The sequence below is a fragment of the Chelativorans alearensis genome (genome assembly GCF_010993735.1).
In the GTDB taxonomy this organism is placed as follows: domain Bacteria; phylum Pseudomonadota; class Alphaproteobacteria; order Rhizobiales; family Rhizobiaceae; genus Chelativorans; species Chelativorans alearense.
In genome coordinates this window covers 399,765-455,168 of sequence record NZ_WQNI01000001.1, presented here as the reverse complement: position 1 = coordinate 455,168, position 55,404 = coordinate 399,765, and the positions used below count along the sequence as shown (strand labels likewise).

The 55,404-nt window shown below is 64.1% G+C and carries 56 protein-coding genes, 1 pseudogene and 1 riboswitch (2 of these 58 running past the window's edge); of the genes and pseudogenes, 20 read left to right on the top strand and 37 right to left on the bottom strand.

The genetic code is table 11. The annotated features are described in order from the left end of the window. Positions 1-1,007, top strand: partial view of a kynureninase gene (kynU, locus tag GPJ75_RS02050; protein WP_163264570.1) — the 3' portion only. It extends 241 nt beyond the left edge of the window; the window shows 1,007 of its 1,248 coding nt (coding positions 242-1,248); the start codon falls outside the window, past its left edge; it ends in the stop codon at positions 1,005-1,007. Positions 1,008-1,016: 9 nt separating this feature from the next. Here kynU and GPJ75_RS02045 read toward each other — a convergent pair whose 3' ends face one another. The 7 genes from GPJ75_RS02045 to GPJ75_RS02015 all read right to left on the bottom strand — a co-directional run bounded on the left by GPJ75_RS02045 (position 1,017) and on the right by GPJ75_RS02015 (position 8,096). After that, positions 1,017-1,703 carry an ABC transporter ATP-binding protein gene (locus GPJ75_RS02045; RefSeq protein WP_163264568.1) on the bottom strand — a complete coding sequence of 229 codons (687 nt, stop codon included), beginning with the start codon at positions 1,701-1,703 and terminating at the stop codon, positions 1,017-1,019. Beyond that, complete coding sequence (locus GPJ75_RS02040) at positions 1,700-2,449, bottom strand: ABC transporter ATP-binding protein (protein ID WP_163264566.1); 750 nt, start codon at positions 2,447-2,449, stop codon at positions 1,700-1,702. Before GPJ75_RS02040 ends, GPJ75_RS02045 begins: the two co-directional genes overlap by 4 nt. Continuing rightward, a complete protein-coding gene (locus tag GPJ75_RS02035; protein WP_163264564.1) occupies positions 2,442-3,425 on the bottom strand; it encodes a branched-chain amino acid ABC transporter permease in 984 nt (327 codons plus the stop codon). The genes GPJ75_RS02040 and GPJ75_RS02035 overlap by 8 nt, the downstream gene beginning before the upstream one ends. Then, the gene (locus GPJ75_RS02030) at positions 3,422-4,342 is read right to left on the bottom strand and encodes a branched-chain amino acid ABC transporter permease (RefSeq protein WP_163264562.1); all 921 of its coding nucleotides are present in this window, start codon (positions 4,340-4,342) and stop codon (positions 3,422-3,424) included. Before GPJ75_RS02030 ends, GPJ75_RS02035 begins: the two co-directional genes overlap by 4 nt. Before the next feature lie 111 nt (positions 4,343-4,453). Beyond that, the gene (locus tag GPJ75_RS02025) at positions 4,454-5,593 is read right to left on the bottom strand and encodes an ABC transporter substrate-binding protein (RefSeq protein ID WP_163264560.1); all 1,140 of its coding nucleotides are present in this window, start codon (positions 5,591-5,593) and stop codon (positions 4,454-4,456) included. 44 nt (positions 5,594-5,637) lie between these two features. Next, positions 5,638-6,474 (bottom strand): tryptophan 2,3-dioxygenase, encoded by an 837-nt coding sequence (kynA, locus tag GPJ75_RS02020; protein WP_163264558.1) that lies wholly within the window; start codon positions 6,472-6,474, stop codon positions 5,638-5,640. Continuing rightward, the gene (locus GPJ75_RS02015; protein WP_163264556.1) at positions 6,471-8,096 is read right to left on the bottom strand and encodes an AMP-binding protein; all 1,626 of its coding nucleotides are present in this window, start codon (positions 8,094-8,096) and stop codon (positions 6,471-6,473) included. The genes kynA and GPJ75_RS02015 overlap by 4 nt, the downstream gene beginning before the upstream one ends. A gap of 241 nt (positions 8,097-8,337) precedes the next feature. On the opposite strand from GPJ75_RS02015, the gene GPJ75_RS02010 reads away from it, so the two are divergent. Next, a complete protein-coding gene (locus GPJ75_RS02010) occupies positions 8,338-9,168 on the top strand; it encodes an alpha/beta hydrolase (protein ID WP_163264554.1) in 831 nt (276 codons plus the stop codon). An 18-nt stretch (positions 9,169-9,186) separates the two neighbouring features. On the opposite strand, the gene GPJ75_RS02005 is transcribed toward GPJ75_RS02010, so the two are convergent. After that, positions 9,187-9,996 carry an ion channel gene (locus tag GPJ75_RS02005; RefSeq protein WP_163264553.1) on the bottom strand — a complete coding sequence of 270 codons (810 nt, stop codon included), beginning with the start codon at positions 9,994-9,996 and terminating at the stop codon, positions 9,187-9,189. A 287-nt stretch (positions 9,997-10,283) separates the two neighbouring features. Here GPJ75_RS02005 and GPJ75_RS02000 point away from each other — a divergent pair, with 287 nt between their 5' ends. The 3 genes from GPJ75_RS02000 to GPJ75_RS01990 all read left to right on the top strand — a co-directional run bounded on the left by GPJ75_RS02000 (position 10,284) and on the right by GPJ75_RS01990 (position 13,630). Beyond that, positions 10,284-10,598, top strand: coding sequence for a hypothetical protein (locus tag GPJ75_RS02000; protein WP_163264551.1), 315 nt, complete (start codon positions 10,284-10,286; stop codon positions 10,596-10,598). A gap of 22 nt (positions 10,599-10,620) precedes the next feature. Next, positions 10,621-11,565 (top strand): TAXI family TRAP transporter solute-binding subunit, encoded by a 945-nt coding sequence (locus GPJ75_RS01995; RefSeq protein WP_163264549.1) that lies wholly within the window; start codon positions 10,621-10,623, stop codon positions 11,563-11,565. 100 nt (positions 11,566-11,665) lie between these two features. Continuing rightward, positions 11,666-13,630 carry a TRAP transporter permease gene (locus GPJ75_RS01990; protein WP_163264547.1) on the top strand — a complete coding sequence of 655 codons (1,965 nt, stop codon included), beginning with the start codon at positions 11,666-11,668 and terminating at the stop codon, positions 13,628-13,630. A 56-nt stretch (positions 13,631-13,686) separates the two neighbouring features. On the opposite strand, the gene GPJ75_RS01985 is transcribed toward GPJ75_RS01990, so the two are convergent. From GPJ75_RS01985 to GPJ75_RS01975, 3 genes are all read right to left on the bottom strand, one after another. After that, positions 13,687-14,316: a glutathione S-transferase family protein gene (locus tag GPJ75_RS01985; RefSeq protein ID WP_163264544.1), complete on the bottom strand. Its 630-nt coding sequence runs from the start codon at positions 14,314-14,316 to the stop codon at positions 13,687-13,689. A 232-nt stretch (positions 14,317-14,548) separates the two neighbouring features. Continuing rightward, positions 14,549-14,797 carry a helix-turn-helix domain-containing protein gene (locus GPJ75_RS01980; protein WP_205602442.1) on the bottom strand — a complete coding sequence of 83 codons (249 nt, stop codon included), beginning with the start codon at positions 14,795-14,797 and terminating at the stop codon, positions 14,549-14,551. 328 nt (positions 14,798-15,125) lie between these two features. Beyond that, a complete protein-coding gene (locus tag GPJ75_RS01975) occupies positions 15,126-16,031 on the bottom strand; it encodes a LysR family transcriptional regulator (RefSeq protein WP_163264542.1) in 906 nt (301 codons plus the stop codon). A 95-nt stretch (positions 16,032-16,126) separates the two neighbouring features. On the opposite strand from GPJ75_RS01975, the gene GPJ75_RS01970 reads away from it, so the two are divergent. Next, positions 16,127-17,197 carry an aldo/keto reductase gene (locus tag GPJ75_RS01970; protein ID WP_163264540.1) on the top strand — a complete coding sequence of 357 codons (1,071 nt, stop codon included), beginning with the start codon at positions 16,127-16,129 and terminating at the stop codon, positions 17,195-17,197. A 654-nt stretch (positions 17,198-17,851) separates the two neighbouring features. Beyond that, positions 17,852-19,915 (top strand): mechanosensitive ion channel domain-containing protein, encoded by a 2,064-nt coding sequence (locus GPJ75_RS01965; protein WP_163264538.1) that lies wholly within the window; start codon positions 17,852-17,854, stop codon positions 19,913-19,915. 98 nt (positions 19,916-20,013) lie between these two features. Here GPJ75_RS01965 and GPJ75_RS01960 read toward each other — a convergent pair whose 3' ends face one another. The 4 genes from GPJ75_RS01960 to GPJ75_RS01945 all read right to left on the bottom strand — a co-directional run bounded on the left by GPJ75_RS01960 (position 20,014) and on the right by GPJ75_RS01945 (position 23,532). After that, complete coding sequence (locus GPJ75_RS01960; protein ID WP_163264536.1) at positions 20,014-20,772, bottom strand: amino acid ABC transporter ATP-binding protein; 759 nt, start codon at positions 20,770-20,772, stop codon at positions 20,014-20,016. Continuing rightward, on the bottom strand, positions 20,769-21,449 hold the full coding sequence (locus GPJ75_RS01955; protein ID WP_163264534.1) for an amino acid ABC transporter permease: 681 nt from the start codon (positions 21,447-21,449) through the stop codon (positions 20,769-20,771). Before GPJ75_RS01955 ends, GPJ75_RS01960 begins: the two co-directional genes overlap by 4 nt. A 74-nt stretch (positions 21,450-21,523) precedes the next feature. Beyond that, the gene (locus GPJ75_RS01950) at positions 21,524-22,291 is read right to left on the bottom strand and encodes an amino acid ABC transporter substrate-binding protein (RefSeq protein WP_163264532.1); all 768 of its coding nucleotides are present in this window, start codon (positions 22,289-22,291) and stop codon (positions 21,524-21,526) included. A 155-nt stretch (positions 22,292-22,446) separates the two neighbouring features. After that, on the bottom strand, positions 22,447-23,532 hold the full coding sequence (locus GPJ75_RS01945; RefSeq protein WP_163264530.1) for a LacI family DNA-binding transcriptional regulator: 1,086 nt from the start codon (positions 23,530-23,532) through the stop codon (positions 22,447-22,449). Between the two features lie 290 nt (positions 23,533-23,822). On the opposite strand from GPJ75_RS01945, the gene dctP reads away from it, so the two are divergent. The 4 genes and pseudogenes from dctP to GPJ75_RS01930 all read left to right on the top strand — a co-directional run bounded on the left by dctP (position 23,823) and on the right by GPJ75_RS01930 (position 26,276). Continuing rightward, entirely contained in the window at positions 23,823-24,227 is a 405-nt protein-coding gene (dctP, locus tag GPJ75_RS01940) for a TRAP transporter substrate-binding protein DctP (RefSeq protein WP_246248870.1), read from the top strand. Next, positions 24,200-24,619 (top strand): annotated as a pseudogene (locus GPJ75_RS27555) (RuBisCO large subunit C-terminal-like domain-containing protein); the annotation flags it as partial. The gene dctP and the pseudogene GPJ75_RS27555, both read left to right, overlap by 28 nt. Beyond that, positions 24,585-24,959 carry a RuBisCO large subunit C-terminal-like domain-containing protein gene (locus GPJ75_RS27550; protein WP_343036145.1) on the top strand — a complete coding sequence of 125 codons (375 nt, stop codon included), beginning with the start codon at positions 24,585-24,587 and terminating at the stop codon, positions 24,957-24,959. The pseudogene GPJ75_RS27555 and the gene GPJ75_RS27550, both read left to right, overlap by 35 nt. 36 nt (positions 24,960-24,995) lie before the next feature. Further along, the gene (locus tag GPJ75_RS01930) at positions 24,996-26,276 is read left to right on the top strand and encodes a four-carbon acid sugar kinase family protein (protein WP_246248885.1); all 1,281 of its coding nucleotides are present in this window, start codon (positions 24,996-24,998) and stop codon (positions 26,274-26,276) included. A 13-nt stretch (positions 26,277-26,289) separates the two neighbouring features. Here the strand turns inward: GPJ75_RS01930 and GPJ75_RS01925 are convergent, their stop codons facing one another. The 10 genes from GPJ75_RS01925 to GPJ75_RS01880 all read right to left on the bottom strand — a co-directional run bounded on the left by GPJ75_RS01925 (position 26,290) and on the right by GPJ75_RS01880 (position 36,153). Next, positions 26,290-27,063 (bottom strand): hydroxymethylpyrimidine/phosphomethylpyrimidine kinase, encoded by a 774-nt coding sequence (locus tag GPJ75_RS01925; protein ID WP_343036142.1) that lies wholly within the window; start codon positions 27,061-27,063, stop codon positions 26,290-26,292. Next, positions 27,033-27,638 carry a thiamine phosphate synthase gene (locus GPJ75_RS01920; RefSeq protein ID WP_163264526.1) on the bottom strand — a complete coding sequence of 202 codons (606 nt, stop codon included), beginning with the start codon at positions 27,636-27,638 and terminating at the stop codon, positions 27,033-27,035. Before GPJ75_RS01920 ends, GPJ75_RS01925 begins: the two co-directional genes overlap by 31 nt. Beyond that, positions 27,635-28,408, bottom strand: a complete 774-nt coding sequence (locus GPJ75_RS01915; protein ID WP_163264524.1) for a thiazole synthase — start codon at positions 28,406-28,408, stop codon at positions 27,635-27,637. The genes GPJ75_RS01920 and GPJ75_RS01915 overlap by 4 nt, the downstream gene beginning before the upstream one ends. A 4-nt stretch (positions 28,409-28,412) precedes the next feature. Beyond that, a complete protein-coding gene (thiS, locus tag GPJ75_RS01910; protein WP_163264522.1) occupies positions 28,413-28,610 on the bottom strand; it encodes a sulfur carrier protein ThiS in 198 nt (65 codons plus the stop codon). Next, positions 28,579-29,580: a glycine oxidase ThiO gene (thiO, locus tag GPJ75_RS01905; protein WP_163264520.1), complete on the bottom strand. Its 1,002-nt coding sequence runs from the start codon at positions 29,578-29,580 to the stop codon at positions 28,579-28,581. The genes thiS and thiO overlap by 32 nt, the downstream gene beginning before the upstream one ends. A gap of 3 nt (positions 29,581-29,583) precedes the next feature. Further along, the gene (gene thiC / locus GPJ75_RS01900; protein WP_163264518.1) at positions 29,584-31,446 is read right to left on the bottom strand and encodes a phosphomethylpyrimidine synthase ThiC; all 1,863 of its coding nucleotides are present in this window, start codon (positions 31,444-31,446) and stop codon (positions 29,584-29,586) included. A gap of 109 nt (positions 31,447-31,555) precedes the next feature. After that, positions 31,556-31,673, bottom strand: a riboswitch (TPP riboswitch). Positions 31,674-31,759: 86 nt separating this feature from the next. Further along, positions 31,760-32,617, bottom strand: coding sequence for a carboxylating nicotinate-nucleotide diphosphorylase (nadC, locus tag GPJ75_RS01895; RefSeq protein WP_163264516.1), 858 nt, complete (start codon positions 32,615-32,617; stop codon positions 31,760-31,762). A gap of 3 nt (positions 32,618-32,620) precedes the next feature. Beyond that, positions 32,621-34,177, bottom strand: a complete 1,557-nt coding sequence (locus tag GPJ75_RS01890; protein ID WP_163264514.1) for an L-aspartate oxidase — start codon at positions 34,175-34,177, stop codon at positions 32,621-32,623. Then, a complete protein-coding gene (nadA, locus tag GPJ75_RS01885) occupies positions 34,174-35,148 on the bottom strand; it encodes a quinolinate synthase NadA (protein ID WP_163264512.1) in 975 nt (324 codons plus the stop codon). The genes GPJ75_RS01890 and nadA overlap by 4 nt, the downstream gene beginning before the upstream one ends. 63 nt (positions 35,149-35,211) lie before the next feature. After that, positions 35,212-36,153, bottom strand: a complete 942-nt coding sequence (locus GPJ75_RS01880) for an NUDIX hydrolase (protein WP_163264510.1) — start codon at positions 36,151-36,153, stop codon at positions 35,212-35,214. 206 nt (positions 36,154-36,359) lie between these two features. Here GPJ75_RS01880 and panB point away from each other — a divergent pair, with 206 nt between their 5' ends. The 4 genes from panB to GPJ75_RS01860 all read left to right on the top strand — a co-directional run bounded on the left by panB (position 36,360) and on the right by GPJ75_RS01860 (position 38,954). Next, entirely contained in the window at positions 36,360-37,205 is an 846-nt protein-coding gene (panB, locus tag GPJ75_RS01875) for a 3-methyl-2-oxobutanoate hydroxymethyltransferase (protein ID WP_163264508.1), read from the top strand. Further along, positions 37,202-38,077 (top strand): pantoate--beta-alanine ligase, encoded by an 876-nt coding sequence (panC, locus tag GPJ75_RS01870; protein WP_163264505.1) that lies wholly within the window; start codon positions 37,202-37,204, stop codon positions 38,075-38,077. The genes panB and panC overlap by 4 nt, the downstream gene beginning before the upstream one ends. A 133-nt stretch (positions 38,078-38,210) precedes the next feature. Further along, entirely contained in the window at positions 38,211-38,678 is a 468-nt protein-coding gene (locus tag GPJ75_RS01865) for a hypothetical protein (RefSeq protein WP_163264503.1), read from the top strand. A 57-nt stretch (positions 38,679-38,735) separates the two neighbouring features. Continuing rightward, entirely contained in the window at positions 38,736-38,954 is a 219-nt protein-coding gene (locus GPJ75_RS01860) for a hypothetical protein (RefSeq protein ID WP_163264501.1), read from the top strand. An 18-nt stretch (positions 38,955-38,972) separates the two neighbouring features. Here the strand turns inward: GPJ75_RS01860 and GPJ75_RS01855 are convergent, their stop codons facing one another. The 10 genes from GPJ75_RS01855 to GPJ75_RS01810 form a co-directional block, all read right to left on the bottom strand. Continuing rightward, entirely contained in the window at positions 38,973-39,995 is a 1,023-nt protein-coding gene (locus GPJ75_RS01855) for a formate dehydrogenase subunit gamma (protein ID WP_163264499.1), read from the bottom strand. A gap of 41 nt (positions 39,996-40,036) precedes the next feature. Continuing rightward, positions 40,037-40,633: a formate dehydrogenase FDH3 subunit beta gene (gene fdh3B, locus GPJ75_RS01850; protein ID WP_163264497.1), complete on the bottom strand. Its 597-nt coding sequence runs from the start codon at positions 40,631-40,633 to the stop codon at positions 40,037-40,039. Positions 40,634-40,646: 13 nt separating this feature from the next. After that, entirely contained in the window at positions 40,647-43,559 is a 2,913-nt protein-coding gene (locus tag GPJ75_RS01845; RefSeq protein WP_163264495.1) for a formate dehydrogenase subunit alpha, read from the bottom strand. A 7-nt stretch (positions 43,560-43,566) separates the two neighbouring features. Beyond that, positions 43,567-43,785: a twin-arginine translocation signal domain-containing protein gene (locus GPJ75_RS01840; protein WP_163264493.1), complete on the bottom strand. Its 219-nt coding sequence runs from the start codon at positions 43,783-43,785 to the stop codon at positions 43,567-43,569. Between the two features lie 52 nt (positions 43,786-43,837). After that, positions 43,838-44,632, bottom strand: coding sequence for a molecular chaperone TorD family protein (locus GPJ75_RS01835; RefSeq protein ID WP_163264491.1), 795 nt, complete (start codon positions 44,630-44,632; stop codon positions 43,838-43,840). 245 nt (positions 44,633-44,877) lie between these two features. Further along, on the bottom strand, positions 44,878-45,564 hold the full coding sequence (locus GPJ75_RS01830) for a DUF3306 domain-containing protein (protein ID WP_163264489.1): 687 nt from the start codon (positions 45,562-45,564) through the stop codon (positions 44,878-44,880). Beyond that, positions 45,561-46,073 (bottom strand): DUF3305 domain-containing protein, encoded by a 513-nt coding sequence (locus GPJ75_RS01825; protein WP_163264487.1) that lies wholly within the window; start codon positions 46,071-46,073, stop codon positions 45,561-45,563. Before GPJ75_RS01825 ends, GPJ75_RS01830 begins: the two co-directional genes overlap by 4 nt. A 12-nt stretch (positions 46,074-46,085) precedes the next feature. After that, complete coding sequence (locus GPJ75_RS01820) at positions 46,086-47,099, bottom strand: DUF6352 family protein (RefSeq protein ID WP_163264485.1); 1,014 nt, start codon at positions 47,097-47,099, stop codon at positions 46,086-46,088. A 93-nt stretch (positions 47,100-47,192) separates the two neighbouring features. Beyond that, positions 47,193-47,738, bottom strand: a complete 546-nt coding sequence (locus tag GPJ75_RS01815; protein ID WP_163264483.1) for a DUF6505 family protein — start codon at positions 47,736-47,738, stop codon at positions 47,193-47,195. Beyond that, positions 47,729-48,508: a biotin/lipoate--protein ligase family protein gene (locus GPJ75_RS01810; protein ID WP_343036141.1), complete on the bottom strand. Its 780-nt coding sequence runs from the start codon at positions 48,506-48,508 to the stop codon at positions 47,729-47,731. Before GPJ75_RS01810 ends, GPJ75_RS01815 begins: the two co-directional genes overlap by 10 nt. Positions 48,509-48,571: 63 nt before the next feature. Here GPJ75_RS01810 and GPJ75_RS01805 point away from each other — a divergent pair, with 63 nt between their 5' ends. Beyond that, positions 48,572-50,611, top strand: a complete 2,040-nt coding sequence (locus tag GPJ75_RS01805) for a 4Fe-4S dicluster domain-containing protein (RefSeq protein WP_163264481.1) — start codon at positions 48,572-48,574, stop codon at positions 50,609-50,611. 4 nt (positions 50,612-50,615) lie between these two features. Here the strand turns inward: GPJ75_RS01805 and GPJ75_RS01800 are convergent, their stop codons facing one another. Further along, the gene (locus GPJ75_RS01800) at positions 50,616-51,905 is read right to left on the bottom strand and encodes a c-type cytochrome (protein ID WP_246248869.1); all 1,290 of its coding nucleotides are present in this window, start codon (positions 51,903-51,905) and stop codon (positions 50,616-50,618) included. A gap of 100 nt (positions 51,906-52,005) precedes the next feature. Between GPJ75_RS01800 and GPJ75_RS01795 the strand changes: the two genes are divergently transcribed. Further along, complete coding sequence (locus tag GPJ75_RS01795) at positions 52,006-52,212, top strand: DUF6494 family protein (protein WP_163264477.1); 207 nt, start codon at positions 52,006-52,008, stop codon at positions 52,210-52,212. Between the two features lie 31 nt (positions 52,213-52,243). Here the strand turns inward: GPJ75_RS01795 and GPJ75_RS01790 are convergent, their stop codons facing one another. After that, complete coding sequence (locus GPJ75_RS01790) at positions 52,244-53,125, bottom strand: helix-turn-helix transcriptional regulator (protein ID WP_163264886.1); 882 nt, start codon at positions 53,123-53,125, stop codon at positions 52,244-52,246. Positions 53,126-53,327: 202 nt separating this feature from the next. Between GPJ75_RS01790 and GPJ75_RS01785 the strand changes: the two genes are divergently transcribed. The 3 genes in view from GPJ75_RS01785 to GPJ75_RS01775 are tightly spaced (at most 21 nt apart) and all read left to right on the top strand, a layout consistent with a single transcriptional unit that may run on beyond the window. Further along, positions 53,328-54,020, top strand: a complete 693-nt coding sequence (locus GPJ75_RS01785; RefSeq protein ID WP_163264475.1) for an ABC transporter permease — start codon at positions 53,328-53,330, stop codon at positions 54,018-54,020. Positions 54,021-54,022: 2 nt separating this feature from the next. Next, complete coding sequence (locus GPJ75_RS01780) at positions 54,023-54,745, top strand: ATP-binding cassette domain-containing protein (protein WP_163264473.1); 723 nt, start codon at positions 54,023-54,025, stop codon at positions 54,743-54,745. 21 nt (positions 54,746-54,766) lie between these two features. Beyond that, positions 54,767-55,404, top strand: partial view of an ABC transporter substrate-binding protein gene (locus GPJ75_RS01775; RefSeq protein ID WP_163264884.1) — the 5' portion only. Its footprint extends 196 nt past the window's final position; the window shows 638 of its 834 coding nt (coding positions 1-638); the start codon lies at positions 54,767-54,769; its stop codon lies off the right edge, out of view.

Genomic DNA, 55,404 nt, shown 5'->3' with positions numbered 1-55,404 from the left:
ACCGGATCGGCCGACTGATTGGCGCTGCGCCCGGCCAGACGGTCGTCTGCGACACGACCTCGATCAACATCTATAAGGCGCTCCATGCGGCGATGGGTCTGCGACCCGGCCGCCCGGTCATCGTCGCTGAAGGGGGCAGTTTCCCGACCGATCTCTATATGGCGGAAGGCGTCGTCTCCACCCGGCCGGAGATGCGGTTGCTCCTCGAAGGTATGGACGCGCCGACGATCGAGGAACTGATAGACGACCGCGTCGCCGTCGTCCTCGTCAACCACGTGAACTACAAGTCCGGCGAACTGCGCGATATGGCGGCGCTGACGCAGAGGGCTCATGAAGCGGGCGCCCTCGTCGTCTGGGACCTCTGCCACTCGGCGGGCGCATTGGCTGTCGATCTCGATGGCGCGAATGTCGATTTCGCCGTCGGCTGCACCTACAAATACCTGAACGGAGGCCCCGGCTCGCCGGCCTTCATCTATGTCGCCAAGCGCCATCAGGCCGGGGCGCGTCAGCCGCTCAGCGGCTGGTGGGGCCACGCGCGGCCGTTCGCTTTCGAACCGCGCTTCGACGCGGATACGGGTATCCGCAAATTCCAGTGCGGCACGCAGCCCGTCCTCTCATTGCGGGCGCTGAAAGCGGCGCTCGACATTTGGGATGCCGTAGATATGGCAGCGGTGCGGAAGAAAAGCCTCGCGCTCACGGACCTCTTCATCCGGCTCGTTGAGACCAGGTGCGAACCCTTCGGCCTCGTGCTCGAAAGCCCGCGCGAAGGCGCAAAGCGCGGCAGTCAGGTCTCCTTCGCCCATAGCCACGCTTATGAAATCGTGCAGGCGCTGATCGCCCGTGGTGTGATCGGCGACTTCCGTGCGCCCGCCACAATGCGCTTCGGTTTCACGCCGCTCTATCTCCGCTATCTGGACGTCTGGCGCGCGGTCGAGACGCTTGAAGAGGTGCTACGGACGCAGGCCTGGAAGGATGAACGCTTCGCCGCCCGTGCCGCGGTTACGTGAGGAGGGCTCTCACACTCCCAAATAGCGGTCCTGAAGCTCCGGCGTAAGCGCTTCGGGCGAACCTTCGAACACCGTTGCGCCCTTCTCCAGGACGAAGCAGCGGTCGGCAACGGGCAGGAGTTCGGCGAGCGTCTTGTCGACCACGAGGATCGACTGTCCGCCGGCCTTGAGCTTGGCGATCGCCGCCCAGATGTCGCGGCGGATCACGGGCGCGAGGCCCTCCGTCGCCTCGTCGAGGATCAGGAGGCGCGGGTTGGTCATCAAGGCGCGGCCGATCGCCAGCATCTGCTGCTCGCCGCCCGACAGCGTGTTGGCGTATTGGTCGCGCCGTTCGGCCAGGCGGGGGAAGAGCTCCACCACCTTTTTGAAGGTCCATTCGCCGGCGCGGGCTGCGGCAACGAGGTTTTCCGAGACCGTGAGGTTGGGGAAGCAGCGGCGGCCCTCCGGAACCAGCCCAAGACCCAGTCGCGCGATGCGGTGTGGCCGCTGGCCGGCGATCTCCCGTCCTGCGAAGCGGATGGAGCCTGAGCGCAGGCGGACGAGACCGAAGATCGACCCTATCGTCGTCGTCTTGCCCATGCCGTTGCGGCCCATCAGAGCCACCACCTCGCCCTCCTGCGCATCGAGGCTCACACCGAACAGCGCCTGCGAGGCGCCGTAAAAACTCTCCACCCCTTTAAGCTCGAGCAGGTTCACGCCGGTTCTCCGAGATAGGCCCGGCGGACTTCGGGATCGTTGCGAATCTCGTCCACCTTGCCCGTGGCGATGATGCGGCCATAGACGAGGACGGAAACGCGATCGGCGAGCGCGAACACCGCATCCATGTCGTGTTCGACCAGAAGGATGGGCGCTTCCCGGCGCAGCGTGTCGAGAAACCGCGTCAGGTTCTTCGAGCCCTCCGGTCCCATGCCGGCCATCGGCTCGTCCAAAAGGAACGCCTTCGGGCCAAGCGCCAGCGCAATGGCGATCTCGAGCTGCCGTCGCTCGCCATGCGGCAGCTCCGCCGCGGGCACATGCGCGCGGTCCGCAAGGCCCGCGCGCTCCAGCATGGCCATGGCCGGTTCCTCAAGGCTCCTGTCGCGCATCACCGGGCGGAAGAAGCGCAGGCTCGATCCCTGCTTCGCCTGCACCGCGAGCATCACATTGCGCAGCGCGGAAAACTCCTGCGCCAGTGACGAGGTCTGGAAGCTGCGCGCCAGCCCCAGCCGCGCCCGCGCCGCCATGTCGAGGCCCGCCATGTCCTGCCCGAGGAAGCGGATCGTCCCGCTGTCTGGCGTCAGTGAGCCGGAGATCTGGTGGATGAGCGTGCTCTTGCCGGCACCGTTAGGGCCGATAAGGGCGTGGATCTCTCCGGAAACGAGATGAAGGCTCACGCCGTCGGTTGCCTTCAGCGCGCCGAAGCTCTTCCTCAGATCGCGGATTTCGAGGACCGGCTCAGCCATACCGCTCCTTTCCCGCAACGAGGCCCATGAGCCCGCCGCGCGCGAAGAGCACTACACCGAGAAGGATAAGGCCCAAGAAGAGTTGCCAACGCTCGGTGATGCCGCCGAGCGCAAATTCGAAGAGCACATAGAGCATTGCACCCGCCACCGGACCGAACAGCCGGCCTTTGCCGCCGAGGATGATGAGCACGATCAATTCGCCCGACATATGCCAGGAGAGCATGGACGGGCTCGTGAACCGGTTGAGGTCGGCAAAGAGCGCGCCGGCAAGCCCGGTGATCATTGCCGAGATGGCAAAAGCCGTGAGCCGGATATTGAAGGGCGCGATGCCGACGGCCGCTAGCCTGGTTGCGTTCTGCCGTGCCGCGTGAAGCGCGGCACCGAAGCGCGAGCCGCTGAGCGCCCAAAAGAGCGCAAGCCCTAAAAGAAGCAGCGCGTAGCAAATCAGGAAGAATGGGAGCGGCTGCGCCGTGTTGACGCCCGGAAAGGTGTTCCGGACATAGATCGACAGCCCGTCCTGGCCGCCATAGGCGGGCCAGGAGATGGCGAAGTAGTAGATCATCTGCGCGAAAGCGAGCGTGATCATGATGAAGTACACGCCGGAGGTACGCAGGCTTATCGCGCCGATGGGAAGCGCCACGAGACCGCAGACGACGACGGCCACCAGCCAGATCGCCGGCATGGAGGTGGTGGCGGGAATGCCGAGGAAAAGCGGCTCGGCGTTGAAGGCGTGGGTGGCAAGGATGCCGGCGGCGTATCCACCGAGGCCGAAAAAGGCAGCGTGGCCGAAAGAGACCAGACCGCCGAGCCCGAGCGCGATGTTGAGCCCGACTGCCGCGAGCGCCAGAACGGCGATGCGCGTGGCGAGCGTTACGTAGAAGGGTTCATCCATGACGGAGGCCGCAAGCGGCACCACCAGGAGCAAGAGGGCAAGGCCCGCGTTGGTGATGGCTTCGCGCGTCACGGTCTGTCTCATGGCTGTGCGGCGAAGAGGCCGGTTGGCCGGAAGGCAAGGATGAGCGCCATGACGATGTAGATCAGCATGGATGCCAGCGCACCGCTGATGAGTGCGGTCTGCGAGGGAGGAAGCACCAGCGACAGCGCCTGCGGCAGGAGGAAGCGCCCCATCGTATCGACCACACCGACGAGGACGGCACCGAACAGCGCGCCCTTGATGGAGCCGATGCCGCCGATGACGATGACCACGAATGCGAGGATCAGCACCGGTTCGCCCATGCCGACCTGCACCGATTGCAGCGCGCCGACCAGCGCGCCCGCGAGGCCAGCAAGTGCCGCACCCAGCGCAAAGACGACCGTGTAAAGGGTCGAGATGTCGACGCCGAGCGCGGCGATCATCTCCCGGTCGGATTCGCCGGCGCGGATGCGCATGCCAAGGCGGGTGCGGGAAATGAGCAGGTAGAGCCCGATCGCCACGACGATGCCGACGCCGATGATGGCGAGCCGGTAGAGCTGGTACTGCCCGCCCCCCGGCAGGGGCACCGCGCCCTGGAGCAGGGGAGGGATATCGAGATAGAGCGGAAAGGAGCCGAACAGCCAGCGCGTGCCTTCCGAGAAGATCAGGATCAGCGCGAAGGTGGCAAGCACTTGGTCGAGATGGTCGCGTTCGTAAAGCCGTCGGATGACAGCCATCTCGACGATGGCGCCGGCAGCGGCAGCAGCGATCAAGCTCGCAATCAGCCCGATCCAGAAGGAGCCGGTGGCGGCAGCGACGGTCGCGCAGGCGAAGGCGCCTGCCATGTAGAACGATCCGTGGGCGAGGTTGATCAGACCCATGACGCCAAAGATGAGCGTCAGCCCCGCCGCCATCAGGAACAGCATGACCCCGAGCTGGAGTCCGTTCAGCAGTTGCTCGATCAGGAGTGCGGTGGACAAGGAGGGCGATCCGGATCTGCGATTTGACGCATCGCTGTTTCCTCAGCGTCAAGCTGGCGGAGTGGCCGCGCCGTCATTCACGACGGCGCGGCATGAAGGCAACTGTGCCGCCTACTGCATATTGCACTGTTCGGCGTAAGCGTCCTTGTGGTCCTCGAAGGCGGTGCCGACGATGGTGTTGGTGAGCACGTTGTCTTCCTTCACCACTTCGCGGATATAGACGTTCTGCACAGGGTGGTTGTTGGTATTGAATTTGAACTCCCCGCGAACCGAGTTGAAATCCGCTTCCTTCAGTGCCGCCCGGAACGCCTCCTTGTCCTGCACGCTCGCCTTGGAGAGCGCGGAAAGGATCAGGTTCGCCGTGTCCCAGCTCTGTGCCGCATAGATCGAGGGAAGGCGTTTGTACTCGCTCTGGAAGGCCTCCACGAACTCCTTGCTGGCTTCGTTGTCCAGGTCTTTCGCCCACGTGGCCGAGTTCTTCACGCCCAGCGCGGCATCGCCGACGGCAGGCAGAACGTCCTGGCTGAAGGAGAAGCCCGGCCCCATCACGGGGATGTCGACGCCCGACTGGGCATATTGCTTCATGAAGGCTATGCCCATGCCGCCCGGCAGGAAGAAAAAGACGGAGTCGGCGCCCGAGGCGCGGATCTGCGCGATCTCGGCCGCATAGTCGGTCTGTCCAACCTGGGTATAGACCTCGCCGGCGAGCTCTCCCTTGTAGAAGCGCTTGAAGCCGGTAAGCGAGTCCTTGCCCGCCGGATAGTTGGGGGCGAGGATGAAGGTGTTCTTGTAGTCCTGGTTGGCGTATTGCCCCATCGCCTCGTGGAAATTGTCGTTCTGATAGGCGACGTTGAAGTAGTTCGGATGGCAGTTGGCGCCCGCGAGCGCCGAAGGGCCAGCGTTGGGCGACAGATAGATAACGTCCTGCGCCACGGCATTGGGCACCACCGCCATGGCCAGGTTCGACCAGATGATGCCGGTCATGAGGTCGACCTTGTCGCTCTGGATCATCTTTTCGGCAATCTGAACGGCAAGCTCGGGCTTCTGCGCATCGTCCTCGATGACGAGTTCGATGTCCTTGTTGCCGGATTGCTTGATGGCCAGCGTGAAGGCATCGCGCATGTCGATGCCGAGCCCGGCGCCGCCGCCCGAAAGCGTGGTGATGACACCGATCTTCACCGGCTCGGCATAGGCATGGCCCGATACGGCCAGCGACAGCCCGATGAGGCCGGTTGCAAGAACGTTCTTCATTTTATTCCCCTCCAACATTCTTCATCTTATTTTCCCCTGGTGGTTCAGAGGCTGGTGCGAACTTTCCAGAGTTCGGGAAACAGTTCAACCTCCAGCATCTTCTTGAGATAGGAAACGCCGGACGTGCCGCCGGTGCCCCGTTTCATGCCGATGATGCGCTCCACGGTCGTCACATGATTGAAGCGCCAGCGGCGGAAATAATCCTCGAAGTCGACCAGCTTCTCGGCAAGTTCATAGAGCTGCCAGTAGCGCAGGGGATCGCGATAGACGGTCCGCCAGGCCTCCAGCACCTCATCGCTTTCGGCCCGCGCTTCGTGCCAGTCGATCCGCTCCGCATCCGCGCCGACGTCGAAGCCGTTGCGCGAAAGAAGCAGGATCGCTTCGTCGTAGAGCGAAGGCTCCGCCAGGATCGCCTCCAGTTTCGCGATGCGTTCAGGCTCGTGCGTATGGGGGCGCAGCATCGCCGGGTTGCGGTTCCCGGCCAAGAACTCGATGGCGCGGTATTGCCAGGACTGAAAGCCCGAGGACTGGCCGAGCGCATCGCGGAACTCGGTGTACTCGCTGGGCGTCATCGTCCTCAGCACATCCCAGGCACTGTTGAGCTGTTCGAAGATACGGGCAACCCGCGTCAGCATCTTGAAGGAAGGCTCGAGCTGGTCTGCGCGGATCATCCGGATGGCCGAGCCCAGCTCGTGCAGCGCCAGCTTCATCCACAGTTCGGAGGTCTGATGCTGGATGATGAACAGCATCTCGTCATGGGCGGTGGAAAGCGGCTCCTGCGCATCGAGCACCCGCTCCAGGTGCAGATAGTCGCTATAGGACATGCGATCCCGGAAGGACGTCTCGGCTCCTTCTTCGGAGGGGTCGTATGGTTTGCTCAAAGCGTCTTCTCCGTCCTCAGCCGGAACCGCTGGATCTTGCCCGTCTGTGTCTTGGGCAGGGTGTCGACGAACCTTATCGAGCGCGGATATTTATAGGGCGCGATGGCAGCCTTCACGTGGTCCTGCAGGCGCTTCATGCACAATTCATCGCGCGCAATGCCCTGAACCAAAACGACATGGGCCTCCACGATCTGTCCGCGCTCGGCATCGGGCGCACCGATCACCGCGCACTCGGCGACATCGGCATGGGACAGCAGCGCCGCCTCCACCTCGGGACCGGCGATATTGTAGCCGGCGCTGACGATCATGTCGTCGGAACGCGCGACGAAGTGGAAGAAGCCTTCCTCGTCCTCCAGAAACGTGTCGCCCGTAATGTTCCAGCCGTCGCGCACATAGTCCCGCTGCCGCGCGTCGGCGAGGTAACGGCAGCCGGTCGGCCCGCGCACCGCCAGTCTGCCGGGCGTGCCGCGTGGAAGCTCGTTCATATCCTCGCCGACGATGCACGCCTCGTAGCCGCCGACCGGGCGACCGGTCGAGCCGGGCTTCAGGTCCTCGAACCGGTTGGAGATGAAGATGTGCAGCATTTCGGTGGCGCCGATGCCGTCGAGGATCGGCTTGCCGGTCTTCGCCATCCATTCCTCGAAGACGGGCCCCGGCAACGTCTCCCCCGCCGAAACCGCCGCTCGGAGCGAGGAGAGATCGGCGCCTTCGTCCATCGCCTTCAGCATGGCGCGGTAGGCGGTGGGCGCGGTGAAGGAGATGGTCGCGTGATAGGTCTCGATGATATCGATCATGTTGGCGGGCGTCGCCTGCTCCAGGAGCGTGGCGGCGGCGCCGAAACGCAGTGGGAAGATGGCAAGCCCGCCAAGGCCGAAAGTGAAGGCGAGGGGAGGGGAGCCGACAAAGATATCGTCAGGCGTTACCCGCAGGATCTCTTTCGCGTAGCCGTCGGCGATGACCAGCAGGTCGCGGTGGAAATGCATGGTCGCCTTCGGCACGCCCGTGGTGCCGGAGGTAAACCCGAGGAGGGCGACATCGTCACGGCCGGTTTTCACAGCCTCAAAGACCACCGACTTGTCGAGCGCGATGCGGTCGAATTCCGCGTCGTGGTTAGCCGTACCGTCGAAGCCCACCACCTGTTTCAGGAACCGGCTGTCCTTGGCGCAAGCGACGAGCTCGTCCATCAGCCGGGTATCGCAAAGCGCGAGGCCGATCTCCGCCTTGTCGATGATCTTGGCCAGTTCGCTTGCGCGCAGCATCGGCATGGTGTTGACGACGACGGCGCCTGCCTTGGTGGCGGCCAGCCAGCAGGCCACCATGGCCGGGTTGTTAGCAGAGCGGATGAGAATCCGGTTGCCGGGCTTGATGCCGTAATTCTCGACCAGCGCATGGGCGAGCCGGTTCGTCCAGTCGGAAAGCTCTTTATAGGTGCGACGGCGGCCGTTGCCGATCAACGCCGTGCGGTCTCCGAAACCTTTCTCCACCATACGGTCAGTCAGTTCGACGGCGGCATTAAGATATTCGGGATACTCGAAGCGCTCGAGCAGGAAATCCGGCCACTCCTCCTCGGGCGGAAGATTGTCGCGCGTGAAGGTGTCTTTATGCGCTGTCGGTCCGAGCATCATGTGGCCTCCCTCATGGTGCGGAGACAGCGAGACCGATTTGCCGGCATCCCGCTGGATGCGTTCGCAAACGGCACTTCACTGGCACGGAAACGGCAAAGGGCACTGCGGTCTCCCATCCTCCTTGAAGCCTATCAAGGATGGCACCAGCCGCAAATTACTTCAAGCCTAAAATTTCTAGCTGTAAGGTTGACTTTACCCCCTGTCCTCCCGCTTCTATGCGGGAACAAGGAGGAGCATCATGTTCGAGCGCTTGATAACCGACTGGGACGATGCTTACGCCAACGGCCCGAACATCCCGGGCGGCGACCGCTGGCCGGAGGCGTGGGTGGTGCCGGCGCGAAGCTTTCGCGAGAGCCTTGTCGCGGCCGGCCGTGCAAAGCTCGACCTCGCCTATGGCGACAAGCCGCGCAATCGGCTCGACCTCTTTCTTCCCACTGGAAAGCCCAAGGGCCTCGTCGTCTATGTCCACGGCGGCTATTGGCTGCGGTTCGACAAGAGCTACTGGTCGCATCTTGCCGCAGGCGCCGTTGAAAACGGCTATGCCGTCGCGATCCCTTCCTACAGGCTCTGCCCGGAGATCCGCATCGGCGGTATCGTGGAGGAGGTCGCCGCGGCAATCGAAGCGGCGGCGGCCATGGTCGAGGGCCCGCTGATGCTGACAGGCCATTCGGCCGGCGGCCATCTTGTCAGCCGGATGGCTTCAGCCACCACGCCGCTTGCCTCTCAAGTCCGGGAACGCGTCCGCCGTGTCGTCTCGATTTCCGGGGTGCACGATCTGCGCCCACTTATGCGCACGACCATGAGCCAGGAACTCCTTATCGACGAAGCCGAGGCAGTGGCCGAAAGTCCGGCACTGCTGCGCCCGATGGAAAGCGCGCGCATCACCTGTTGGGTGGGCGGTAGCGAGCGCGCCGAGTTCCTGCGCCAGAACGAGCTGCTTGCAAACATATGGGCAGGCCTCGGCGCGATCACCTCGGCGGTGGTGGAGCCAGACCGCCACCATTTCACTGTCGTCGATGGTCTCACGGATCCGCGCCACCCCCTCGTTCGGTGTCTCCTCGCGGAATAGGGCCACGCCCGCTCTTCCTCAATCGCCGGGATCGGGAATCTTCAGTGGATAGCCGCAAGCCTTGCAGTGGACCGCATCGGGGTCGTGGCGCTGCAGCCCGCATTGCGGGCATGGATACCGGACCTTGTAGGGCCGAAAAATCGCCTGGGCCAAACGGATGAAAAGCGAGATGCCGGCGATCATGATAGCGACCGAGGTCAGCTTGCCCCACGTGCCCGGCAGGAGGATGTCACCGTAGCCCGTGGTGGTTATGCTCGCGACCGTAAAGTAGAGGGCATCGACATAGCCGGCGAGGCCTGAGCCTTCCCTGAAGAAGAACGTGTAGATGAAGCCGGTCACCACGAACAGGAAGGTGACCAGATTGAGAGCCGAATGGATGATCTCGCGCCAGGGCCCGTAACCCCGCCGCGTAAGTGGGCGCCATAGAAAGCCGCTGCGCGAGAGCGACCATAGCCGCAGGACGCGCAGGAATCCAAGATTGGCCAGCCAGAGCGGCGCGAGCAACGTTACCAGGATGAAAAGATCGACGAGACTTGTGGGCTGCCGCAGCCAGCGCGGAATGTCGTTCGCGGCAAGGGCGCGAGCCGAGATATCCGCTGCGAGCAGAGCCGCGATGGAATAGTCGATCCAGAGAAAGGATGGCCGCCCGCGCAGCACCGGGCTCACGACGAAGAATGCTATGATCAGAAGATCGACGACCATGACTGCGAGTTGGAACCGCAACGCATTTTGTGAATGACCATGGTAAAGAATGCGCAAGCGTCGCCGCAGGCGGTCCAGTGCATTTGCTTCCCGTTCCGTGCCGTCGGTTTCTGAGGAGATACCCATCGTCCATTGCCCAATGCATTTTAACGGGAAGGGGTTCCGGCAACAGCGACTGGTGGCGTGCGCAGAGCGCCTAGCTTATTTGGTCCAATGGCCGGCTGAGATTTTTGCCACAGGGACCGAGACTGGCAGAACGCGCGCCGCCTGTAAATCGCGGCAGCCTCAGGTGCTCGCGCGGCTGCCAATCGCGTCGACGCGCTTGACAACCTGGGCGCCTTCATGATGCGCTGACGATCGAGCGGTCGGCCAAACGGCATGAGGCCGCGCCAGAACCCGCCCGAGGAAACGGCATGCGACCCGAACTCGGCCTCCACGTCGCAGCCGCGCTCTGGCGGCGCCAGTTGTTGGAGATCCGGTGCATGAGCGACGCTCATGTACACGTAAGCGCAGACGTGCTTGTTGCTGCCGACCTGATGGGCATCGCCCCTTGGGATGGCTCTCTCCCCCTCTATCAACAGCCGGCGAGGCCGGGCGCCTCCCCCACGGCATTCCCTTGCTTGCGAAGCTTTGCCGAGCAACTGCGCGGCGCCGAGCAGGCGAACGCGGCATTTCTAATCAAGGGAGGAGCGCGCATCGACGTAAGTGAGGGTTTGATGAAAGACTGATTTGACAAGGGAGGAATGAGGAATGCGAAAGACCATCCTGACATTTGCGCTGGTCGCGGCCGGAGCGGCGATGTCCGTGCCGGCACAAGCGCAGCAACTGCGTATGATGACCGGCCCGCAAGGCGGCGCTTGGTATCCCCTGGGCGGCGCCATTCAGGGCATGGCATCCGACGCGCTCGGCGTCTCGATACAGGTCCTGCCGGGCGGCGGCGTCGCGAATGTGCAGGGCGTGCAGAACGGCGATGCCGATCTGGGATTTGCCAATTCCATTTCCACGGTGGATGCCATCGAGGGGCGCGAGCCCTTCGAGGGCAAAGCCGACAATGTCTGCAATCTGGCCACCCTTTATCCGCAGTATTTCCAGATGGTCGTAACAGCGGATAGCGGCATCGCGTCGGTTGAGGATTTCGCCGGAAAGCGGCTGAACACCCAGCCCGTCGGCAACACCGCAGAGCAGGTGACGCGGGCGGTGCTGCAGACGGCTGGCATCTCCTATGAGGATCTGAAAGCCGTCGACTTCGTGTCGTACTCGGATGGTGTTGCCCTGATGCAAGACAACAATTCCGAGGTCTTCGCGCTCGGTACGACCATCCCGTCCTCCGCCATCATGGACCTGGCGAACAGCACCGCCATCAAGCTGGTGCCTCTCGAGCAGGAGTTCATCGACAAGATGAGATCGGAGATCAATCCGGGCTACACCTCGATCACCATTCCGACCGGGACGTATCCGAAGCAGGACGAAGACATCGTTACGGTCGGTTACGCAACCCACGTCATCGCCCGCTGTGACCTCGATGCGCAGATCGTCGAAGGCTTGCTCACCCAGATGTGGGAGAACCGTTCCGACCTCGCCACCATCGCCTCGGCCATGAAGGATACATCCCTCGAAAAGATGGCGCAGGACGTGGGTGTACCCATGCACGAAGGTGCCAAGGCGTTCTACGCGGCCAACGGAATCGCGCAGTAGAACCGTATGTCGGGGAAGCCAGTCGCGGCTTCCCCCACCCCTTTTGCTCGCCTGGAACATTGCTGCCTGCCGCATGGCGGCAGGCCGATCGGAGCACGCGATGATTCGCTACGAATTCTGGTTGAAGCGGATGATCACGGTTGTGGCCGTGACCATGAGTCTGTTCCACCTCTACGTTGCATATTTCGGCCCCCCAAACGCGTTCACGCTGCGCGCGACCCATTTCGGCTTCGCCCTGGTCCTCGCCTACCTCTCGCTGCCGGTCCTGCGTTCCCGTCAGGGCAAGGGACCAGGCGTCCTGGACTGGGTGTTTCTCGTCGCCTCGGTGGCCGCCTCGGCCTATCCGATTATCGAACAGACCTACTTCAACACCCGCATGGCCTATGTTGGGCCGGTCTCGGCCACCGATCAGACCTTCGCCATGCTGATGATCATCGTCGTGCTGGAGGCCACCCGCCGCGCAATCGGGCCGATCCTCCCGCTTACGGCGCTCGCATTCCTTGGCTACCAGATATTCTTCACCAACACCCGCATCGTCCGTCTCCTCGAGTACCAGTACATGACGACCGATGCGCTGTTCGGCATTCCCGCGCAGGTCTCGGCGACCTATGTGGTGCTGTTCGTCATCTTCGGCGCTCTGGCCGAGCGGCTGGGTATCGGCAAGCTCTTCATGGATTTCGCGCTGGCCTTGACGGGGCACAGGGCCGGCGGGCCGGCCAAGGTCGCGGTGGTGACCTCGGGCTTGTTCGGATCCGTGTCAGGCTCGGCTGTCGCCAATGTGATGACGACCGGAACGTTCACGATCCCTCTGATGAAGAGGATCGGCTACCCTGCTCCTTTTGCCGGAGCGGTCGAGGCAGTCGCCTCCACCGGCGGCCAGATCATGCCGCCGATCATGGGCGCCGCCGCCTTCGTGATGGCCGAGTTTTTGGGAACGAGCTATCTGAACGTGGCCGCTTTCGCGCTGTTGCCGGCGCTGCTTTATTATCTCGCCGTCTTTCTTGCGGTGCATTTCGAGGCCCGCAGGCAGGGGCTGCAGGGGCTGCCCAAGGCCGACCTGCCGCGCGTTGGCCAGGTGCTCAGGGAGCGCGGCCACCTCTTCCTGCCGCTGGCGATCATCATCGGCACGCTGATGTCCGGGTTCTCGGCGCCGTACTCCGCCCTCATGGGGATTTTCTCGATCGTGCCCGTGGTGCTCTTGCGCAGCACGACACGCGGCGAACTCACCATCGCCAGGGTCATCGATGGGCTTGAATCGGGTGCCATCAATTCGGTCATCGTCGCTCTCTCGTGCGCCTCCGCCGGTATCGTCATCGGCGTCATAGCCCAGACCGGCCTCGGCCTCACCTTCACCGGCATCGTGCGGGCGGCTGCCCAGGACCTTTTGTTGCCGGCGCTCATCCTGACGATGGTGGCGGGGATCATCCTCGGCATGGGCATGCCCACGACCCCTGCATACATCGTCCAGGTTGCGCTGTTGGTGCCCGCGCTCGTGCGCTTGGGCATCCCAGTCGAAGCGGCGCATATGTTCGTCTTCTATTTCGCGATTCTGTCCGCAATCACCCCGCCAGTGGCGATCGCGGTCTACGCAGCTTGCGGCATCAGCCGCTCGGCCGTCTGGGCGACGAGTTGGGCAGCGGTGAAGCTTGGGCTGACCGGCTACATTATTCCCTTCATGTTCGTGTTCGGGCCGTCGCTGCTTCTCATCGGCGAATGGCACGTGATTGCTCTGACCGCCGTCACTGCGACCGCGGGCGTAGCATTGCTCGCCGGCGGATTGAGCGGCTTTTTCGTGAAGCCGGCAAACGTGTTGGCGCGGGTCCTTTTCATCGCCGCGGCATTCACGCTGATCAAGCCTGGGGTCTGGACCGACCTTTCGGGCCTGGCTCTGGGCGCTGTCGCGCTATTTATCAATCTGCGCTGGCCGGCAGCGGTGCGCCTTCAGCCCGCGGGCGGCAAGCCACACCTCGGACCAGTCGAGGCTCCCATTGCCGCCCCGGTCGACCCGACGGACATCTTCCAGGCTCCGGCCGCGCATCCGTCACGGAAACTGCCGGATCCATGATGCGTCGTGCCGGCGCATATGCCTTTACGCCGCCGGCCGGCGGCGCAGCGGACGGATCAAGGCATCGGGATGTCCTGCGTGAACTTGGGAACGTGGTAGCCCTTCACCACGGGCTCGCGAGCGGCGATCTCGACATACCAGCGCTTCACCTCTGGAAATTCGTCGAGCACGATATCCTGCCATTCGTAGCGGGACACCCAGGGCCAGATGGCGATGTCGGCTATCGAATAGTCGCCAGCGACAAACCCTTCCCTGCCGAGTTGCCGATCGAGCACGCCATATAGGCGGCGTGCCTCCTTGGCATACCGCTCCTCCGCAAAGGGCGCCTTGCCCCGGTTGAACTTCAGAAACTGATGGGCTTGGCCGAGCATCGGCCCGAATCCGCCCATCTGCCACATCAGCCACTCGATCGTCCTGAGCCTGCCCACCCCCTCACGCGGCATCAGCAGCCCGGTCTTTTCGGCAAGGTAGATGAGGATCGCACCCGATTCCATCAAGCTGAGACCGTTGTCGCGGTCGACAATTGCGGGGATCTTGTTGTTGGGCGAGATCTTGAGGAAGTCGGGCTCGAACTGCTGGCGGTCGCCTATATCGACCGGATGAACCGCGTAATCGAGGCCCATCTCCTCAAGTGCGATGGAAACCTTGCGGCCGTTCGGTGTCGTCCAAGTGTAGAGATCGATCATTGAGCATCAGACCCTTGCTGCCGTAGACTGGGAGGCGCGGCCGGTCCCCCGCCGCGCCTTCCCTCATATCACTTTAGGTACCAAGCGTCCGCAGGGAGCTCAGCCCTTTCGGGTAAGCCGGTCTCCACCAGCCGGGCCCCAATAACCTTGCAGCCGCTGAACTCCGCGCAGAACGGCGAATGCTGTGCCTGCAATCAGCGGGCCTGGCTCTTCGGTTGATCCTGAATTCTCCTCAGGGTACTTCCACCGAAAACGTGTCCTCAGGCAGCGACAGGGACCTGGCGATTCTTTCACGGTAGCCCTTGTCGTACCTGTAGCCGGCCTCGATGTTTTCGATTTCTTCGATAGAGAGCCCGCAAGCCACCGCCAGCTCCTCGACCGAGTACCCAAGGAATTCACGGTAGGCGCGGACGATGTGTATCCCTCCAGACATGGCCTCGAGCACGGCCTCGGGGAGTTGGATTTTGGCAATATCGTTCATAGTCCCTCCGAAAAACCGAAGCAGAAGTCAGTGGCGGAAAGCCCCCGCACCACCAGCGTGATCTGTCGTTCAAGCGCGGCCTGGTCACAAGCGTACGCGGACTTGGCCAATGTAGATGTCGGATGACAAAAGGCCCCGAAAGGGCCTCAACCAAAAGACTGCCGCCCCGTGATAAGAGGATCGGTATCGTCAAATATGGCTATTGATTACCGGCCGATCAAGTGGAAACCAGGCCCAACGGGTGCTTATCGGACGATGAACGCGCGCTGATCAACGGCATGCCCGGCCGGATTTGACGCGCCCGCCGCTCTTCACGACCAGCCTGGGGCTAGTTGGCGGCCGCGGGCTTCCTTCGAACAAAATCCAGAAATGCGCGCAATGGAGGTGCCATCTGCCGACGACTTGGATAGTACAGATAGAAGCCCGGAAAGGCCGGCGACCACTCCTCCAGAAGCTGCACCAGCCTTCCGGCTGCGACCAGGGATTCGACCTGATGCGTGAAGAGATAGGCGATGCCGGCGCCATCGAGGACGGCGGACGTCACCATTTCCGGCTCATTCACGATAAGGGGCCCCTCTACGGCCACCTCCAGTTCTTCACCGTCGCGCTCGAACTCCCAGCGATAGAGACTGAAGTCGGTCGGCCAGCGGAAGTTGATGCACCGATGGCGCCGCAGATCGTGTGGCGTTGCAGGCATGCCGAAACGGTCGAGATAGGAAGGTGCTGCCACCGCCACCTGTCGGAGTTTGCCGCTGATCCTGACGGCGATCATATCCTTTTCCACCTTCTCACCGAGGCGGATACCGGCGTCGAACCGGCTTGCCACGATGTCGACCAGCTTGTCGTCGACGACAATGTCGAGCGTTATCTCGGGATAATTGTTCAGGAACGGCCCGATCATCGGTGCGAGATAATGCATCGCGGCGATGCGAGTTGTGTTGATCCGCAGCAGACCCGAAGGCGTATCGCGCAGGCTGCGAACATCCGCAACGGCTGCGTCGAGATCCGCGAACACGGGAAGGAGGCGGCCGAGAAAGCGCTCCCCGGCCTCGCTCGGCGCGACGCTGCGGGTCGTCCGGTTGAGCAGCCTCACTCCGAGCCGCTCTTCCAGGCGCCGAATGACCTGGCTCAAGGCTGAAGGCGACATGCCGAGATGGGCGGCCGCGCGAGCGAAACTGCCATGCTCGACCACTGCGGCGAAGGCTCTCAACTCGGCATAGTCACTGCCACGCATTCTATATTCGTTTCTTCATAGCCAACGAAATTCATAGCACATTATCAAATGAATGCGATGTGGCATCTTGCCGGCCTCATTAACCGGAGATGACCATGACCACATCCCTTTCCCTGGACACCTACCGCCTTCTCGGCCGCTCCGGCCTGCGGATTTCCCCCCTTGCACTCGGTACGATGACCTTTGGAACCGACTGGGGCTGGGGCTCCGACGAGCACGAAGCGCGTCGCATCTTTGACGCTTATATCGACCGTGGCGGCAATTTCATCGATACGGCCAACCAGTATACGAACGGCACGTCGGAACGCTTCGTCGGCGAGTTCGCGAGAGAAAAACGCGACAGGCTGGTGGTCGCCACCAAGTACACCCTGTCCTCTCGGCCGGGCGACCCCAATTCCGGCGGGAATCACCGCAAGAGCATGGTGCGTTCGGTCGAGGCGAGCCTGGAACGGCTGAAGACCGATTATATCGACATTCTCTACCTTCACTTGTGGGACTTCACGACGCCGGTGGAAGAGATTTTGCGTGCCATGGACGATCTCGTCAGTGCGGGCAAGATCGTCTATGTCGGCATATCCGATACGCCGGCCTGGCAGGTTTCGCGCATGCAGGCAATCGCCGACCTGCGTGGCTGGGCACCGCTTATCGCACTACAGATCGAATACAGCCTCATCGAACGAACCGTGGAGCGCGATCTCATTCCCATGGCACGCGAGATGGGGCTTGGCGTGATCCCGTGGTCGCCGCTCGCCAGCGGTGTCTTGACCGGAAAATACAGCAAAGCTGACCTCGAAATCGGCACCGGCAGCGCTTCCGCCGTCGGTACGCGCAAGAACGTTGCCGCCGCCAATGGGGCGCTCAGCGAGCGGGGCCTGGCAATCGCGGACGTGGTCAAGGCGGTCGCCGTCGAAGCAGGCAAATCTCCGTCACAGGTGGCGCTCGCCTGGACGCTTTTAAATCCGTCGGTCGCGTCTCCGATCATGGGCGTGCGGACATTGGCGCAACTCGAGAACAACCTTGGCGCCCTTGACGTGACCTTGACCGACGATCAGCGGGCCCGTCTGGATGAGGTAAGCGCGGTCGACCTCGGCTTCCCGCATGAGTTTCTGGCCCGGCCGATGACACGAAACGTCACGTTCGGCGACGCGAAGATCGCGGCGCGATAAGGCCTCCCCAGGGCTTTTGGTTCGCATCTCCTCGGCCAGGGAGCGCGGAGCGTCTTGGAGCTAACCACAGCGCCCCGGCTTCCGAACGGACCCGCTTTGTTTGCGTAAGGATGGAGAAATCGCTCGCGGGAATACTCGAAACCATGAACTGAAGAACAAAAGCCAAAAAAAACCACACTCCTGCTGAAAAAAGGACCGGCAACAGCTCGATGAACGCCGGATTCTCCGGCAGGCCGAGATCGTGCAGGTCGGCCGCTCCGTTCCGCGTAGACTACGGTGTGCCAGAGCGCGGTGTCTTAACTTCGGTTAAGAAAGGTGTCTTAACATCGGTTAAGAAAAAAGACACACATCTCGACTCAGAGTGATCAGAATAATTCAGCGTCGTACTGTACCAATCTGGTCCCCCCAAACTCTGCCCAGAGGTAAAATATGCGGCTGCTCGCCCTTCTCTTGCTACTGGTCGCCTTGACTCCGGCTGTGGCACAGCCGGCTAACGGACAGAGCGCCGCTCAGACCGCTCAAGTGGGTGCTGATGTCGAAGCTCTTATCCGGGTCCTTGAGAACGACGAAGCCCGCGGGCAGTTGATCGAAAGGATGCGTGCCGCGATCCCGAAGGCGCAAGGGGGTGAGTCATCGCCGCAGACTGCGCCCGAAATGACCATCCTGGACCGGATCACCGCCTATACCGGCAGCGCGGTGGAAGGTAGTGCGGAGCTAATCGGCACCATCATCCGGCTCGCAGACCACCTGGGTGCGGTCGTTTCGGGTGCCGCCACCATCAGCGTGAGCGGCCTCTGGAATTCGGTGCGTAGCGTCCTTCTGGTCGTTACGGTTACCTTTGCCGCCTATTTTATACTGCGGCTCGCCTTCAGGCGGTTGCAACGCGTTCTGGCGAGCGCCGCGCAAGGCACGAGCACAATCCGGCGCACCGGGATCATCGGATTGTCTGCGGGGGCGGACCTTCTGACGGTGCTCGGCGCCTGGGTGATGGGATACCTGCCCGCCCTCTATGCGGGCGTCCAGGCGGGAAGCAGCCAGACGCTTTTCCTCAACGCCTTCCTCTTCATAGAGCTTGCAAAGGTGGCCGCTCGCGTCCTGCTCGCTCCGCGGTGGACGACGCTACGCCTCGGCCGCATCGACGATACAACGGCAGCCTACTGGTACTTCTGGCTGAGCCGCCTCGTCAGCGCTATCGGCTATACCTTGTTTTTCGTCGCGCCGCTTCTTGCGGCGAACGTGTCAAGCAGCGCGGCCGAGGCGGTCCGTATTTTCGTGCTGTTCTGTGCCCTCGCAATGGCATGGGTCATCATCCTGCAGAACCGCGACGCCGTGCGCGCCCGGCTGGGCCGTTATGTCGAGCGCGGGGAGGCGGAACCGCTCGTGCGGATCTTGTCCGGCGTCGCCACTTTCTGGCACATCGTGGCGATCGGCTATCTCACGCTCATCTTCGTGCTGTGGCTTGCCAACCGGGAGGCGGCCCTCCCTTTTGTTTTGCTGGCAACCGTTCAATCCCTCATCGCGATGGCCATTGGTGTTGCGCTAAGCGTGGTCGTGGTGCGCGTCGCCACTGGCGGCATGCACCTGCCGGCCGACATCAAGGCGCGGCTGCCGCTGCTTGAGCAACGGCTCAACGCGTTTGTACCGAACGTCCTGCGGGTCATCCGTGGCCTCGTCATGGTCACCGTCGTGCTGGCTATCGCACAGATCTGGCGGCTGGCCGACTTTATCGGCTGGCTGTCAAGCGAGTTCGGCCAGAGGGTTGTGACCTCGGTGATCGCCGCGTTCCTTATCCTCTTAGCCGGTGGCCTTGTGCATCTTGCCGTCCAGTCCTGGGTGGAATACCGGCTCAACCCAACCTACGGTCGCATGCCGAGCCCGCGCGAGCGGACCCTTCTGGGGTTGTTCCGCAACGCATTCACGATCGTATTCAGCGTCGTCATCCTGCTCTTGGTGCTGACCCAGCTCGGCGTCAACGTCGGACCGTTGCTTGCCGGCGCCGGCATCATTGGCCTGGCCGTGGGCTTCGGTTCGCAGAAGCTGGTGCAGGACGTCATCAACGGCGCCTTCATCCAGTTCGAGAACGCGATGAATGAAGGCGACATGGTCACCGTGGGGGGAATCACCGGGGTTGTCGAGCGGCTGACGATCCGGTCGGTATCGCTGCGCACGGTCGACGGCGCCTATCACCTGATCCCATTCTCATCCGTCGAATCCGTGTCCAACTTCATGAGAAATTTCAGCTACCACGTGGCCGCCATCGGCGTGAGCTACGGAGCAAACATTTCCAATGTGAAGCGGGCGATGCGGGACGCCTTCGAGCGGCTGAAGGAGACGGAGTTCGGCGAGCATATCATCGACGATCTGGAAATGCATGGCGTGACCGAGTTCGCCGATTCCGCCGTGGTCGTTCGTGCCCGTATCAAGACAAAGCCCGGCCAGCAGTGGACGCTGGGGCGCGCCTATAATGAAATCCTCAAGGAGGTGTTCGACGAGCGCGGCATCGAGATACCCTTTCCGCAGGTCACGCTCCACCTGCCGGAGGGCAAAAACATGCCTCCGGCACAGGCGACACGCGTGGTGGACGCACCGCGCACCGGAGAGAAAAGCCGCAAGCGTAGCGTAGACGGGGCGGCGCATAAGCGCCAACGCAAATCCAGGGTCGTCCAAGACGGACCGGCCGACGAAGGCCAGGGGGCTCTCGAAGAAACCGAAGTCTAAGGCATTTGCTGTCAGGTGGCATCGCCTGACGTCCGCATGGATCAAAGACTTGGAATCGGGCGCGACGCAGCGCTGGCAAGCCGAGCGCCGACTGCCAGCTACTGCCCGTTCGCATCTTGCAGCAACGTCGCCACGAAGCGTTTGGTACGCTCGCGTGCGGGATTGGTGAAGATGTGCTGCGCTGAACCGATCTCGACAATGGAGCCGGCATCGAGGAAGGCGGCCTGCTGGGCAATGCGCGAGGCAAGACGCAGGTCATGGGTGGCGATCACCATGGTCGTTCCCTCGCGTGCAAGCTGGGTCAGGACCTCCACGACCTCGCCGGCAAGTTCCGGGTCGAGCGCCGAGGTCGGCTCGTCGCACAAAAGCACCCGCGGCGAAAGGGCGAGCGCACGGGCGATCGCGACGCGCTGCTGCTGGCCACCCGAGAGCGTCGCCGGCCATGCGTCGGCCTTCTGAGCGAGGCCGACCTTCTCAAGCAGCGCCATGCCGTGCTCCCGCGCCTTCGCCTTCGGCCATTTGAGCACGGTGACCAGCCCTTCCATCACGTTCTCGATCGCGGTGCGATGCGGGAACAGCTGGAAATTCTGGAAGACCATACCGGTCTGGCTGCGCAGCCGTCTTATATCCTTCCAGCCAACCTTCATGCCGGGGTGGAATTCAAGCGCCTCCTCGCCGACGCGAACTTTTCCGGAGGTCGGAATCTCGAGAAGGTTGATGCAGCGAAGCAGCGTGCTTTTCCCGCCGCCCGAGGGGCCGATCAGGGCCGTGACGGAGCCTTCGGGAATCCGCAGGCTGACGCCCTTCAGAACGAGATTGTCGCCGAAGCGCTTTTCGATATCGGTGAGCTCGATCATGCCCGCGCTTCCAGAAAACCACCATAGCGACCGAGACGCTGTTCCAGACGCACCTGAAGCTGCGACAGCACCGAACTCAGCAGAAGATAAATAAGTGCTGCCTCGATATAGAGGATCAGCGGCTCGTACGTCGTCGCCACGATGCGCTGCGCGGCCTGAAACAGCTCCGGCACAGTAATGGCGGCCGCCAGCGAGGTGTCCTTCACCAGCGAAATGAAGGTGTTCGACAGTGGCGGCACGGCCACGCGCGCGGCTTGCGGCAGGATCGTGCGGCGCATCACCTGGCTCCAGCTCATGCCGATCGAGTAGGCCGCCTCCCACTGGCCCTTCGGCACGGAGGAGATGGTCGCGCGGATCGTCTCCGACGTATAGGCGCCAATGTTCAGCGTAAATCCGATGAGTGCCGCCGGGAAGGCATCAAGCACGATGCCGACACTGGGCAACCCATAGAAGATGAGGAAGAGTTGCACCAGGAGCGGCGTGCCGCGGAAAATCCAGACATAGAAGCGCACAACCGCGGCAAAGGGCGCCGGCGCGAACAGCCGCACCACTGCCACGACCAGCCCGAGCATCAGGCCGAGAGCGAACGACAGCAGCGTCAACGGCACGGTGAAGCGCAAGCCGGCCAGGAGCAGCGGGCCAAGCGAGGACAGCATCAGGTCGAGCCAATGCGGCACGGGAACCTCCTTCAAAAGGCAAGCGGGGCGGACCTTGAAAATCCGCCCCGCTCGCTCGTATGCAGACTACCCGCCTATTGGGAAACGTCCACGCCGAAGTACTTCTCGGAAAGCCTCTGGTACGTGCCATCGGCCTTGATCTCCTCGAGCGCCTTGTTGATTGCGGCAACGAGTTCCGGCTGGCCCTTCCTGACGATGATGCCCGAGTAGCTCGCCTCGTCCTCGGTCGCGGCGATCTCCACCGGTGCGTTCGGCCGCTGTTTCTTGAAGTCGTAGAAGGACAGGCTGTCGTTGATCGTCGCGTCCGCCCGGCGGTTGACGACAAGCTGGACCGCCTGATCGAAGCCTTCGGTGGCAACCAGTTCGGCGCCGGCCTCTTCGGCCATCTTCGCATAGTTGCTTGTCAGCGACTGGGCGGACTTCTTGCCGTTCAGATCCGCGAAGCTGCCGATCTCGTCATTGTCCTCGCGCACGATGAGCGCCGCCTTGGAGGCGATGTAGGGATCGGAGAAATCGTACTTCGCCTTGCGCTCCTCGGTTATGCCGACCTGGTTGATGACGGCATCGTAGCGGTTCGCGTCGAGCCCTGCGATGAGGCCGTCCCAGCGGCCCTCGAGGAACTCGGCCTCCACCCCGAGGCGTTTGGCCACCTCCCGCCCGAGTTCGACGTCGAAGCCAACGAGGTCGCCGGAACCGTCATGGAAGGTGAAGGGCGCATAGGTTCCTTCCGTCCCGATCCGCAGCACACCCGCGGCCTTTACATCCGCAAGCTCTGCGTGGGCGAATGAGAAGGCCGCCGCTTGCAGAACAAAGGCGGCGAGAAGGGTCTTCAGCCAATTCATTGTCGTTATTCCCGTTGCATGTGTTGGCGGCAGGCGCCGAATGGCCCGGAAATCTAAGGCTTACGGGCGTTTGGGCAAGGCTCCGGCACCTGAGAAGGGCTCTCCACGGACAATTGCATGTTGCTTAAACCGCGTACAGGAGAACGAATTTCTCCCTAATCTGCGGACGTCTCAAATGCGGTTGTCGGATCGAGACGAATGAGCGGTCGTCCGGCGACCGATTGCACCGAGGGAATGTTCTCACGGAAGATGACGTCCATCTTGACCGGCGTGAGTGCAATAGAAGTCCGAGCATCATCGCGCTGAAGGTCACCGAAGACGCGCAGAGCTGACGCGAGCAGCACGTCGGGATCGGAATTGATCACCGCGTCCATGGTGCCCTCGATGAGGAGCCTGCGGGTATCCGTGGTGAGCCCGTGGCCGATGAAGACCACGTCTTTGGACCTGCCCTTCTCCTGCAGTGCACGGCCTATCCCGTCGGAAGAGCCGCCGACATTGTAGATGCCGACGAGGTCCTCGTTCTGCTCGAGCAGCGAAAGCGTGTGACGGTAGTTCTCATCGCGGTCATCATGTCCTTCGCGCACGCCGACCACCCGGAGGCCTGGATACATCTCCTCCAGCAGACCGAGAAACCCTGTCTCCCGCTCTGCGTGGGCGCGATAGTTGCGGCTTCCCGCCACCAGCGCGACGCTGCTCGTTCGCGCCCCGCAGAACCGGCCGAGCAGATATCCCGCGGTCCGTCCGGCCGCCTGGTTGTCGAGCCCCACATATGCGTCGCGGAGAGAATGCTGCAGGTCGGAGATGACCGTGACGATGCGCCGTCCTGCTGCCGAGACCTCCTCGACGGCCTCCCGCACGAGGGGATGGTCGATCGCCATGAAGGCAATGCCGTCGGCCCAGCCCGCATGATGACGGATGGCTTCCGCCAGCGCGTCGGCATCAAAGCTTTCGATGAAATAGCACCGCACCTGCGCGTCTTCGCGCGACTTGGATTGGGCAATGGCCCGAACCTTGTCGCCAAGCAGTCGCAGATAGGGATTCCCGCCCATGGGAAGGAGAAAGGCGACATTTGGAGGGCGAGGGCGCGAAAGCCGCGCATGCTCCGCCCTGTCCAGATAACCCAGTTCGAGCGCCACCTTCAGAACGCGTTCGACAGTTCGCGGCTTTACGCCCTTGCGTCGATTGAGCACCCGGTCAACCGTTGCGAGAGACACGTTCGCGGCCTTAGCTATGTCGGTCATGAGGGGCACTGACGAGTCGTTCCCTGTAGGTGATTGCACCTCAAAAAACCTCATTTTTTCTAGTTTGACCTGAAGCATGCTAGTTCCTAGCCTTGTGTCAAGTAGGCGGCGTTCGGAGGAAACCACACAAAGCCGCCGTCTGCGATCCGTCAGAAAATGTCATGGGAGGGTTCGATGAACCGAAATTCGACGTGTCTTGGCGCGCGCGGCGTAAGCCGCCGGTCGATGCTTGCCCTCGGGCTTGGAGCGAGCGCCGCCGCCATGCTTCCCGGCCGTTCGCGCCCCAATCGGTGACGCTTCGATACGGCCACAACAACGAGCCTGCCAGCATTGCGGGCGCGCAGGCTGATTGGTTCGCGGAGGCTGTCGGCAAGCACTCGGGCGGAGATATCGCAGTCGAAGTGTTCCCGTCCTCCCAACTCGGCAAACTTCAGGAGCTTGCCGAAGCCGTGTCGCTCGGCACCATCGCCTTCTCGCACAATACAGCCGGCGGTATCGGCTCGCTCTATGAGCCTTTTGCCGCGCTCGACACGCCGTATCTCTACCGCGACGTCGACCATCTGATGAAGGTGATGGACGTCGATTCTCCGGTCATGCAGGAGCTTAACCAGGGCCTGATCGAAGCTGCCAATGTCCGCGTCATCTATGCGCATTACTTTGGCCGCCGATGGCCGCCGAAGACGTCGCCAATCTAGTGGGGTTGCTTTGCGAAGCGGGCGTCGACTTCATCAAGGACGACGAGGTCTGCGCCAATCCGGATCATGCTCCTCTCGCCGGGCGAGTCCCCGCGGTGATGCGGCAGGTCCGCGCTTATCGTGAGCGCACCGGCCGCGACGTCATGATCGCCTTCAACATCACCGACGAGATGGACGCCATGCGCCGCCATGCCGATCTCGTGGAAAAGGAGGGCGGTTCATGTGTGATGGCGAGCCTCAACTGGTGCGGACTGTCCGCTCTTCAAACGCTCCGGCGTTCCACGCCGCTTGCACTCCACGGTCATCGCAACGGTTTCGGCGCTTTTGCGCGGCATCCGGCACTGGGGATCGGCTTCGATGCCTACCAGGCGCTCTATCGTCTGGCCGGCATCGATCACATGCATGTCCACGGCATCGGCGGAAAATTCTCGGATTCGGCGCAGGACGTGTCGTCGGCCGCCCGCCGCTGCGGCGAACGACGCGGATGCCGTGTTGCCGGTATTCTCCTCCGGCCAGTGGGCGGGCACACTGCCTGCCACCTACGCTACCGTCGGATCGGCGGACTTCATGTTCCTCGCTGGCGGCGGGATATTGGCCCATCCCGATGGGCCAGCGGCGGGGGTGAAGAGCCTCCGGCAGGCCTATGAGGCCGTGGCCGCGGAATGCCCGCTCGACGAGGCGGCCGAAGGGTCCCCGGAGCTGCGCGCAGCCCTTGGCTTCTTCGGGAGCTGATCGTGGGCGCGGGGGTGGACTACGTTTTTGTCGGCGATGATTTCACTGGCGCATCCGATACGCTTGCGACACTCGCCCGGGCCGGGCGAAGCGTCCGATTGTTCCTCGCCCCCCCCGGATCCCGCAACGGTCGCCGAGGAGCGACTTGATGCGGTTGGCATTGCCACGGAGCTTCGGGCGCTGCCTGCGGATGCCATCGCTGCACAGGCCGATGCGCTGGCGCAAACGCTGAAGGCTTTGTCACCGCGTATTGTGCACTACAAGGTCTGCTCCACCTTCGATTCCGCACCCGAGATAGGCAGCATAGGAGCTGCGGTCGCCGTCTTGGAACGCCACCTCGATCCCGTCCTCATTGCTGTCGTGGGCGGGCAACCGAGCTTGGGACGCTATTGTGCTTTCGGCAATTTGTTTGCGCGCGGCCCGGGCGGCCAGGTCCACCGGATCGACCGGCATCCGGTGATGCGCAATCATCCGATTACGCCGATGACGGAAGCGGACTTGCGTCTCCATCTTGCGCGGCAAGGCCTTGAAGGCCTGCAGCTCGAACCATGGCCGGCCATCGCCGAAGGCCCGGCGGCCTTGAAGGAGCGTATCGCGTCCCACGTGCACGCAGGCGAACGTCGCATACTGTTCGATGCTTGTGACCAGGCACATCTGGACACGATCGGATCCGCACTGGCTGACTACGGCAGCGGCAGCCGTCCGCTGCTGGTCGTCGGCGCGAGCGGCGTTGCAGAAGCGCTTGGCGGCCGCGTCGGGCTGCGCGGCGCAGCGGTCCAAATATACGCAGGGAACGAAGGGCCATGTCTCGTCGTGGCTGGCAGCCGTTCACCGATCACCGCCGGCCAGGTGGAAGCCGCTCGCGGCTTCAACCGCATGCCGGTCCGCGCGCGGGACCTGTCAGACGAGGTCGCGATTAAGCAGCTCGCAACGCGCTGCGGGGCGGCCTTCGCTACAGGGCGGAACGTCCTGCTGCATCTTGTCCCGCACGAAGACTATGGCATCAGCGGTGCCGATCTTTCGCACAAGCTGGCCGATCTGGTTGCCACCATCCTCGATTGGCAAGCCATACGCATCCTGGGTGTTGCCGGCGGTGACACGTCGAGCGCGGTGATCCGGCGGCTCGGTTTCCGCAGCCTTGCATTCGAGCAACAGCTGGATACGGGCGTTGCCATCTGCATCGCGCGCTCCGACATCCCGCAACGGGATGGCATGCGGTTGATGCTCAAGGGTGGGCAGGTCGGATCGGAAGCTGTTTTCGATCAGTTCGTCTTTGCGAACGATAGGAGGGCCCTTGGAACGCCGTCGCATATTTGAGTCGGCATCTGCGTCATGCACCGCAGCCGATACGATCGTGAACAAATTGCTTGGCCCTTCGCACGCTTTCCTCCAGCGTTGTATCAAGCGCCATAAGCGCCGCGATTGCGCTTGCGAGCATACAGCCCGTTCCCCGCAGGCTGCGGTTCAGGCGAAGCGCCTCGAACCGAACCGGTTCGCTATCCGGCCGCAGGAGGATATCGGTCGACCACGTCCCCGAGCCATGCCCGCCCTTGACCAGAACCGCCGGCGCACCAGCGTCGAGCAGGTTCCTTCCCTGGTGTAGCGCCTCCTCGCCACTTCGAACTGATTGAGAGCCGGCAAGCAGGGCCAGCTCCTGAAGATTTGGCGTGATCAGCCGGCAAAGCGGCATCAGGTCGTGCGTCAGCGCGGCGACCGCGTCCGGTTCCAGGAGTGCTCCGCCGGAGGATGCCGCGAGCACGGGGTCAAGAACCGCCGGTAGATGGGGATGCTCGTGCAGGACCGATGCCACCGCCTCGATCGTGCCTTTCGTGGCGAGCATGCCGATCTTGATTGCACCGACCGGATTGGCCTCGAGCGCGGCGCGCATCTGATCCGCGACGAGAGCAGGTGGCATGGCCTCCACGGCAAGAACCTGCCGGTGCGTCTGCACCGTGACCGCGCTCACGGCAAGAGCGGTGTGCAGACTGAAAGCGGCGATTGCCTCGATGTCGCGCGACAGGCCGGCGCCGCCCGAGGAATCGGAGCCGGCGACGACCAGGACGCGTGGAGCGGTTATCGCCATGGCGCGGTCGCCTCGATCCATGCGCGCGTCCGCGCCTCCGGATCGGAGTGCAGCAGTATGTCAGTGACGACGGCAGCCGTATCCGCACCTTTCTCGAAGACCCCCGGAAGGCGTTCCGGCGTCAGGCCGCCGATGGCGACAAGCGGCAGCGGTGCGATGCGGCGCTTCCACTCAGTGATGCGGTCGAGGCCCTGCGGCGCCCATTTCATCTTCTTCAGGACGGTCGGATAGATGGGCCCCAGCGCGACATAGTCGGGCGAAGCGGCGAGCGCAGTGGCAAGCTCGGCTTCGTCATGGGTGCTGAGCCCAAGCCTGAGGCCTGCCGCGCGGATCGCCGCCCTGTCAGCGGTAGCAAGGTCCTCCTGGCCGAGATGGATCCAATCACAACCTTCCTCGATGGCCGGCCGCCAGTGGTCGTTGATCACTAGTGTGCAGCCATGGGCAGCGCAGATTGCCTTTGCGGCGCGTATTTCCTCGCGCAGCCGGCGCTCCTCCATGTCCTTGATGCGCAATTGCAGGAGCTTCACGCCGAGCGGCACGAGCCGCTCCGCCCAGGCGGCGCTGTCGACGATGAGGTAGAACGCATCGAGTTTCACGAGAACACCGCCTGGCCGATGACCGGCGTCGACGGCACCGCCGTCTCCCTGGGCTCGACGATGCCGGCGCGGAAGGCATCGAAACCGGCTTCCGTGGCACAGGCGAAAGCGCGTGCCATGGCCACTGGGTCGCCGGCCTTGGCGACCGCCGTGTTGAGAAGCACGGCGTCGAAACCCAGTTCCATGACGGCAGCAGCGTGGGAAGGGCGACCGAGGCCGGCATCGACGATGAGGGGCGTGTCGGGAAAATGCGCACGCAGCGACCTGAGCGCCCGGATATTGAGCGGCCCTGCCGCAGAGCCGATGGGCGCGCACCACGGCATCAGCACCTTGCAGCCGGCCTCCATCAGCCGCTCGGCGACCACGAGATCGTCGGTTGTGTAGGGGAAGACGCAGAAGCCTTCCTCGGAGAGGATACGCGCGGCTTCGACGAGCCCGAAAACGTCCGGCTGCAGGGTGTCATGATTGCCAATCACCTCCAGCTTTATCCAGTTCGTCGCGAAGACCTCCCGCGCCATCCGGGCCGTGGTGACCGCTTCCTTGACCGAATGGCAGCCGGCCGTGTTGGGCAGGACGCGCACGCCGAATGCGCGGATCATCTCCCAGAAGCGCCCGCCCGAGGCGCCGCCCGCCGCCTCGCGGCGCAACGACACGGTGACGACCTCCGTGCCCGAGGCCCGCACGGCCTCGGCGAGGATGGCAGGCGAGGGATATTGCGCGGTACCGAGGAAGAGGCGCGAGGCGAGCTCCACGCCGTAGTATGTCAGCATCGGGTCATCCTCCCTGCATCGGCGAGAGGATCTCGATGCGATCCTCGTCGCGCAGCCGGCAAGCCTGCCGCTCTCCTGTCCGTACGAGCTCGCCGTTGACGGCCGTTGCGAGCCAGGCTCCCTCGTAGTCGAGTTCGGCGAGAAGCTCGGCGAGTGTCGCCGCCGCGGCCTCAAGCGCTTCGCCGTTGACGATCAGCTTCATGTTCGGACTCCGTGTCGCTTGCGGATGCGAAGACAAGTTCGGCCGCCTGCTGTGCCATTGCCGGGGCGAGCAGGAAGCCGTGGCGGTGGAAACCGTTGACGGTGACAACCCTGTCGCCGGCATCCACGCGCGGGAGATTGTCGGGATAGGCCGGCCGCAGCGCCGCGCCCGTCTCGACGATCTCGGCCTCGCCGAAGGCGGGGTGGAGCGCGTAGGCCGCGTTGAGAAGCTCCATGGCCGAGCGAGCGGTGATCGGGCCTTCATTGTCGCTTTCGATCATGGTCGCTCCGACCATGAAGTGATGATCGGCGCGCGGAACGACATAGATCGGATGACGCGGGTGGAGGAGCCGCACCGGCCGTGCAAGACCGACGTCGCCGGTGCGCAGGATCAGCATTTCCCCGCGCACACCACGCAAGTGCGGGTCTTGGGCTGCCATCCCGGTGCAGTCGACCACGCGGTCGAAGGCGGAGGGAGCGGGTTGCCCGTCGCCGAAGAGGAAGGTGACGCCCATGGCGGAAAGCTTTTCGACGAGCGCCTCCATCGCCCGCCGCGGATCGAGATGCGCTTCCTCGGCGAAGAAGAGACCTTGCCAGAAGCGGCCGGCAAGGTCGGGCTCGAGTTCGGCGACCGCGTCTTCCGCCAGCCAGCGATGGTTCTCCGTCCGCTGCGAGAAGCGCTTTAGCTCCGAGGCATCGCGGGGATGCGCCACGACGAGCGTTCCCGCTCGCTTTACATGGCCAGGCAGGGCCGCGCCCCACCAGCCGGCGGCGTCGCGCCCGAGCGTGACCACCGCCTCCTCGGCGCTCTCGCGCTCGCACCATGGGGCGAGCATGCCGCCTGCAAGCCACGAGGCGTTGCCGCCGATGCCGGCGCGGATCTCGGCGACGGTGACGGCCATATTGCGCCGGGCAAGCTCGTGGGCAACGGTGAGGCCTGCCACCCCCGCTCCTTTCACCAGGACGCGCACAGCCTACCCCTCGCGTCCGGAAAATGGGGCGGCATCCGCCGTCGTGGCCTCGACCTCCTCGACAGGCATGTAGAGGTCGCCGCCGGCGCGGTACTTTTCCGCCATCGCCGCCATGCCTTCCTTCTGCGCCTCGGCGCGGATGTCGTGGGAGATGCGCATGGAGCAGAATTTCGGACCGCACATGGAGCAGAAATGGGCAACCTTGTGCGCCTCCTTTGGAAGCGTCTCGTCGTGCATGGCGCGCGCCGTCCCGGGGTCGAGCGAGAGGTTGAACTGGTCCTCCCAGCGGAACTCGAAGCGCGCGCGCGACAGCGCGTCGTCGCGGACCTGCGCCGTCGGATGCCCCTTGGCGAGATCGGCGGCGTGGGCGGCGATCTTGTAGGTGATGACTCCCGTCTTCACGTCGTCGCGGTCGGGCAGGCCCAGATGCTCCTTCGGTGTCACGTAGCAGAGCATGGCCGTGCCGAACCAGCCGATCATGGCCGCCCCGATGCCGGAGGTGATGTGATCGTAGCCGGGCGCGATGTCGGTGGTGAGCGGCCCCAGCGTATAGAAGGGCGCTTCGCCGCAGACGGCGAGCTGCTTGTCCATGTTCTCCTTGATCTTGTGCATGGGAACATGGCCCGGCCCCTCGATCATCACCTGGCAGTCCTTGGCCCAGGCGATCTTCGTGAGCTCTCCCAGCGTCTCCAACTCGGCGAACTGTGCCGCGTCATTGGCGTCGGCGATGGAGCCGGGGCGCAGTCCGTCGCCCAGCGAAAAGGAGACGTCATAGGCACGGCAGATGTCGCAGATCTCCTCGAAATGCTCGTAGAGGAAGCTTTCGCGGTGATGGTGCAGGCACCATTTGGCCATGATCGAGCCGCCTCGGGAGACGATGCCGGTCACCCGGTCGACGGTGAGCGGGATATAGTGCAGCCGCACGCCGGCATGGATGGTGAAATAGTCAACGCCCTGCTCGGCCTGCTCGATGAGCGTGTCCCGATAGACCTCCCAGCTAAGGTCCTCGGCGATGCCGCCCACCTTCTCGAGCGCCTGGTAGATCGGCACCGTGCCGATCGGCACCGGGGAATTGCGGATGATCCACTCGCGGATATTGTGGATGTTGCGGCCGGTCGAGAGATCCATCACGGTGTCCGCGCCCCAGCGGATCGCCCACACCATCTTCTCCACCTCCTCAGCCATGGAGGAGGTGACGGCGGAATTGCCGATATTGGCATTGATCTTGGTGAGGAAGTTGCGGCCGATGATCATCGGCTCGCATTCGGGGTGGTTGATGTTGGCGGGGATGATGGCACGCCCGCGCGCCACTTCATCGCGCACGAATTCCGGTGTCACGTAATCGGGAATGGCGGCGCCGAAGCTCTCGCCGCCGCGCTTTTGCTTCAGCCCCTCGCGCGCCAGGTTCTCGCGGCCCAGGTTCTCGCGGATGGCGATGAACTCCATCTCCGGCGTCACGAGGCCGGCCTGCGCATAGGCAAGCTGCGTGACCGCCTTTCCGCTCTTCGCGCGCAGAGGACGGTGGCGAACGGAAAATTCCGGCGTCAGCCGATCGCCGGTGACGAAGCCGTTGTCTTCCGGTTTGACGGCGCGGCCCTCTCGGCGCTCGATATCGCCGCGCGCCGTAATCCACGCCTCGCGCAGCCGCGGCAGGCCCGCCCCGATATCGATCCCCGCCTCCGTGTCCGTATAGGGACCGGAGGGATCATAGACCGTGACCGGCGGTTCGCCGGCCGTCGGATGCACGGCGATCTCGCGCATGGGTACGCGCAGGTCGGGATAGCGCGTGCCGGGCTTGTGGACCTTCCGCGAGGCGGGGAGGGGACCGGTGGTGACTTCGGGTTTCTGGGTATTCCGGGCATCCATGACGAGGCTCCTTTGCGTTTGCACAGGAGACCCAGTTCTTGCCGAGGATGAGGAAGAGGCTTTTCTGACTGCGGGTCTTCAGATCCAGGATTCGGATCGGGCGATCCTTTGAAAAGCCGTCGCACCATCCCTACGCCAGTATGAACTGGATCAGGTTCAAAGGGTCACCGCGCTGCGCTAGGCCAGCGGTATCTCAGCCCGTTGTCCGGGCCCCCCTGGTGATCGTTACAGTGTAGAAGGAACACTCCCCCGCTTGTCAAGCGGTTTGGCCCGGGCGGTTCGCTTAGCCGATGCCGTGTTCTGCGGCTCCCGGCTATCCCCTCGCCAAAACGTCCAGCCCGATATCCAGCACCGGCGCGCTGTGGGTGATCCAGCCGACGGATATGAGGTCCACGCCGGATGCGGCTATTGCCGGGGCCGTTTCCGGCGTGATGCGGCCGGAGGCCTCCGTGACCGCGCGCCCGCCGACCAAGCGCACCGCGTGTGCCAACTCGTCCGGCGTCATATTGTCCAGGAGCACCGCATCGACACGGAGCGAGAGTGCCTCTTCGAGCTGGTCGAGCGTATCGACCTCCACCTCTATCTTGACCATATGGCCGGCATGCGCGCGCGCCCGCTCGACGGCGGAGCGGACACCGCCGGCGATGGCGATGTGATTGTCCTTGATGAGGATCGCATCGTCGAGGCCGAAGCGGTGGTTCGAACCGCCGCCGGCGCGCACGGCATATTTTTCCACCGCGCGCAGGCCCGGTGTCGTCTTGCGCGTGCAGACGATCTTCGCCTTGTGCCCTTTCACGGCCTCGACCATCACCGCGGTTGCCGTGGCGATGCCGCTCAAATGGCAAAGGAAGTTGAGCGCGGTGCGCTCGGCGGAAAGAAGGCTGCGCGCGGGCCCACTCACCGTGGCAATCGCCTCGCCCGCCTCGACGGCGCTGCCGTCCGGCCGGGTGATCCGTAGCGCGATCGCCCGGTCCATAAGGCGGAAGGCGAGCGCGGCCAGGTCGAGCCCGGCGATGACACCGGGCTGACGGGCGACGAATGTCATTTCGGCTTCGAGGCCGGCGGGGACGACCGCATCGCCAGTGAGATCGCCGGCGCGGCCGAGATCCTCCGCTAGCGCGGAATGGACCAGGGGTTCGAACAGGATCGAGGGAAGAGGAGGAATAGCCACGGATCATGCACTCCGCGCCGATGCGAGGGCGGGTTCGGGGGTCAGATCGCGTCCGGCGCCGAACGCCTGATCGAGGGTGAGGCGCGTGTGCCGGGCGCGCTCGCCCCGGCATGGATAATCGGAGCGGAAGTGAGTACCTCGGCTTTCTTTCCGCATGAGGGCGGAAACGGTGATCATCAGTGCGACTGCAGCGGGATCGGAAGCGGGACCTTCTCTGTCGGCCAGGGAGAGAAGAAGAGGGATGGCATCCAACAAGGCTTCCCCGTCGCGGACGGCGCCGAGGACGCGGGAGACGACGGAACGCGGCGTCGCGGGATCCGCCGCGCAGGGTACGGGGACGGAGACCGGCAGAGGAGGTGACCGCATCGCCGCACCGCCCACGCTTTCCGCGACCCGGCGGGAAAAAACGGTGGCTTCGGTAAGCGAGTTGCTGGCGAGGCGATTGGCGCCGTGAAGGCCCGTGCAGGCCACTTCGCCGCAGGCCCAAAGGCCAGGAACCGAGCTTCGCCCGTCTATGTCGGCGGCGATCCCGCCCATGTGATAGTGCGCGGCGGGCCGAACCGGGATCGGCTCTCGCAATGGGTCGATGCCGCGCGCATGGCACGCCGCGGCGATTGCGGGAAAGCGAGCGGCAAAGGCTGCGCCGGGCTTCTCCCGCGCGTCCAGAAAAACGCGATGGCCCTTGGCAAGATGCGCGGTCACCGCGCGCGCCACGACGTCGCGCGAGGCAAGCTCCGCACCCGGTACCGCCTCAAGGAAGCGGCGGCCAGTTTCATCGATCAGGATCGCGCCTTCTCCGCGTACGGCCTCGCTGACGAGCAGCATCGGCCGGTCAGGTCCATCGAGGGCGGTCGGATGGAACTGGACGAACTCCAGATCGGCGAGGTCCGCGCCGGCGCGTGCCGCCAGCGCCAGGCCTTGGCCGAAGGCGCCGCAAGGGTTGGTGGTGTCGTGAAAGAGGCCGCCGATGCCGCCCGTGGCGATCACCACACGACCGGTGGCGAGCAGCACCGGACCGGAAGAGCCGACGCCAAGAACGCCCGACACGGCGCCATCGTCCACCAATAGCTGCCGTGCCTCGATGCCTTCGAGCACGGTGATCGATGGCGTTCGGCGGACGGCAGAGATGAGTGCCCGCATGATCTCGCGGCCTGTGACGTCCCCTCCGGCATGGACGATGCGGCGGCGGCGATGGGCTGCCTCCAGGCCGAACAGCAACGTGCCGTCCGCCGCTTTGTCGAAGCGCACACCGAAGCCTGCCAATGCTTCGACGGCCGCCGGTGCGCTGCGCACCACCGTCTCCGCAATCTGTGCATCGCAAAGCCCATCGCCGGCGGCGAGCGTGTCAGCCAAGTGAAGGTCGGAGCTGTCGTCGGGCCCGAGGCTCGCGGCAAGACCGCCCTGCGCCCATGCACTCGACGCTTCCTCGCCGAGCCGTGCCTTGGACAGGATCACAACGGGCTCCGGCGCCAGATGCAGCGCCGTCATCAGCCCGGCGATACCCGCGCCGACGATCACCGGTCGCCCGCCGAGATCGTGAACGTCGATGCTCTGCCTCATATGGCGAGCATCCGCTCGACCGCGCGCCGGGCGCGTTCCGCCACCCTGGGCGCGACAGTCACCTCGTGCTGGTTTTCCTCAAGAGCTGTGCGGATATTGGCAAGCGTGATGCGCTTCATGTGCGGGCAGAGATTGCATGGGCGGACGAACTCGATCTCCGGATGCGCCACGGCCACGTTGTCGCTCATGGAGCATTCCGTCATCAGCACCACGCGCTGCGGCTTCTCGCGCCCCACATAATCCGACATGGCGGCAGTGGAGCCGGAGAAATCCGCCTCCGCAACCACCTCTGGTGGGCACTCGGGATGTGCGAGCACCAACACGCCAGGATGAGCCTCCCGCAAGTCGCGGATGTCTTCGGCGGTGAAGCGCTCGTGCACCTCGCAACGGCCCTTCCAGGCGATGATCTCGACATCCGTCTCCGCGGCGATGTTCTTCGCCAGATATTCGTCGGGGAGCATGATGACGCGCGGGCGGCCGAGGGATTCCACCACTGCCCGCGCATTGCCGGAGGTGCAGCAGATGTCGGACTCCGCCTTCACCGCAGCCGACGTGTTGACATAGGTGACGACAGGAACCCCCGGGAACCGCCGGCGCATCAGGCGCACATCCTCGGCCGTGACGGACTCGGCAAGCGAACATCCCGCCTCCGTATCCGGAATGAGCACAGTTTTGTCCGGGTTGAGCAGCTTCGCGGTCTCGGCCATGAAATGGACGCCCGCCAGAACAATGACATCGGCCTCGGTCTCCACGGCCTTGCGGGCAAGCGCCAGGCTGTCGCCCACGATGTCGGCCACACAGTGGAATATCTCCGGCGTCTGGTAGTTGTGCGCCAGGATGACGGCGTTGCGCCGGCGCTTCAGTTCGAGGATGGCCTCGATGTCTGCCACGAAGGCCGGCCACTCGACCGGTGGGATCACCCGCTTCACTCGCTCGTAAAGTTCGTCTGTTCGGCTCGGGACGTCGAGCATGGCCGTCTCCTTATGCTGCGACTGAGTATAAGTCGAGCATATGCTTATTTTGAGCATAAGGAGTCAAGCCCGTGGGACGGATAATTTCGTGCCTGCGGCCGTTCGCTCCATCAGCACGGCCGGGCGGAAGCGGAACAGTTTGGCCGGCCGCCCGCCGGTCTCAAAGGTGGTCTCGCCGGTTTCCTCGACAAGCTCCTGCTGCTCGATGAGGCGACGGAAGTTCTGCTTGTGGACCAGCCTGCCGGCAAGTGCCTCCACGGCGCGCTGCAGTTGCAGCAGCGTGAAGACCGGCGGCATCAGTTCGAACACCACCGGGCGGTACTTGATCTTTGTGCGCAGCCGCGCGATCCCCGTCGCCAGGATGCGGCGGTGATCCGCAATCATAGGCCGCCCCGGAACGGGCGGCGTGCGCTCTTCTCCCCGGCCGCGAAGCGCCTCCTCCACCAGGGCCGCCTCGTAGAGTAATTCGTAGCGTTGCAGCACGAGTTCTTCGTTCCACGGGCGCTCGTCGATGCCGAAGGCGATTGCGATACGCTGCCGCCGCTCCTCGCGCGCCGTTCCGCCCACCTCTTCCGTCCATCTCTTCAGGTGCGGCAGGATGGCATCGCCGATGATCGAGGGCACGCCTGCGCGGTGGTCTTCCCACGGGAAATAGCTGTACCAGCTTTGCCAGTCGCGGGGAGGCTGGCTCGCGCTCCACTCGTCGCGCGTGAGGCCCAGATAGCTGATCGATATCGCCCGCCGAGCGTGCTCCTCGGCGATGCGGTCGCGATCGGCGAAGGTGTAGAGCTGCTCGATATAGCCGAGCGGATGCCCGGTCTGCTGCTCCACCCAGTCGCGAAGCCCCGCCTGCAGTGAACGGTGCCCAAGTTCGAAAGGACCGGCGGGCAGGGCGCTACCCCGCCTGATGGTGAGCGCCCGCGGATCACCGTCGATCACGGCGGTCACGACAGCAACCAGATCCACCTTCAGTTCGTGACGCTGTTGAGTGTCGCTGGCATTCATTTTGCGTTGTCGTGCCCTGTTGCCACGGAAGTTTCTCCCTAAAGAGGATTATCAGGAGAAGATATCCGGCGAAACACCACCGACGGCCGGCTCTACAACGCTATTTGCGGACAAGCGGCATTGTGCAGTGCGATTCTCTCCTTCGCAAGCGCACAAGGATATGCGAAACAGCCGCGTCATCCGCTGACGTCAGGGAAGGAGGCGTAATGAGCGCTACGGGAGGAAACACTGCCCCCACTCCGCCGGACATTGCAGCCAGGAAGAGCCAAGCTCCGCTTGTCTGCCTGACCGCCTACACAACGCCGGTCGCCAGGCTCGTCGACCCGCATTGCGACATCGCACTTGTGGGTGACAGCGTCGGCATGGTGCTGCACGGCCTACCTTCGACACTGGGCGTCACCCTCGATATGATGATCATGCACGGCAAGGCGGTGCGGCGCGGCCTGGAGCGGGCACTGATGGTCGTGGACATGCCTTTCGGCTCCTATGAGGAAAGCCCCGAACAGGCCTTCCGCAATGCCGCCCGTGTGATGGCCGAGACCGGCTGCGCGGCGGTCAAGCTGGAAGGCGGCGAGAACATGGCCGAAACGATCGACTTCCTGACTGGCCGCGGCATTCCGGTCATGGCCCATGTCGGCCTGACGCCGCAGGCAGTCAACGCCCTTGGCGGCTATCGTGTCCAGGGTAAAGGCGAGGATGCGGAGCGTGTTATCGACGATGCCCAAGCCGTTGCGCAGGCGGGCGCATTTTCCGTGGTCCTGGAGAAGATACCCGAGGCGCTTGCCCGCCGGATCACCGAGGAGGTCGCAATTCCCACCATCGGCATTGGAGCCTCGCCTGCCTGCGATGGCCAGATCCTGGTGGTGGATGACATGCTGGGCCTCTTCACCGCCTTTCAGCCGAAATTCGTCAAACGCTATGCCGAATTGGGGCAGATGGCCGAAGCCGCCATCGCCGCCTATGCCCGGGAGGTGCGCGAGCGGCGGTTCCCGGCGCCCGAGCATGTCTTCAAGGGTGAATCGGAAGCTATCCCGGGGGGAGATGCGGCATGAGCATACCCACCATCCGGACTGTCGCCGAGTTGCGCACAGCCGTCGCTGCGTGGCGTCGGGACAACCTTCGCGTTGCCGTCGTCCCGACCATGGGCGCCCTGCACGAAGGCCATTTGAGCTTGGTACGCGCGGCCCTCGGCCAGGCCGATCGGGTGATCGTAACGCTTTTCGTCAATCCGGCGCAGTTCAACAATTCGGGCGATCTTGCCGCCTATCCCCGCACCGAGGATGAGGATGCCGCCAAACTTTCTGCGCTGGGAGCGCATATCCTCTATGCCCCGGATACGGCCGAGATGTATCCGCAAGGCTTCGCCACCACGGTGTCGGTAAGCGGCGTCAGCGAGGGCTTGTGCGGTGCGTTCCGGCCGGGCCACTTCGACGGTGTTGCCACCGTGGTCACGAAACTCTTCCTCCAATCAGGCGCCGATCTCGCCTTCTTCGGCGAGAAGGATTTCCAGCAACTCCACGTCGTGCGGCGGCTCGCCCGCGATCTCGACATTCCGATTGAGATTGTCGGCTGCCCAACGGTGCGCGAATCCGACGGTCTCGCCATGTCGTCCCGCAATGTCCGGCTGTCAGCTTCAGAGCGCAAGATCGCGCCGAGGCTTGCCGAAATCCTCTTCGACACCTCCGCCCGGCTGACAAAAGGCGCTCCCGTCGATGATGCGCTTGCAACCGCAAGAGAAGCAATCGTCCGCATGGGTTACAGCAAGGTGGAGTATCTCGAACTGCGGGGCGACGACGATCTCAAGCCGCTGAGCGCCATCGATAGGCAGGGGCGCCTGCTTGCGGCTGCCTGGCTGGGAGAAACGAGGCTCATCGACAATGTGAAAGTCATGCCGGTACGGCACGGGAGCCGAAACCGCCGCTAGATGGCGGATGCCTCCTCGAATGCGGTGAGACGGGCGCACCTTTGGTTTTGCTGATATATATCGTTTGGCCGCACTTTCGGTTACTGTCGTCAGGCGGCGGAACAAGGAGGGTTTTGGGAAGGAGATCAATGCGATGAGAAAAATGTTCCTCGCGGGAATCTTCGCCTTGGCAGCGTCGACCTCGCTTGCACAGACGGATACGGCGCCGGAGCCGGTAGCTCCGGAGGGCGCCACGCCCGCACCCGCAACGCCGGAGGCAGCGGCGCCAGGCGATTCAGCGGCCACTCAACAGACCGAGGCCGGGCGACCCGCCAACCTCTGCCAGGAGCTTCTCGCCTTCGTTCAGAATCCGCCCGAGGCAGCCGCACCCGCCGGACAATCCGCCGCGGCGGAGGTAAAGATTCCGCTGAGCCTGGAAAGGGCTGAGCAGCTCGCCGAAGCCAACGACATCGCGGCGTGCCAGGACGCAGCCAGGAAACTCAGGCTTGCCGGCGTCCCCATGCCGTCGCCATTGCTCGCGCTGACGGCGCTCGATCTGCAATATCAAACGCAGGCGAACGAAGTGGAATCTCCGGCGCAGCAAACGCAGCCGCAACAGTGATTGTTGGCGGCCCGATGCGGGCGGGCGCTTCGGATAACAGAAGAAGGGAGAAGCGGCATGGGTATCATATTGACGGGAATCGTCGTCGCCATCGCGATCGCGATAGGCACCGGCTATTTCATGAGCGCGGAGCAGAGGCCATCCTGGGAGGCCTACAGCACGCAAAGCAGCACGCGCGTGGGGGACCCGGGCCACAATCTCGTGGGCACGGCCTGGACGGGTGACCCCGGAAGCAATGCGGCTGCCGCAACCGAGCCGGAGGAACCGTCCTCGTGAGCGGTGTTGGGCGAATTGCTATTCGGCCGGTGTGGGCGGAGCCGCCGGCTGAGACGATTCGGTCTTGGCGCCCTGCTTCTCCACCCAGACGCTGTGGTGCTCCTTGGCCCAGTTGAGATCGACGGTGCCTGAGCCCATCGCCTCGTAGGCGCCTTCCATGCCAAGGGTGCCGATATAGATGTGGGCGATGATGACGGCCACCATCAGCACGCCGACAACGGCGTGGATTGTCTGAGCCAACTGCATGCCGTTCACATCGGCGTAGGCGAACGGGAACAGCATGAAGAGCCCCGATACAGAAAGGGCGATCCCGCCGATGATCACCGACCAGAAAATGAGCTTCTGACCCGCATTGAACCGGGCAGCCGGAGGGTGCGTCCTGTTTGACGTGTCGAAAAAGCCACCGCCGACCCTGAGCCAGCGGCCGTCATAGCGGTCGGGAAGGTTGTCCCAGACCCACAGGACAGCCATGATCAGAATACCGAGCATGAACGCCCAGGAGAAGAAGTCGTGGGCATACTTCGCCCATTGCGACCATCCCGAGAAGGCATCGGGCCCGATGAGCGGCATTAGCAGCCGCTTACCGAAAACGAAGTTCAGGCCAGTGATCGCCAGTACGATGAAGGCGGTGGCCGTCACCCAGTGCGTCAGGCGCTCGAGAGCGTTGAAACGCACGACCTTGACGCCCGCTTCCTGGGACTGCATGCGGATGCGCCCCCTGATGAAATAGAACAGCGCGAGCACGAGAAGCATCCCGAGCACGGCGATCCCGCCGATCCAGGGCAAGGCACCTTCGTGGAAGCTGCGGAAATCCTGACCGCGCGGCTGTTCCAGCGTGGCGGCCTTGCCGTCCGGTATGGTGATGCGGCCCTGGATCTTGTTCAGTTCCTGGAGGAGCTGCTGCTCGTTCACCGACTGCGCAGTGGGATTGCTCCCGGATGGGCCTTCCTGCGCTGCTGCCGGGGCGACGATGAGACCGAAGGCCAGAACGGCGGCGGCGAGAACCGGCCCGATTGGCCGAACGCGCTTCAAGACCTGCATTTCTCAACCCTCCCGTGGCTCTTTGAGGAGTCGGCCCTTCGTCAGACCGTGATCGTTTCGCGGTAGGCCGTCTGCCAGCCCCATGCACCCGAGCCGTAGCCGCGCTGCGTCACCCGTTCCTTGTAGATCGCCGCGATGATCTCGCCGTCGCCGGCAAGAAGCGACTTGGTCGAGCACATTTCGGCGCAAAGCGGCAGCTTGCCTTCCGCCAGCCGGTTGGCGCCGTATTTCGCGTATTCGACCTCGGTGGAATCCGCCTCCGGGCCGCCGGCACAAAATGTGCATTTGTCCATCTTGCCGCGGGAGCCGAAGTTGCTGGTGCGTGGATATTGCGGCGCGCCGAACGGGCAGGCATAGAAGCAGTAGCCGCACCCGATGCACAAATCCTTCGAATGCAGCACCACCGCGTCGGCGGTCGTATAGAAGCAGTCGACCGGGCACACCGCCGCGCACGGCGCGTCGGTGCAGTGCATGCAGGCCATCGAGACCGAGCGCTCGCCGGGCTTGCCGTCGTTGATGGTGACGACGCGGCGGCGGTTGATGCCCCATGGCACGTCGTGCTCGTTCTTGCAGGCGGTGACGCAGGCGTTGCATTCGATGCAGCGGTCGGCGTCACAAAGGAATTTCATCCTGGCCATTTCTTCCTCCCACTCACGCCGCCTGGACCTGGCAGAGCGTGACCTTCGGCTCCTGCATGTTCGTCACCGGATCGTATCCATAGGTGGTGATCGTGTTGGCGCTTTCGCCGAGGACATAGGGATCCGTGCCCTCGGGGTAGTTGCCTCGCAGATCCTCACCCTGGAACCAGCCGCCGAAATGGAACGGCATGAACGCCACGCCCTTGCCGACGCGCTCCGTCACCAGGGCCTTCACCCGGGCCCGCGAATTGTTCTCGGCACCGGTCACCCACACCCAGCCGCCGTCGGAGATGCCGCGCTCCGCAGCGTCCGCCGGGTTGATCTCCAGGAACATCTCCTGCTGCAACTCGGCCAACCACCTGTTCGACCGCGTCTCCTCGCCGCCGCCCTCGTATTCGACCAGCCGGCCCGAGGTGAGGATCAACGGGAAATCCCTGGCGACGCCCTTCTCGATGGCCGCCTGCTGCACGGTGAAGCCTATGTTCGGCACGCGGAACTGCACGGCATCTGGGAGGGTCGGGTATTTCTCGACCAGGTCCACCCGGGGCGTGTAGATCGGCTCGCGGTGGGTGGGGATGGGATCGGGCAGGTTCCACGCCACGGCGCGTGCCTTACCGTTTCCATAAGGATGGCAGCCATGGCTGAGCACGACACGCTGGATGCCGCCCGAAAGATCGGTCGACCAGGAGACCGCGTCGATGTCGCTGCCGATCCCCTCGATGATGCCGCGCTCCTCCGCTGTCAGATCGGCGTCCCAGCCGAGCTTTTTCAAGACGGCCATGGTGAATTCAGGATAGCCGTCGGTAAGCTCCGAACCTTTCGTGTAGGAGCCCTCGGCAAGGAGGGTCTCGCCATTCCGTTCCACGCCGAAGCGCGCGCGGAACGGGCTGCCGCCATCCATGACGTGCAGGTCCGGATTATAGAGGTTCGGGGTGCCCGGATGGCGCAGTTCCGGCTTGCCCCAGCATGGCCACGGCAGGCCGTAATAGTCGCCGCCGACCTCGGGATCGTCCTTCGGGGCGCGCAACGTCACTAGGTCGAACTTGTGCTGGTTCTTCATATGCGCCTTGAGGCGCTCGGGCGACTGACCGCAATAGCCGGTCGACCAGCCGCCGCGGTTCATCTCGCGCAGCACGTCCTCGGGCACCGGCCGGTCGCCCTCGACGGCGATGTTCTTGAACATCTGCTCGGCATATCCGAGCTTCTGCGCCAGGCGATAGATAACCTGGTAGTCGTCCTTCTGCTCGAAGGAGGGCGCGACGATCTGCTCGCCCCATTGGATCGAGCGGTTGGAGGCGACACGCGAGCCCGAAGTCTCGAACTGCGTGCATACCGGTAGAAGATAGGTGTTGTCCGTGCGTCCCGCCTGGACGGCGAGCGAGGCCCAGGTGGTCGGATGCGGGTCGGCCACGACCAGAAGGTCGAGCTTTGCCAGCCCCTTTATCGATTCGGGGATACGCGTGATGCTGTTGCTTGCGTGGCCCTGCACGAACATGGCCCGCAGATTGTCCCTCTGCCCGATCTCCTCCTTCGGCAGCAATGTCGCATCGAACCACCGCGTCAGCGGGATGCCCGACGCTTCCATCATCTCCTTGGACTCGAACCGGGACAACAGATCCTCGTAATCGACCTCCCAGACCCGCGCCCAATGGTTCCACGCTTTTTCCGTGAGGCCGTAATAGAAGGGCAGGGTGACGACATCGAGCCCGATGTCCGTCGCGCCCTGCACATTGTCGTGGCCGCGGAAGATGTTGGCGCCGGTGCCGGGCTTGCCGACATTGCCGGTGGCAAGGCACAGGATGCAGCTTGCGCGCACATTGGCGGTGCCCACCGTGTGCTGCGTCTGGCCCATGCACCAGATCAGCGTGGCCGGTTTCTGCGTGGCGAACAGCTCGGCAACGCGCTTCAACTGCTCTCCGGGTACGCCGGAGATGCGTTCCACCTCGTCCGGCGGGTATTTCTCGACCTCCTTGCGGATCTCGTCCATGCCGTAGACGCGCTGGGCGATGAACTCCTTGTCCTCCCAGCCGTTCTGGAAGATGTGCCAGAGCATGCCCCACAGCACCGCGATATCGGTGCCGGACCTGAGGCGCACATATTCGGTCGCGTGCGCGGCGGTGCGGGTGAAGCGCGGATCGATAACGATGAAGTTGGCGTGGTTGAGCTCCTTGCCCTCCAGGAGGTGCTGCAAGGAGATAGGATGCGCCTCCGCCGGATTGCCGCCCATGATGATGAGTGTCTTGGCGTTGCGGATGTCGTTGAAGGAGTTCGTCATCGCACCGTAGCCCCAGGTATTGGCCACGCCGGCGACGGTCGTCGAATGGCAGATGCGCGCCTGGTGATCCTGGTTGTTGGTTCCCCAGAAGGCGGCGAGCTTGCGGAAGAGATAAGTGCCTTCGTTGGAGAACTTGGCAGAGCCCATCCAGTAGACGGAATCGGGGCTCGAGGCCTCCCGGATCTCCATCATCTTGTCGCCGATCTCATTGATCGCCTCGTCCCAGGAGACACGCGTCCATTGGCCGTCGACCAGCTTGAGCGGGTATTTGAGCCGGCGGTCGCTGTGCACGAGCTCGCGCACGCTGGCGCCCTTGGCGCAATGGGAGCCGCGGTTGATGGGGCTGTCCCAGGACGGTTCCTGGCCGGTCCACACGCCGTTCTGGACTTCCGCCGTAACCGTGCAGCCGACCGCGCAGTGGGTGCAGATGCTCTTCTTGAGCTCGATGGGGACGCCGGGCTGCGGCGGGCTGATCGCCTCGGCCTTCTTGACAGTGCCGAGCTGGAATGAGCCGATTGCGGCCATTCCGCCGACGGTGAGACCGGAGCGCCGAAGGAAGGTTCGCCGGTCGATGGGAGCCGCGCCGGCCGCACCGATGAGCGACTGAAGCCTCGTGTGGCCCGCTTGGCCATTCTTCCGTTTCGTCAGCATGGCACCCTCACTTCTCCAGCGTCTCGTAGCCGTTCACACGGTAGAAGGCCTTGACGTGATCGGTTTCCTGATAGCGCGGGCCCATCTCCTCCTCGCCGGGATTGTAGGCCTGGGCCTCGTCCGGGTTGAGCGTTGCTGCGGCCGTGGCGACGGCGACGGTGGACGCGCCGCCGGCAGCGCGCAGGAAATTGCGGCGGTTGATCGCCGTCTGTTGCTTGTCGTGCATCTCTGACCTCCCTGATGGACCGTCCAGCGTGACGCCCGTTTTTCCGTGTCCGTTACGCACTCCGGCGTGTCTCCATGGCGAAGCCTTCGGCTTCTATGTCGATGAAGACTCGTCCCAGCGTGCCGACGGCGCGGTAGAATCGCGCCGACTGCGCATTCTCAAGATCGGCAAAGAAGTGCCCTGCCCACGGCGCGATGTGCCGTCCGAAGAAGTCGCGTTCCTCGTCGGAAGAGGCCGTGAAGCGACCGCCGGCCAGGCCGCTCATGATCTCGCAGAGTGTGCCGAGATGGTCCTCGGGGTCGCAATGGCCCTCCGCGCGCTCCAGACCGAGGTGCTTGAGATCCTCCCGCAAGCGCGCAAGTGGCCGTTCGTTGAGGAATCCCGTCAGGTAGTACGACGCATAGGGGAGCAGCTCGCCGCGCCCGACCCCTTCGAAGAGATTGAAATACTCCCGCCTCAGCGCCTCGGGGGAGGCGGCGCTCGCCGCTTGGCTGAGCGCGGTATGAGCCGCGCCGAGAGGCGTGTCGGTGCCTTGAAGCCCAGAGAGCCGCGCCAGGGTATCCGCATCCGGGGCGCGCAGGAGAAGAGAGCCGAGCAGGGCGTATTCCTGAGCGCGTGCCATATCGACGTCGTCGATTTCCGCGGCGAATCCGCCCGTTTCGGGGTAGAGGTCGGGGCGCAGGACCGTCCGCGCGATGCCGGTCAGCGCCTCGACGTCGAGCACATGCTCGGCGGGGATCGAGCGCCAGGCCGCTACGGAAGGCTGAGCCAATCCGAGCGCTTGCGCAAATGCGCCGACGCCGCCCGCCTTCCTGATCGCTTCCTCCAGACCTGAGACCATGTCCATGTCACGACCTTGGCGGCACGCTCCTGAATGGAGTCGCCGTCCAACTGATAGTAAAAACCTCCACCGGTGCGAATGCAAGGGTTAAAATCAACATCCTGCAAGCAGAACATGAAGTTTTTCGATAGAGATGGCGGCCGATCTTTCCGGCAAACATGAAGCCGGCAATGAAAGACGAGGGGATATGTAGCAGAAGCCCTAAAACTTGACTTTATTAGTCAAATATAGTTACTTCGAGCCGACATGCCTTACCGCGGCAACGCGCCTCCATGGCGCGGTAGCGCCGATGTGCGGGTTGGTTCTGCAGATGTTGGTTCATCGGCAGTCGCCGCCTCGTCCATATCGCTTTGCGAAAAGCCGGATTGCGGGGGTTCCAGCGGGTTCGCGGGCTGGGCCGGCTCTGCCGGCTCCGCCTGCCGATCCGGCAAGGCCGCCACGTTCTCGTCGGACGAGGCGGTCGGCACCCCCGGCGGCGGTTGTGGTTCCGCCGCTGTATCCTGCGGGTCGGAACTGCCCGCTTTCGACAGGAAATTGACCACCGATTTGCCCGCCTCCAGCGGGCCGAAACCTGCCATAGAGCCCGGTTTATTGAAGTCCCAAGCGTATTCGGCGGGGCCGATATAGTCGCGGATCACCGGATCGAGCGTCCACATCTTTCTGAGCGCGGTATTCTTCAGCGCCGCGGGTACACCCTGGCGCAGGAAGGCTGAAAGATCGCTCTCGGCGGTGAGGTCTTCGATGCGGGGGAGGGGCTCCGGCGGCACATCGGTATCCGGTTCCGGCGGTGCGGGCTGCAAATCGCCACGCTCGGCGTCCTCTTCACCCACCGCGTTGTCCACTTGCCCGGCTTCATCCGCAGTTGGCGAACCGGCTTCCCGCGCCGCCAGCTTTCGGCGCGACCAACGGGCGAAAGGATTGTCGTTCCCAGCGCTCATTTTTTGCTGTCCACCAATGGAGGATCAGGCACCCTCCTTGCCATGGCTTCCGTGTCTGCCCGGTCGCGCTTGCGCTTGACGAAGGGGCGCTCGACGTGATGCGCCTCTACGAACGCAGCCAGCCGCTTCTGGATCTCGGGCGGCATTGGAACGGCCTCGATGACATCGGTGCCAGGCTCCGTCAGTGCCTCGGCTTCGGCCGGGTCGGCCGTCACGAGATGAAGCCTAACGCCGGGCGGTGTGCGGGAAGGCCGGAGCGAAATCCAAAGGCTGGGCCGCCCCGAATGCAGATTATCGCGATACATGCCCGTCTCGGACGCGAAGAATTCAAGCTGGAAGGCGCCGGCATAGTAGCGCGTGGCCTCCGGCGCCTCGTGCAGAACCGTCCACGGCGCGGCAGCCGGTGCACCGGCCAGCACGTCGACGGGCATCCATGCATGATCGGCCCACGGGTTCTTCAGAACCCGCCGCTCGACGATCACCCCGACTTCCATCGCCTCCGTTATCATTGCCTTGCGTCCTCAATTGACCGGGGCCGAAACCCAACGGGGTAGGCCGGCAATAAGGTTCTGTGGTTTCATGCGGATCGTCCTATCAGGCGTCATCGCCAGTACAAGCCAGATGGGGTGGGTGCCCACCTCCGGTGGAGCCTCGCGGATATCTTTGAAACGAAGGCGGAACAGCGCAATGATGCGCTCCGCCGCCTCCGCTTCGACCTCGCGCCCGTTCCAGAGCGCGTTACCGATCCGCGTGGCCTCGGCATCGAGGCCGACGAACCACGTCCAGTTCTCGTCCTCGATCCGCTCCACAGGCTCTATCTCCACCTCGACGGCGAGAAGATGCCGTATCCAGGCGGTCATCGCCATGGCAAGGCCGCGTCGCGCCCGCCCGCTGCCGCCGAGGTTGAGCACCATGTCGAAAGCATCGCTCCGGGCAAAATAGCCCGCGGCGTTTGCCTCGTCCAGGATGTCGAGCTCGGTCACGGCAGGGCCGCCGAGCATGTTGAGCAGCGGTGAGGCATGGCGGTTCTCCTCGTGCAGTTCCACGGATTCGGCGTCGGCAAGGAGCACCGTTCCATCATGGAACGTCACGCGCTGGGGGCGGAAGAACAGTTCGGCGGCGCGCAGCACATAGGGATCCTGCTCGCCATCGAGCGCGTTGCGCAGCACCACCTGGGCAAGCTGGTTCATGAAGAGCGGCGGCGTTTTCGCTGCAGAGCCGCGCGCCAGCGTCAGGTAGGCCGCCTCAAGCGTGGGTGCGGAAAGAAGCAGGTCGCGGAAATCGATCATGAACGTCCAGTTCTCGCGCGCATCCGCGTCATCCATCGCGGCGATCTCCTCCCTCGCCACGGGCCGGCGCGGGTGATGCATCAACAGTTCGTGATGCAGCCGCAGCTCCGCCTCGCAGGCGTCTTCCGGCGGCAGAAGCTCCGGCCGGGCGAGATATGCCTTCAGGAATGCGTCGGTCACGAGCAGCCGCCCCGCCTCGTCCCGGTCGAGGAGGTGATGACCGGAGGCAACCCAGAAATCCTTCATTTCCGCTCCCTCGCGATTGCATAAAGCAATTCCAGGAAAAGTGGACACCGGTTTTCCGTCTGGAATTGCGTAAAATCAAAAGCTTAGATCATCTCAGCGTTTCCGTGAAACGCTGAGATGATCTAAAAGGTCGACCTCGTCGCTCGGCATCTCCTCCTCGACCTCGATGAAGCGAAAGGCATCGAGGGGATCGAGCCGGCTTGCATTTCGGTGCAGGGTTCGGAACGATTCCCGGATGGCGGCACCCTCGCTGGTGCGGTGGATGCCAAGGAGCGTGTTCGGCGGATGGTCGCATAGCGACTGCGCGAAGGCGATCTCCTCCTCGGCGGCCGCGCGTGCGCGTTCCATGTCGGGCGCTCCGCAATGGGCAACGAGCTGTCCGGCGAGCTGCTCGACGGCCGCCGCGCGCTCCACGGCGCTCGCTTCCATCACGACGGCGAGGGTGGACCATCCGAAGCTGTCGATGCCGAGGAAGCCAGCGCGGAAGGCCTGCCGCTCCTTGCCGGTCAGCCCGGCCGTATCGACGCCGAAGAAGAGGAAGGTGCCGGTCACCGCCCATTCTCCCGGCTCCGCCGCGCGCCGGTAGACGAAGGTATCCGAAGGATCGAGCCGGATCGTGCGCGGCAATCTTATAGCCATGGTGCCCCCGTGGCAGGATCGAGCCAGGAAGGCGTCACAAGCGCCTTCCTAAGGCTCCGCCGTTCGACGGGCTGCAAATCGACTGCCCGGAAAAGCAGGAGATCCCCATTATCGGCGAGCCGAAAGCGCTGGTCGCTCTTGCGGGGCAGGCGGTCGAGCCAGTGCTTGGCGAGCGAGGCGAAGCCGGCTTCGCTCCATTCGTGAAAGCCATGCATCAGATGGCGGGCAAAGCCCTCGATGATCTCACCGGCATCGATCGTCTCGAACCCGATCTCTTCCAGCGCACCGCTGAACGGCCGCGCACCTGGCTCGCAGGCGCGGATGACGAGGGCGCGGATCATGCCGGAAAAGACGAGCCAGGGCGGGACCGCATCTTCGCGCACCCCGTCAGGCCAGCCCAAGCGGCTGCCTCCGACGAGCACGCCGTCGATGCGGATCGCGTCGGGCCAGTCGAAGGTGATCGTGCATTCCGGCGGCGCGCGGGCGATGAGGGCATCGGCAAGCGCGTTCGAGCCTGCATAGAAGGCGCGGCGGGCCTCCGCCAACGGCTCCTCGGGCTCAAGTATCACGGCGAACTCCACCAGGTCGTAGCGGCGGACCCAGACGAGCGTGCCGGCACCATGGTCGCCGGCGATGGCGCAGGCATGCGCGAACGCGTCGCCGGCCTCACGCAGCGGGACAAGGGTGTAGGGCGGGGGCAAATCGATGGCCCGGTCGGTGACTGATGGGCGCAAGCGCATTTCGAGCCGTATGTTGATGACCGCAGCCAATCATTATAATACTTCTAAAGTGGCGCGGCTACCGATCGGCGGCAATGCGTCATGGGAGTTGAGATGGCCTTGGAAAAACGGCGGAAGGTTCTGGTCTGCTCCTGCGAAAGGAGCATGCCGAACTATGGCGACAGCGTCGCTCGTGGATGTCAGGGCGCTGAGGTCGAAACCGGAAATCAATTCTGCGGCGCGGAACTTGACCGGGTGCGAAGCTTTCTGAGCGGCACCGACGCGGTGACGATCGGCTGTACCCAGCAGGCGCCGCTCTTCAGGGAGGTTGCCGAGGAACTCGGCTTTGCCGGCGAACTGGCCTTCGCCAACATCCGCGAGACGGCGGGCTGGGCGGAGGCGGGCGCAGCCGCCGGGCCGAAAGCTGCCGCGCTCATGGCGATGGCTGCAGAACCCGCCGAGGCGCCGGCGGTCGTAACGCTCTCCAGCCGGGGTGTGATCCTCATCTATGGCCGCGACGAGACGGCGATCGAGGCGGGCCGGCAGCTCGCCGACAAGCTGGACGTGACGGTCCTCCTCTCCCGTCCGGGCGCGGTCATGCCGCACCGGGTATGGGATTTCCCCGTGGCGAAGGGGACGATCCGCAATGCGAGCGGCCATCTCGGAGCCTTCGCGCTGACGGTGGACGATTTCGCCGCGCCGGCACCCTCCTCGCGCGATAGCCTGCGGTTCGGGGCCTCGCGGGACGGCGCGGTCTCGCATGCCGACATCCTACTCGACCTTTCCGGCGGCACGCCGCTTTTCCCGGCGCATGAGCTACGCGACGGCTACATCCGGGTCGATCCCGGCGACCGGGCGTCCATCGCCGAGGCGATCTGGAAGGCGGCCGACCTGGTCGGCGAGTTCGACAAGCCGCGCTTCATCGATTTCTCCGCCTCTCTGTGCGCCCATTCCCGCTCGCGGATCACCGGCTGCACGCGTTGCCTCGACCTGTGCCCGACGGGCGCCATCGCGCCAGCCGGCGACCATGTCGCCATCGACGCGGAAGTCTGCGCCGGGTGCGGCAACTGCGCGGCCGTCTGCCCGACGGGCGCGGCGTCCTACGCCCTGCCGGCCGCCGACGCGCTGCTGCGGCGGGTGCGGACGCTTCTCCTCACCTATCGGCATGCGGGGGCCAAGGATCCGGTCGTGCTGTTCCACGATACCGCCCACGGCGAGCCGCTGATCGATGCGCTCGCCCGTTTCGGGCCGGGGCTCCCAACCAACGTTCTGCCGGTGGCCGTGAACGAGGTCACACAGCTGGGCGTCGAGGCCTGGACCGCGCCCTTCGCCTGGGGGGCGACCGCGGCCAGGGCGCTCGGCCCCGCCAAGCCCAAGCACGATACGGCGGGCATCGCGGCAAACGTCACCATCGCCAACCTTTTGACCCATTCCCTCGGCTACGGCGCACAGGCTTGCGGCTTGATCGAAGCCGACGATCCCGATGTCCTTGCTTCCGTGCTCGATCAGGTGGTTCCCGGCGTCGCACCGGCGCAACCTTCGACGTTCCTGCCGGTCGGCAAGAAACGGCACGTGCTGGAATCGACGATGGTCGAATTGCATCGCGCGGCACCAGCGCCGGTCGACCGCGTGGCGCTCCCCGCCGGCGCTCCCTTTGGCAGCCTTGACGTCGACGCCGACGGCTGCACCTTATGTCTTTCCTGCGTGTCTGCCTGCCCGACAGGCGCGCTGTCCGACAGCGAGGAGAAGCCGGCGCTCTATTTTGCCGAAAGCGCCTGCGTGCAGTGCGGCCTGTGTGCGGCGACGTGCCCCGAGCACGTGATCGCGCTTGCCCCGCGGCTCGATTTCCAGGCCTGGCGTGCGCCGCGCCGGATGGTGAAGGAGGAAGAGCCTTACCACTGCATCAGCTGCGGCAAGCCGTTCGGCACCAAGAGCACGGTCGAGCGCATCGTCGCCAGGCTCGAAGGCAAGCACTGGATGTTCACGGGCGAGAACGCGCGGCGGATCGATGTCGTGCGGATGTGCGACAATTGCCGGGTCGAGGCAGTGACGAATGAAGGGTTCGATCCCTATGCCAGTTCCGGCAGGCCAGCGCCGCGCACCACGGAAGACTATCTTCGCGAACGCAAGACATCGGGCGACAAGCCGGCCTGAGCCATCACTCGGCCTTGGTCTCCCTTTGAAGAAACCGAATGAGGGCAGCGCGGGTTTCGGCATTGCCGATCGTCTGTTCCGGCATCTTTGTGCCGGGGGTGTAGGTGCTCGGCCCCACCTCGAAAAGCTTCGACACCGTTTGCGGCGTCCAGACGATATCCATATCGCGAAGCGCCGGCGAATAGCGGTAGCCCGGAACGGAGGCGATCCTGCGGCCGAAGATGCCGTGAAGGGTTGGCCCGGCGCGGTTTCCATCCTCGGGATCGAGCGTATGGCAGGCGACGCAGGCGCGGAACGCCTCCGCGCCCGGATCGCCTGCGAACTCGGCCAGCGGATCGGTCTCGTCCGTCGTGGCCGCACCGAGCTGCTCGCCGGTCTCAAAGTCCCATTGGCGCACCACGCGGTCCGAGCCGCCGGTCAGAAGCGTCTTGCCATCCGGCATGAAGGCAAGCGACCAGACCGGCATGCCGGGACCGGCAAGATCGCGGATGGGCGCAAGGCTCCTTGCATCGAGTATGACGATGGCGCCCCGTATGCTGGCGGCTGCGAGATGCCTTCCATCCGGCGAGGCTGCCAGTGCAACGACCGGGCTCCGGGTGGCCTTGACTTCGGATAGGGTCGTGCCGCCACGGTCGACCACCCGCACCTTGCCGTCGGCGCCGCCGGCGCCGAGACGATCGCCGGGCAAGGCCACCAGCGTGTTGAGCGGAGTGGGCAAGGCCACGCGGCGCGGCGCCGCCCCCGCATCGCGCGGCCAGAAGATCAGGTTGGCGTCGTATCCGGCGCTGACGGGCGTGCCGTCGGCGAGGAAGGCGACGGCGTTGACATTGCCGCTATGACCTTCGAGCACGCGCGCGTCTCCACCCGAAAGCGGCCAGAGCCGGACGGTGGTGTCCCAGGATGCGGAGGCGAGGGTCGCTCCGTTCGGTGATACGGCGAGCGCCGTCACAGGCCCGCTATGCCCTTCGAGAACCCTGATCGGCGCCTGCCGGCCCGGCTCCCAGATCGCAATGCGGGCATCCGCGCCGGCGGTGGCGAAGCGGCCGTCGGGGAGGACCGCAACTGCATTCACCTCGTCGCCATGGAAGAGCAGTACCTGGCGTGCTTCACCGGTTTCGAGCGACCATACGATCGCCCTGGTGTCGAAGCTGCCGGTAATCGCGGCACTTCCCTCCGGTGCCACGGCGATCGCCCGCACCGGCCCGCCATGGCCCCGAAGCTCCATCCCACCCGCCGCCGTCGTCAACATGAGGAGAGCGGCTGCCAGGAAACGTGGAGCGCGTGTCATATGCATTGCGTAACTTATCATTCCGTGTTCCGCTAGCCGGATGGAAACGGGGCGCAGCCTGGCCTGAACCTCAAATCCAAATGTCCTGAATTTTGGAGGCAATCGTATGACCCGGAACATGGAAATCGACCCCTTCAACGTATCCATGCGCAAGTTCCTGAAGCAGGTTGGCGTGACCTCCCAACAGGCGATCGAGAAGGCCGTGGAGGAAGCTGGCTTGAAGGGCAAAGGCCGCCTGACCGTGAAGGCTGTGATCACCGCGGAAGGTGCACCGCTGAACCATATCGTGGAAGGCGAAATCGACCTAGGCTGATCGCCGGGTAGCGCAGCCGCATCCTGATCGCTCAGGTGTAGAAGCGGATTTTTCCCGCCGGGGTCGCGTCATATCCCGTGAGTTCGGCGGCGCGACCATTCAAACCTCCCTGCGCGAGGAAGCCGATCAACGCCTGCACTGACGGCTGGAAATAGGTCCGCTGGCGCATGAGAAGATCGAAATTCTCCCACATCAGCGGCACGAACTCGAGGCCGGCGGCACGTGCGGCCGCGCGCGTCGCAATCCCGCAATCGGCCCGGCCGGTGCCGATCGCTTCGGCCAGATCGGGCCCGGTCAGGCAGGGCGGATCGAGCCGATGCAGGTCCCGCAGGCTTGCGCCCGCACGGGCCAGGAGGACGCCAAGCAGCATGTGCGCCCCCGCCCCCGGTTGCCTCACCGCCATCTTCGCCCCACGGGCAAGGGCATCGGCCAGGGTGCGGAGCTCCTTCGGGTTACCGGGCGCCACCAATAGCCCTTGTTCGCGCCGCACGAACCCGACCAGCACCGCATCGTGCAGCCGCGGCATGGCACACACCGCCGCGATATTCGCGTCCTTGCCCAGCACCTCGCCATGGAAATGGATCGCCGCGGCGGCGACCTCTCCGTGCATCAGCCGGCCAACGCCTCTCTCTGTGCCTTCCGTCAGCGAGGCGAGACCGGAGCCCGACTGGCGCAACGCCCATTCGAGCAGATCGTCCTGGCTGCCCCCGACGATGGGCGGCGGCTCCGCCGGCACCATGCCTTCGGGCCGCGCCAGCCCGGAAAGCACCCAGCGGTCGAGCTCATGGCGCGGAAACAGCCATTTGCCCGTCACCTTGCTGCACGGGATGGCGTTGTCAGCGACCAGCTCATAGAGCTTGCGTTCGCCCAGGCGCAGATACTCCGCAGCTTCGCTCGTGGTGAGAAAATCCATATGCATCTTTATGCATATTTCCGCTCAAATTCAATTATTTGACACATCCGGAAAAATTGCAGCAAAAAGATGCTAGTGGTGCGATCCTGACAGATGGCCCCATCTGTCAGGACAAATCGCCCCACCAGACCAATAGCTTGTGGGCTGACTTTTCCAAACAGATGGGCACCATCTGTTTGGGTCAGACCACGAGGAGGATTGCATGCCGGACAGCATGAGTGCATGGCAGCTTGTCGCGAGCGGAGATGCGACACTGTTTGCCATCGTGCGCCTGTCGCTGGCGGTCAGCCTGTCCGCCGTGGCGATTGCCGGCGTCATTGGCCTGCCGCTCGGCGCGATCCTGGCATTGACGCGCTTTCCCGGACGCACCGCGCTCGTCGTCGTGCTCAACGGGTTCATGGGCCTGCCGCCCGTCGTGGTGGGCCTCACCGTCTATCTGCTTTTGTCGCGGTCGGGGCCGCTCGGCGAATTGGGTCTCCTGTTCACGCCGACTGCCATGATCATCGCGCAATCGCTTCTCGTGCTCCCCATCGTCGCCGCGCTGACACGGCAGACCATCGAGGATCTGTGGAGCGAATATGGCGACGAACTCACCGCCATGGGGGTAGGTCCGTCTGGCCGGGTGGCGACGCTTCTATGGGACGGCCGCTTCAGCCTGATCACCGCGATGCTTGCGGGCTTCGGGCGGGCGGCGGCGGAGGTCGGCACGGTGATGATCGTCGGCGGCAATATCGAAGGCTTCACGCGCACCATGACGACGGCAATCGCTCTTGAAACGTCGAAGGGAAACCTTCCGCTTGCCATGGGCCTCGGCCTTATCCTTATCAGCCTGATCCTGGTCATCAACGCAGCTGCCTGGGGTGTGCGTGCGTGGTCCGAGCAACGGGCAGGTTGACGATGCGCGCCTCACTCAGCGACCTGCCCCTCGTCTTCGACCGCGTCTCGCAGCGCGCCGGCGCGACAGCGATCCTCGACCGCATCAGCCTGGCAATCGGCCCGGGGGCGCCCACGCTCGTCGTGGGCCCAAACGGTTCCGGCAAGACGACGTTCTTACGGATCTCTATGGGGCTCACCAAGCCTTCCGAAGGCATGGTGAGCTGGGGTGGGCGCACCGAAACCCGCCCGATGCGCCGTGCTTTCCTGTTTCAGGAACCTGTGATGCTGCGGCGCTCGGCTGCCGCCAATATCGCCTATGGGCTCGCCCAGGCGGGCTATCCGCGAAAAGGCCGCGCGGCGCGCGTGGAGGAGCTGCTCGACCGGGTCGGCCTTCTGGAACTTGCGGGGCGTCCCGCGCGGCGCTTGTCCGGCGGCGAGCAGCAGCGCCTGGCGCTCGCCCGGGCGCTGGCGCGCGATCCGGAGGTCCTGCTGCTCGACGAGCCCACCGCCAGCCTGGACCCGGCGGCGACCCGCTATGTAGAGGAGATCGTCCTCATGGCCGCCCGTTCGGGCACCAAGATCGTCATGGCCTCACACGATCTGGGGCAGGTGCGCCGGCTCGCCGGCGACGTTCTCTTCATGGTCCGCGGCCGCCTCATCGAACAGGCGAGCGCCGATGATTTCTTCGAGCATCCAACCACACCCGAGGCCGCCGCCTTCATCCGCGGCGATCTTGTCCTTTGATCAACCGGGAGGGACATGACGATGATCCGCCGCCTGCTCACCGCTCTCGCCGCGATAACTCTCCTGGCTTCCGGCCACCTTGCCGCTCTCGCCCAGGACAAATCGATCGTCGTGGCCTCGACGACATCCACCCAGGATTCCGGCCTGTTCGGGCACATCCTGCCGCTGTTCGAGCGGGAGACCGGCATTGAGGTGAAGGTGGTGGCCCAAGGCACCGGCCAGGCACTCGAAACTGGGCGGCGCGGCGATGCAGATGTCGTCTTCGTGCACGCCAAGGCGCAGGAAGAAGAGTTCATCAGGGATGGCTTCGGGGTGAAGCGCTTCGATGTCATGTACAACGATTTCGTCCTGGTCGGCCCGAAAAGCGATCCGGCCGGCATTGGGGGTTCGTCGGACATAGCCGCAGCGCTCGAAGCAATCAGCGAAAAGCAGACGGCGTTCGTCTCCCGCGGCGACAAATCCGGAACGCATACGGCCGAACTCGGGCTCTGGAAGGAAGCCGGCATCGATATCGCGGCCGAAAAAGGCGAATGGTATCGCGAGATCGGGCAAGGAATGGGCGCCGCGCTCAACACTGCGCGGGCGATGGATGCCTATGTCCTGTCGGATCGGGGCACGTGGCTGTCGTTCAAGAACCGCGGCGATCTGGAAATCCTGGT

Coding starts and splice junctions, on each gene's coding strand:
- GPJ75_RS01960 (WP_163264536.1), bottom strand. CDS start 20,772: ATGATCGAGCTCACCGATATCGAAAAGCGCTTCGGCGACAATCTCGTT.
- GPJ75_RS01840 (WP_163264493.1), bottom strand. CDS start 43,785: ATGCACGACAAGCAACAGACGGCGATCAACCGCCGCAATTTCCTGCGC.
- GPJ75_RS01965 (WP_163264538.1), top strand. CDS start 17,852: ATGACCATCCTGGACCGGATCACCGCCTATACCGGCAGCGCGGTGGAA.
- GPJ75_RS02035 (WP_163264564.1), bottom strand. CDS start 3,425: ATGAGACAGACCGTGACGCGCGAAGCCATCACCAACGCGGGCCTTGCC.
- GPJ75_RS01930 (WP_246248885.1), top strand. CDS start 24,996: ATGATTTCACTGGCGCATCCGATACGCTTGCGACACTCGCCCGGGCCG.
- GPJ75_RS01980 (WP_205602442.1), bottom strand. CDS start 14,797: ATGAACGATATTGCCAAAATCCAACTCCCCGAGGCCGTGCTCGAGGCC.
- GPJ75_RS01950 (WP_163264532.1), bottom strand. CDS start 22,291: ATGAATTGGCTGAAGACCCTTCTCGCCGCCTTTGTTCTGCAAGCGGCG.
- GPJ75_RS01825 (WP_163264487.1), bottom strand. CDS start 46,073: ATGATAACGGAGGCGATGGAAGTCGGGGTGATCGTCGAGCGGCGGGTT.
- GPJ75_RS02000 (WP_163264551.1), top strand. CDS start 10,284: ATGCGACCCGAACTCGGCCTCCACGTCGCAGCCGCGCTCTGGCGGCGC.
- GPJ75_RS01945 (WP_163264530.1), bottom strand. CDS start 23,532: ATGACCGACATAGCTAAGGCCGCGAACGTGTCTCTCGCAACGGTTGAC.
- GPJ75_RS01975 (WP_163264542.1), bottom strand. CDS start 16,031: ATGCGTGGCAGTGACTATGCCGAGTTGAGAGCCTTCGCCGCAGTGGTC.
- panC (WP_163264505.1), top strand. CDS start 37,202: ATGAGCATACCCACCATCCGGACTGTCGCCGAGTTGCGCACAGCCGTC.
- GPJ75_RS01845 (WP_163264495.1), bottom strand. CDS start 43,559: ATGCTGACGAAACGGAAGAATGGCCAAGCGGGCCACACGAGGCTTCAG.
- GPJ75_RS02015 (WP_163264556.1), bottom strand. CDS start 8,096: ATGCTCGGACCGACAGCGCATAAAGACACCTTCACGCGCGACAATCTT.
- GPJ75_RS01865 (WP_163264503.1), top strand. CDS start 38,211: ATGAGAAAAATGTTCCTCGCGGGAATCTTCGCCTTGGCAGCGTCGACC.
- GPJ75_RS01995 (WP_163264549.1), top strand. CDS start 10,621: ATGCGAAAGACCATCCTGACATTTGCGCTGGTCGCGGCCGGAGCGGCG.
- GPJ75_RS01925 (WP_343036142.1), bottom strand. CDS start 27,063: ATGGATCGAGGCGACCGCGCCATGGCGATAACCGCTCCACGCGTCCTG.
- GPJ75_RS01860 (WP_163264501.1), top strand. CDS start 38,736: ATGGGTATCATATTGACGGGAATCGTCGTCGCCATCGCGATCGCGATA.
- panB (WP_163264508.1), top strand. CDS start 36,360: ATGAGCGCTACGGGAGGAAACACTGCCCCCACTCCGCCGGACATTGCA.
- GPJ75_RS01820 (WP_163264485.1), bottom strand. CDS start 47,099: ATGAAGGATTTCTGGGTTGCCTCCGGTCATCACCTCCTCGACCGGGAC.
- GPJ75_RS01855 (WP_163264499.1), bottom strand. CDS start 39,995: ATGCAGGTCTTGAAGCGCGTTCGGCCAATCGGGCCGGTTCTCGCCGCC.
- GPJ75_RS01880 (WP_163264510.1), bottom strand. CDS start 36,153: ATGAATGCCAGCGACACTCAACAGCGTCACGAACTGAAGGTGGATCTG.
- GPJ75_RS01800 (WP_246248869.1), bottom strand. CDS start 51,905: ATGCATATGACACGCGCTCCACGTTTCCTGGCAGCCGCTCTCCTCATG.
- GPJ75_RS27550 (WP_343036145.1), top strand. CDS start 24,585: ATGCCTACCAGGCGCTCTATCGTCTGGCCGGCATCGATCACATGCATG.
- GPJ75_RS02010 (WP_163264554.1), top strand. CDS start 8,338: ATGTTCGAGCGCTTGATAACCGACTGGGACGATGCTTACGCCAACGGC.
- thiS (WP_163264522.1), bottom strand. CDS start 28,610: ATGAAGCTGATCGTCAACGGCGAAGCGCTTGAGGCCGCGGCGGCGACA.
- GPJ75_RS01970 (WP_163264540.1), top strand. CDS start 16,127: ATGACCACATCCCTTTCCCTGGACACCTACCGCCTTCTCGGCCGCTCC.
- GPJ75_RS01795 (WP_163264477.1), top strand. CDS start 52,006: ATGACCCGGAACATGGAAATCGACCCCTTCAACGTATCCATGCGCAAG.
- GPJ75_RS01890 (WP_163264514.1), bottom strand. CDS start 34,177: ATGAGGCAGAGCATCGACGTTCACGATCTCGGCGGGCGACCGGTGATC.
- fdh3B (WP_163264497.1), bottom strand. CDS start 40,633: ATGGCCAGGATGAAATTCCTTTGTGACGCCGACCGCTGCATCGAATGC.
- GPJ75_RS01805 (WP_163264481.1), top strand. CDS start 48,572: ATGGCCTTGGAAAAACGGCGGAAGGTTCTGGTCTGCTCCTGCGAAAGG.
- GPJ75_RS01835 (WP_163264491.1), bottom strand. CDS start 44,632: ATGGACATGGTCTCAGGTCTGGAGGAAGCGATCAGGAAGGCGGGCGGC.
- GPJ75_RS01780 (WP_163264473.1), top strand. CDS start 54,023: ATGCGCGCCTCACTCAGCGACCTGCCCCTCGTCTTCGACCGCGTCTCG.
- GPJ75_RS01985 (WP_163264544.1), bottom strand. CDS start 14,316: ATGATCGATCTCTACACTTGGACGACACCGAACGGCCGCAAGGTTTCC.
- GPJ75_RS01830 (WP_163264489.1), bottom strand. CDS start 45,564: ATGAGCGCTGGGAACGACAATCCTTTCGCCCGTTGGTCGCGCCGAAAG.
- thiC (WP_163264518.1), bottom strand. CDS start 31,446: ATGGATGCCCGGAATACCCAGAAACCCGAAGTCACCACCGGTCCCCTC.
- nadA (WP_163264512.1), bottom strand. CDS start 35,148: ATGCTCGACGTCCCGAGCCGAACAGACGAACTTTACGAGCGAGTGAAG.
- GPJ75_RS02025 (WP_163264560.1), bottom strand. CDS start 5,593: ATGAAGAACGTTCTTGCAACCGGCCTCATCGGGCTGTCGCTGGCCGTA.
- GPJ75_RS02005 (WP_163264553.1), bottom strand. CDS start 9,996: ATGGGTATCTCCTCAGAAACCGACGGCACGGAACGGGAAGCAAATGCA.
- GPJ75_RS01990 (WP_163264547.1), top strand. CDS start 11,666: ATGATTCGCTACGAATTCTGGTTGAAGCGGATGATCACGGTTGTGGCC.
- GPJ75_RS01915 (WP_163264524.1), bottom strand. CDS start 28,408: ATGCTGACATACTACGGCGTGGAGCTCGCCTCGCGCCTCTTCCTCGGT.
- GPJ75_RS01815 (WP_163264483.1), bottom strand. CDS start 47,738: ATGGCTATAAGATTGCCGCGCACGATCCGGCTCGATCCTTCGGATACC.
- GPJ75_RS01790 (WP_163264886.1), bottom strand. CDS start 53,125: ATGGATTTTCTCACCACGAGCGAAGCTGCGGAGTATCTGCGCCTGGGC.
- GPJ75_RS02040 (WP_163264566.1), bottom strand. CDS start 2,449: ATGGCTGAGCCGGTCCTCGAAATCCGCGATCTGAGGAAGAGCTTCGGC.
- GPJ75_RS01785 (WP_163264475.1), top strand. CDS start 53,328: ATGCCGGACAGCATGAGTGCATGGCAGCTTGTCGCGAGCGGAGATGCG.